Annotated in this window: 41 protein-coding genes and 1 tRNA gene (2 of these 42 cut by a window edge); 18 read left to right on the top strand and 24 right to left on the bottom strand. The window is 33.7% G+C overall.

The annotated features are described in order from the left end of the window. Positions 1-88: the end of a hypothetical protein gene (locus ACHZDT_RS01455; protein WP_394772887.1), read on the top strand. Its footprint begins 350 nt before the window's first position; 88 of the gene's 438 nt are visible here — the last part of the coding sequence; the start codon falls outside the window, past its left edge; it ends in the stop codon at positions 86-88. Positions 89-248: 160 nt separating this feature from the next. Here the strand turns inward: ACHZDT_RS01455 and ACHZDT_RS01450 are convergent, their stop codons facing one another. Both ACHZDT_RS01450 and ACHZDT_RS01445 read right to left on the bottom strand, forming a co-directional pair. Beyond that, positions 249-611, bottom strand: coding sequence for a hypothetical protein (locus ACHZDT_RS01450; RefSeq protein ID WP_394772886.1), 363 nt, complete (start codon positions 609-611; stop codon positions 249-251). Between the two features lie 259 nt (positions 612-870). Next, positions 871-1,728 carry a hypothetical protein gene (locus tag ACHZDT_RS01445; RefSeq protein WP_394772885.1) on the bottom strand — a complete coding sequence of 286 codons (858 nt, stop codon included), beginning with the start codon at positions 1,726-1,728 and terminating at the stop codon, positions 871-873. 275 nt (positions 1,729-2,003) lie between these two features. On the opposite strand from ACHZDT_RS01445, the gene ACHZDT_RS01440 reads away from it, so the two are divergent. Continuing rightward, positions 2,004-2,666 (top strand): GNAT family N-acetyltransferase, encoded by a 663-nt coding sequence (locus ACHZDT_RS01440; RefSeq protein WP_394772884.1) that lies wholly within the window; start codon positions 2,004-2,006, stop codon positions 2,664-2,666. A gap of 83 nt (positions 2,667-2,749) precedes the next feature. On the opposite strand, the gene ACHZDT_RS01435 is transcribed toward ACHZDT_RS01440, so the two are convergent. The 4 genes from ACHZDT_RS01435 to ACHZDT_RS01420 all read right to left on the bottom strand — a co-directional run bounded on the left by ACHZDT_RS01435 (position 2,750) and on the right by ACHZDT_RS01420 (position 6,578). After that, the gene (locus ACHZDT_RS01435) at positions 2,750-3,568 is read right to left on the bottom strand and encodes an alpha/beta fold hydrolase (RefSeq protein WP_394772883.1); all 819 of its coding nucleotides are present in this window, start codon (positions 3,566-3,568) and stop codon (positions 2,750-2,752) included. 288 nt (positions 3,569-3,856) lie between these two features. After that, positions 3,857-5,098 carry a DUF763 domain-containing protein gene (locus tag ACHZDT_RS01430; RefSeq protein ID WP_394772882.1) on the bottom strand — a complete coding sequence of 414 codons (1,242 nt, stop codon included), beginning with the start codon at positions 5,096-5,098 and terminating at the stop codon, positions 3,857-3,859. A 150-nt stretch (positions 5,099-5,248) separates the two neighbouring features. After that, positions 5,249-5,440: a hypothetical protein gene (locus ACHZDT_RS01425; RefSeq protein WP_394772881.1), complete on the bottom strand. Its 192-nt coding sequence runs from the start codon at positions 5,438-5,440 to the stop codon at positions 5,249-5,251. 91 nt (positions 5,441-5,531) lie between these two features. Beyond that, entirely contained in the window at positions 5,532-6,578 is a 1,047-nt protein-coding gene (locus ACHZDT_RS01420) for a serine hydrolase domain-containing protein (protein ID WP_394772880.1), read from the bottom strand. Positions 6,579-7,101: 523 nt separating this feature from the next. Here ACHZDT_RS01420 and ACHZDT_RS01415 point away from each other — a divergent pair. The 3 genes from ACHZDT_RS01415 (at position 7,102) to ACHZDT_RS01405 (ending at position 9,256) form a co-directional block, all read left to right on the top strand. Beyond that, entirely contained in the window at positions 7,102-7,833 is a 732-nt protein-coding gene (locus tag ACHZDT_RS01415; protein ID WP_394772879.1) for a hypothetical protein, read from the top strand. A 212-nt stretch (positions 7,834-8,045) separates the two neighbouring features. Continuing rightward, positions 8,046-8,498 (top strand): hypothetical protein, encoded by a 453-nt coding sequence (locus ACHZDT_RS01410; RefSeq protein ID WP_394772878.1) that lies wholly within the window; start codon positions 8,046-8,048, stop codon positions 8,496-8,498. Positions 8,499-8,860: 362 nt separating this feature from the next. Then, complete coding sequence (locus tag ACHZDT_RS01405; protein WP_394772877.1) at positions 8,861-9,256, top strand: hypothetical protein; 396 nt, start codon at positions 8,861-8,863, stop codon at positions 9,254-9,256. Positions 9,257-9,375: 119 nt separating this feature from the next. On the opposite strand, the gene ACHZDT_RS01400 is transcribed toward ACHZDT_RS01405, so the two are convergent. Beyond that, complete coding sequence (locus ACHZDT_RS01400) at positions 9,376-9,702, bottom strand: hypothetical protein (RefSeq protein WP_394772876.1); 327 nt, start codon at positions 9,700-9,702, stop codon at positions 9,376-9,378. A 343-nt stretch (positions 9,703-10,045) separates the two neighbouring features. Here ACHZDT_RS01400 and ACHZDT_RS01395 point away from each other — a divergent pair, with 343 nt between their 5' ends. The 3 genes from ACHZDT_RS01395 (at position 10,046) to ACHZDT_RS01385 (ending at position 16,441) form a co-directional block, all read left to right on the top strand. Then, on the top strand, positions 10,046-11,182 hold the full coding sequence (locus tag ACHZDT_RS01395) for a Gfo/Idh/MocA family protein (protein WP_394772875.1): 1,137 nt from the start codon (positions 10,046-10,048) through the stop codon (positions 11,180-11,182). A gap of 621 nt (positions 11,183-11,803) precedes the next feature. Beyond that, complete coding sequence (locus ACHZDT_RS01390) at positions 11,804-15,004, top strand: SusC/RagA family TonB-linked outer membrane protein (RefSeq protein WP_394772874.1); 3,201 nt, start codon at positions 11,804-11,806, stop codon at positions 15,002-15,004. A 12-nt stretch (positions 15,005-15,016) separates the two neighbouring features. Next, positions 15,017-16,441, top strand: coding sequence for a SusD/RagB family nutrient-binding outer membrane lipoprotein (locus tag ACHZDT_RS01385; protein ID WP_394772873.1), 1,425 nt, complete (start codon positions 15,017-15,019; stop codon positions 16,439-16,441). Between the two features lie 150 nt (positions 16,442-16,591). Here ACHZDT_RS01385 and ACHZDT_RS01380 read toward each other — a convergent pair whose 3' ends face one another. Further along, positions 16,592-17,104, bottom strand: coding sequence for an adenine phosphoribosyltransferase (locus ACHZDT_RS01380; protein ID WP_394772872.1), 513 nt, complete (start codon positions 17,102-17,104; stop codon positions 16,592-16,594). 114 nt (positions 17,105-17,218) lie between these two features. Between ACHZDT_RS01380 and ACHZDT_RS01375 the strand changes: the two genes are divergently transcribed. The 5 genes from ACHZDT_RS01375 to ACHZDT_RS01355 all read left to right on the top strand — a co-directional run bounded on the left by ACHZDT_RS01375 (position 17,219) and on the right by ACHZDT_RS01355 (position 23,372). Beyond that, positions 17,219-17,292 (top strand) — tRNA-Arg (locus tag ACHZDT_RS01375). A gap of 791 nt (positions 17,293-18,083) precedes the next feature. Next, positions 18,084-19,241 (top strand): peptidoglycan-binding protein LysM, encoded by a 1,158-nt coding sequence (locus ACHZDT_RS01370; protein WP_394772871.1) that lies wholly within the window; start codon positions 18,084-18,086, stop codon positions 19,239-19,241. A gap of 19 nt (positions 19,242-19,260) precedes the next feature. Further along, positions 19,261-19,755 (top strand): DUF4280 domain-containing protein, encoded by a 495-nt coding sequence (locus ACHZDT_RS01365; protein ID WP_394772870.1) that lies wholly within the window; start codon positions 19,261-19,263, stop codon positions 19,753-19,755. Between the two features lie 4 nt (positions 19,756-19,759). Continuing rightward, entirely contained in the window at positions 19,760-21,850 is a 2,091-nt protein-coding gene (locus ACHZDT_RS01360) for a phospholipase effector Tle1 domain-containing protein (RefSeq protein ID WP_394772869.1), read from the top strand. Positions 21,851-22,160: 310 nt separating this feature from the next. Then, positions 22,161-23,372 carry a DUF2931 family protein gene (locus ACHZDT_RS01355; protein ID WP_394772868.1) on the top strand — a complete coding sequence of 404 codons (1,212 nt, stop codon included), beginning with the start codon at positions 22,161-22,163 and terminating at the stop codon, positions 23,370-23,372. Positions 23,373-23,815: 443 nt separating this feature from the next. Here ACHZDT_RS01355 and ACHZDT_RS01350 read toward each other — a convergent pair whose 3' ends face one another. Together ACHZDT_RS01350 and ACHZDT_RS01345 are read right to left on the bottom strand one after the other, a co-directional pair. Beyond that, positions 23,816-24,391, bottom strand: a complete 576-nt coding sequence (locus ACHZDT_RS01350; RefSeq protein ID WP_394772867.1) for a DUF4833 domain-containing protein — start codon at positions 24,389-24,391, stop codon at positions 23,816-23,818. 326 nt (positions 24,392-24,717) lie between these two features. Continuing rightward, the gene (locus tag ACHZDT_RS01345) at positions 24,718-25,854 is read right to left on the bottom strand and encodes a cysteine desulfurase family protein (RefSeq protein WP_394772866.1); all 1,137 of its coding nucleotides are present in this window, start codon (positions 25,852-25,854) and stop codon (positions 24,718-24,720) included. 175 nt (positions 25,855-26,029) lie between these two features. Between ACHZDT_RS01345 and ACHZDT_RS01340 the strand changes: the two genes are divergently transcribed. The 3 genes from ACHZDT_RS01340 to ACHZDT_RS01330 are packed head-to-tail and all read left to right on the top strand — an operon-like array spanning position 26,030 to position 29,867. Further along, positions 26,030-26,671 (top strand): (2Fe-2S)-binding protein, encoded by a 642-nt coding sequence (locus ACHZDT_RS01340; protein ID WP_394772865.1) that lies wholly within the window; start codon positions 26,030-26,032, stop codon positions 26,669-26,671. Continuing rightward, positions 26,668-27,648, top strand: coding sequence for an FAD binding domain-containing protein (locus tag ACHZDT_RS01335; RefSeq protein ID WP_394772864.1), 981 nt, complete (start codon positions 26,668-26,670; stop codon positions 27,646-27,648). Before ACHZDT_RS01340 ends, ACHZDT_RS01335 begins: the two co-directional genes overlap by 4 nt. An 8-nt stretch (positions 27,649-27,656) precedes the next feature. After that, complete coding sequence (locus tag ACHZDT_RS01330; protein ID WP_394772863.1) at positions 27,657-29,867, top strand: xanthine dehydrogenase family protein molybdopterin-binding subunit; 2,211 nt, start codon at positions 27,657-27,659, stop codon at positions 29,865-29,867. A gap of 878 nt (positions 29,868-30,745) precedes the next feature. On the opposite strand, the gene ACHZDT_RS01325 is transcribed toward ACHZDT_RS01330, so the two are convergent. From ACHZDT_RS01325 to ACHZDT_RS01265, 13 genes are all read right to left on the bottom strand, one after another. Further along, positions 30,746-31,309 (bottom strand): DUF2911 domain-containing protein, encoded by a 564-nt coding sequence (locus ACHZDT_RS01325; protein ID WP_394772862.1) that lies wholly within the window; start codon positions 31,307-31,309, stop codon positions 30,746-30,748. Between the two features lie 168 nt (positions 31,310-31,477). Beyond that, positions 31,478-33,289 carry a glycoside hydrolase family 2 protein gene (locus tag ACHZDT_RS01320; protein WP_394772861.1) on the bottom strand — a complete coding sequence of 604 codons (1,812 nt, stop codon included), beginning with the start codon at positions 33,287-33,289 and terminating at the stop codon, positions 31,478-31,480. Positions 33,290-33,296: 7 nt separating this feature from the next. After that, a complete protein-coding gene (locus tag ACHZDT_RS01315) occupies positions 33,297-34,427 on the bottom strand; it encodes a T9SS type A sorting domain-containing protein (protein ID WP_394772860.1) in 1,131 nt (376 codons plus the stop codon). Between the two features lie 655 nt (positions 34,428-35,082). Then, the gene (locus ACHZDT_RS01310; RefSeq protein ID WP_394772859.1) at positions 35,083-37,500 is read right to left on the bottom strand and encodes a glycoside hydrolase family 2 TIM barrel-domain containing protein; all 2,418 of its coding nucleotides are present in this window, start codon (positions 37,498-37,500) and stop codon (positions 35,083-35,085) included. A gap of 99 nt (positions 37,501-37,599) precedes the next feature. Further along, entirely contained in the window at positions 37,600-38,778 is a 1,179-nt protein-coding gene (locus ACHZDT_RS01305) for a glycoside hydrolase family 88 protein (RefSeq protein WP_394772858.1), read from the bottom strand. Positions 38,779-39,409: 631 nt separating this feature from the next. Beyond that, a complete protein-coding gene (locus ACHZDT_RS01300; protein ID WP_394772857.1) occupies positions 39,410-40,921 on the bottom strand; it encodes a RagB/SusD family nutrient uptake outer membrane protein in 1,512 nt (503 codons plus the stop codon). A 16-nt stretch (positions 40,922-40,937) separates the two neighbouring features. Then, a complete protein-coding gene (locus tag ACHZDT_RS01295; protein ID WP_394772856.1) occupies positions 40,938-43,940 on the bottom strand; it encodes a SusC/RagA family TonB-linked outer membrane protein in 3,003 nt (1,000 codons plus the stop codon). Between the two features lie 213 nt (positions 43,941-44,153). Further along, positions 44,154-48,245, bottom strand: a complete 4,092-nt coding sequence (locus tag ACHZDT_RS01290; RefSeq protein ID WP_394772855.1) for a two-component regulator propeller domain-containing protein — start codon at positions 48,243-48,245, stop codon at positions 44,154-44,156. 297 nt (positions 48,246-48,542) lie between these two features. Further along, positions 48,543-50,180 (bottom strand): hypothetical protein, encoded by a 1,638-nt coding sequence (locus tag ACHZDT_RS01285; RefSeq protein WP_394772854.1) that lies wholly within the window; start codon positions 50,178-50,180, stop codon positions 48,543-48,545. Positions 50,181-50,456: 276 nt separating this feature from the next. Then, entirely contained in the window at positions 50,457-51,641 is a 1,185-nt protein-coding gene (uxuA, locus tag ACHZDT_RS01280) for a mannonate dehydratase (protein WP_394772853.1), read from the bottom strand. 389 nt (positions 51,642-52,030) lie between these two features. Beyond that, on the bottom strand, positions 52,031-52,843 hold the full coding sequence (locus ACHZDT_RS01275) for an SDR family oxidoreductase (protein ID WP_394772852.1): 813 nt from the start codon (positions 52,841-52,843) through the stop codon (positions 52,031-52,033). A gap of 188 nt (positions 52,844-53,031) precedes the next feature. Further along, positions 53,032-53,694, bottom strand: a complete 663-nt coding sequence (locus tag ACHZDT_RS01270) for a bifunctional 4-hydroxy-2-oxoglutarate aldolase/2-dehydro-3-deoxy-phosphogluconate aldolase (RefSeq protein ID WP_394772851.1) — start codon at positions 53,692-53,694, stop codon at positions 53,032-53,034. Positions 53,695-53,698: 4 nt separating this feature from the next. Then, on the bottom strand, positions 53,699-54,148 hold the full coding sequence (locus ACHZDT_RS01265; RefSeq protein ID WP_394772850.1) for a YhcH/YjgK/YiaL family protein: 450 nt from the start codon (positions 54,146-54,148) through the stop codon (positions 53,699-53,701). Between the two features lie 299 nt (positions 54,149-54,447). Here ACHZDT_RS01265 and ACHZDT_RS01260 point away from each other — a divergent pair, with 299 nt between their 5' ends. Beyond that, positions 54,448-55,545 (top strand): LacI family DNA-binding transcriptional regulator, encoded by a 1,098-nt coding sequence (locus ACHZDT_RS01260; protein WP_394772902.1) that lies wholly within the window; start codon positions 54,448-54,450, stop codon positions 55,543-55,545. Between the two features lie 400 nt (positions 55,546-55,945). On the opposite strand, the gene ACHZDT_RS01255 is transcribed toward ACHZDT_RS01260, so the two are convergent. Further along, on the bottom strand, positions 55,946-57,115 hold the full coding sequence (locus tag ACHZDT_RS01255; RefSeq protein WP_394772849.1) for a DUF4861 family protein: 1,170 nt from the start codon (positions 57,113-57,115) through the stop codon (positions 55,946-55,948). 182 nt (positions 57,116-57,297) lie between these two features. Between ACHZDT_RS01255 and ACHZDT_RS01250 the strand changes: the two genes are divergently transcribed. Beyond that, a protein-coding gene (locus ACHZDT_RS01250; protein WP_394772848.1) for an NUDIX domain-containing protein crosses the window boundary here: on the top strand, positions 57,298-57,671 show its 5' portion. 103 nt of this gene lie beyond the right edge of the window; only the first 374 of its 477 coding nucleotides appear in the window; its start codon is at positions 57,298-57,300; the stop codon falls past the right edge of the window.

The following is a 57,671-nucleotide window of genomic DNA, read 5'->3' as shown; positions in this document are numbered from 1 at the left end:
TTGTTTGTTTTTTGAAGGATCTGCGTCATGTATTATCGTTACTCTTTTATTGATGTTATATTGGAACAATAAATATATAGCCGATTAATTCATCATTTTAATCATAAAAAAACCTCTAAACTTGATTGTTTAGAGGTTTTTTATTTATCTGCTAAGCATAAAACTAAATCGTATTTGATGAAATTTAAAAGGACTTCGCAATGATAAATCCATTCATTGTTAATCATTTTCGACATTCTTAATAATGTCTATTCTTCTTCTTCTTCTTCTTCTTCTTCTCCTGGTTCAGAAGTAGTAGCATTGTATTCGTCTAAAGTTCTTCGGTCCGGATCATTTTTATCATTTTTTAAATCGTCGTCCAGATCTTGTGCAATGTCTGCATTTTTTTGAAAGTAAGGATCTTCGGTATCGTTTTCTTCGTTGTTTTGGTCAGAAGTATTTTTTCTTTCAAAATTATCTTCTCTTTCAGAATATCCTTCATCAGAACCAGTTGTTCGATGTTGATTGATTGCCGGATCTTTCGTTTCCATTGTTTCAGAATGGATACTTTCATCGTCTCTATTCGAGGTACGGCCAGCATGACCATATTTCTCGTTGCTTGCTTGTATCATAATATTGTTTTTTAAATTAATATAATACAAATCTAAAACCTGAAACATTTAAAAACTTATACTATTTTTTGTGTGTTTTACATTTTTATCATTTTGATGTACAGTTGGTTATATGGTTTTTGATATAGTGATAAAAATGGATATTGTTTTTTGTTTTAAATTCAATTTGGGTATATGATTAAACTTTGTACTTGTTTTCCAGCTACAATGAGACAGAAAAAATAAATTACGGGAAAGTAACTTTTGAATAATTGATAGTTTAATCGCAACGATAACCAAATAAATCCAATCCTTCAATCCATATTGTTTTAAATTTATTATTTTTTTGCTGAATAAGAATTCTTCTTTCAGGAAATTTCGACTTCGATTTTTTTATATTCTTACCCCATAAAAAATCATCATTATAAATAAATAAAGCAGAACCTATGTTAGCATAGACTTTTGTCTTGGTACTATCAACATCACTATACCTATAAACGATGCTATCATCCATTTTTTGAATTTTTGTTTGAATCTGATAATAGTTTTTGCCATAATTTAATTTTAATGGTTTTGTTGAACAAAAAAGGGGTTTTCCATTTTTTTGTTCGTCGAAATTTTTCAGAGTTAAAGCAATAAAATTTTCCTTGCAATCATCAATTCGGCAAAGTACTTCATCAACGCTCACTTCCGAAAACCCTTTTGTTCCGTAAACATAGTATTTAGGCTCAATAATTTTCTTAATTTCCTTTTCTAATTTTTCACTTTTAATAAGGTGAACTATCCCCAAAGTATCATAGTATTCAAATTTTCTAAACTTAGCAGTCAAAGGATGAAAGTAATCAGCCTCTAATGAATCTGTATCTCTTATGTTTACAAATATTTTTTCGAATTGAGATTCTTTGTCATTTTCAAACATGGTAATTACAATAGCAGTTGTATTTTGTGCAAGATTATATACAGGATAAATAGTGGCAGCACGTATTTCTGATTCTAGTTTTTTATTGTCTTCTACTGTTTTTATATTTTCTAAAGTATCAGTTATAATTGCAGTATCGTTATTTTTTTGCTTTTCAACCCGATTACAAGCATAAAATAATAGAATTGTGATACAACAAATTAGGGTATTTTTCAGCATGTTTGGTTCTTGTAGATGGTTATACTATTACGATCAAATATACATAAGTATTAATAATGTTTATGTAAAAAACGAAGAAGCATATATTAAATGTCTGATATCAAAATGATAAAATCATATCATTTTGATAAGAAATTAGCTGGGTAATAAATACTGTTTTATTTGTAAAGGGCTTATATTCAGCAAGGTAATTTTGTTGTTGGGATATATTAATGTACTGGTATATAATTTGGATATAAGATTTTGTATTTCTATCAAAAAATATTTATCACAAAATGAAAACCCAACAACATACCACAAATTTTTTACGCAAAGATTTTCTATTCTCTGTACCATTACCTAAAAAAACAACCTCAATACAGAACAACCAAATATTAGATGATTTGCCGGATTTTAAGGTTCAGGTCGCCAACTCAGATCATATCTTTTGGATAACAGAAATTTGTGACGTCACACTATCATCTGCTTTAGCTCGCGGAACAGGGATTTCCGGACGTTCGGCAGAATCGCTTGAAGAAAAAATGAAAAATGGTGAAGCAATTATTGCTTTTGCTTCAGATGGAAAATGGGCAGGTTTCTCTTTTATTTCTTCTTGGGCAAATGGTCGGTATGTTTCTAATTCCGGATTGATCGTTGCGCCAGAATTCAGACATACAGGTCTTGCAAAATTGATTAAGAGAAAAATTTTTGAATTGAGTCGACAAAAATATCCAGAAGCCAGCATTTTTAGTCTCACAACAGGACTTGCAGTAATGAAAATGAATCATGAACTTGGTTTTGAACCCGTAACATATTCAGAATTGACTAAAGACGATGTTTTTTGGGATAGTTGTAAATCGTGTGCCAATTGTCCCATATTAATAAATAAAGAAAGAAAAAACTGTTTGTGTACGGCGATGTTGTATAATCCAAAGCATAGTACATCTAAAATCCAGTAATAAGATTTATTCTAAAATTGAAAACCTCCAAAATCTTTAGACTTTGGAGGTTTTCTATTTTCCTGAATTTCAGGTTTGTCAAATTATTGTTTAATAAACTCTAAAATATCTTTATTAATAGTTTCCGCTTCTGTAGTTGGCATACCGTGAGGAAATCCCGGATATGAAATTAATTTTCCGTTTTTCAATAATTTTGCCGCTCTTGGGGCTTGATTATAAGGTACAATCTGATCATCTTCTCCGTGTAATACAAGAACCGGAATGTCTAAACTTTTAAGATCTTCGGTAAAATCAGATTCTGAGAAAGCCTTTATTCCTTCATAATGTGCTAAAACAGAACCCATCATTCCCTGACGCCACCAGTTATGTTTAATTCCTTCCTGAATTGTTTTTCCTTCGCGGTTCCAACCGTAAAAAGGTATTGGAAAATCATAAAAATATTGCGCTCTGTTAAATCCTGTACCTTCTCTGATTTCATCAAAAACAGATAATGGAACGCCTTCAGGATTTGATTCGGTTTTAATCATAATTGGCGTAACTGCACTAATTATAATGGCTTTCGCAACTCTGTCTTTTCCGTATTTTGCTGCATATCGTATTACTTCACCGCCACCGGTTGAGTGACCTACGTGAATAGCGTTTTTTAAATCAAGAGCTTCTGTCAATTCAGCAACATCTGCTGCGTAAGTTTCCATGTTGTTTCCTTCGGCACTTTGACCTGAACGCCCGTGTCCGCGTCTGTCATGTGCAATAACTCTGTATCCTTGTTTTAGAAAAAACATCATTTGTGCATCCCAATCATCGCTGGATAAAGGCCATCCGTGGTGAAAAACAATTGGTGTTCCTGTTCCCCAGTCTTTGTAATAAATTTCTGTTCCGTCTTTTACTGTAAATGTGCTCATCTTATTTTGGTTTTAGATTAATTATTTATATCAGAAATTTTCTAAACTTATCGGTTATTAAATATTAATTTTAATGTTCCTGATGTCTTTGAATTTCTTTTACAAATTTATAGAGGAAGGAAATGTCTGTCGATTAACCTAGATTAAGAAGTGAAAATTTAGATCAAATTTTTTATCTGACTACTATATTTTCTGAGCGTTTTATCTCAAATTAAATTATTAAAACAATTTATATCAATGATTTACGATTTTAATTAAGCATTTGACTTCAATTGAATATTTAAAGCATTAAAATAATTCAAGCTGATTATTTGGATTAATAGGTTTTATTTTTGGCATTGAAGATTTAGCTTTAGGTGGTTTTGCGTCTCCAAAAATGGTTCTTCCTCCATATTTGTATGATTCATCACGTTCTCTTTGAACCAATGCATCAAAGTTAGTATTGGGCGTAAAACTTTCTTCGGCTTTTCGTGAGATTTCAGATAATTTATGAATCGCATCTATTTTATCACTATTCCCAATTTTTGCCCGATTAATTGCTCTTTGCAAAGTATCAATTGTTTCATCGTAAATATTTACAGGAACCGGAAACGGATGTCCGTCTTTTCCGCCATGAGCAAATGAAAAACGTGCAGGATCTTCAAATCGGGTAGGAGTGCCGTAAATTATTTCGCTCACCAACGCTAATGATTGCAAAGCTCTGGGTCCCATTCCTTTTAAAAGCAATAATTCCTCAAAATCTTCCGGTTTATTTTCATGAGTTGCCCAGAGCATTGTGCCAAGCCTTTTCATATTCACATCTTCCATTCTCACATCATGATGCGCGGGCATTGAAAGATATTGCATTTCCTTCATGATTTTTGTTGGAGATTCTTTTGATAATTCTAAAATACCTTCTCTTGATTTTGTGGCTGCCTGAGCGGTAAGATTTAAAATAGTACCTTGATTTTCGCCATATATAAAGGTATGAGGTTCATTTATAAAAGATTTTAAATCCGGTGAATGCCAGTGATATCTTCGTGCGGTTTTAGAGTTGGGATTCATTCCTTGCTGAATAACAGCCCATTGTCCTTTATTATCAACAATAAAATTATGCTGGTACAACTGGAATCCGTCCTGAATTGCCGTGTTATCAACTTTAGCGGTAAGTCGGCTGCAATTTGCAAGATTATTGCCGTCAAGACCTGTTTTTTCGCCAACATATAAAAGTTCCTGCGGCGTTAAAAGTGAATTTTTGCCTTTTCCTCCGCAAATATATATTCCCAGTTCTTTTGAATGCGGGTTTACTGATTTTTTCAATGCTCCCAGAACCGAAGTTGTAATTCCTGATGAATGCCAGTCCATTCCCATTACAGCACCAAAACTTTGAAACCAAAAAGGATTGCTCAGTTTGCTGATTACTTCAGAAGTTGAAAATTCCATGGCAATGGTTTCTACAATGGCAAAGCCAAGTTTAGCCATGCGCTCAGAAAGCCATAACGGAACTTGTCCATAATGTAGTGGAAGATCTGCTGTACCGGAACGTTTCATGGGATAGATTTGGATTTGTACAAAATTAAATAAAAATACTTAATTCTATAATATATTGATTTTAAGAAACCTGATAAATACAAAAATGCGCGAAGTCAAAGGATTTCGCGCATTTTAGTCTCAAAATAAATTTGAGAAGTTGTAGAAATATTACTTTTCTTTTTCATTAGTCATTTTATCATCAAAATCAGGTTCTTCGCCTTTGAATTTTTGAGTATCGCCATCATAATTTTCATCGTTTGTTAAAACCTCATCATGATCTCTATATTGGTGTTTTCTTGTATCGCTTCGATCAGAACCAGTTTTTGAATTGTTGTTCGGAGTTGGATTATTTGTTTTCATAATACTAAGTTTTAATTTTTAATAAAGTTACCTAGAATACTGAAATCCATACTTATATAATAATTTTTAAAAGTTATAAAATACAACTGTATTATTTTATTTCCGGTAGTTTTAGTTCTTTGTTGTAAATATTGCTAATCAAATCTTCTACAAAAGTATTGGTAGGAATTCTTTCGCCATTAGTGCAATATGCAATAGATATATGATCTTTTGGGCTATACATAAGTACAGAATGTGAACCAAGTACATCGCCGCTGTGTCCAAAAAATATTTTTTCACCAAATGGAAATAAAGCCAGTCCGTGTCCCCATTCCTCTTTTCCGATAGGCGTCATTATTTCCAGACTTTCTTTATTTACAATATTACCCTGGAACAAATTATTGATTACAATATTCATATCATATGTAGTACTGGCAATATCTCCAACGCCTATTACATTTGTATATTCAATTTCTTTGATTTCATTCCAGGTTTCTGTGAATTTATAGGATTTAAATGTATTGACAGGATTTGATTTTATCGAAGCAAAATTCAGGAGATTAAGCGGTTTGATTATTTCCTGAATTACTATTTTATTATAATCTTTTTTATGTTTTTTTTCAAGAATCATTCTCAACAATATATAGGCTGAGTTTGAATATACTACCTTTTCATCTGGTTCAAAACTTACGCCTTGTTTTTTTATTTCGTCAAAAATTTCTTTTTCACTTACTTTTTCGGTGACCCAAATAGCGCCATCTCTAACGGCAAAATTTCCTAAACCGCTGGTATGTCCAAGTAAATTTTTGATTGTTATTTTTTTTGAATTCGGTATATCCGGAAAAAAATCAGATAATTTAGTATCTAATTTTAATTTTCCGGTTTCGATTAATTTAAAAGTTAAAATTGCTGTAATCATCTTTGTGACCGATGCAATCTGATATTTAGTGTCTTTATTATAATTTACATTTATCAATTTTCCCTGTCCAAAACTCCTGTTGTAAACTTCATGTCCATCTTTATAAATTGACAGACTTCCAATTCCGCCATTATTGTTTTCGATGTAAGTTATGTATTTGTCTATTTTTTCTTTGTCGATTTCCTGTGAAAACAAATTCCCTGACATAAGTAATAAAAAGGTTAGTAATTTTAATTTCATTTGTAATTGTACGTTTTCAATTGATTCAGTTTTTTAATGGATATTGCCATAAAAAAGGTAATATCTACTTAGCTAATATAGGAAAAAATTTACCATATCAATTTAAATATTCGGCATCGTAAAATAAAAAGTGAGTTGGAATAATCGAATTCAATTGAAAAATTGAGATATATAAAACCTCAGTTTGTATTTTTAGGGACAAATAAATAACTTGTTTTGATAGGAACTCAGGTTTCTTAAATTTATTTCCTGAAATGCGATTACTACCAAATCAGCAGATCGTTTTTCGTGTGCACGATTTATATGTTTTTATTTTTTCTAACAAGATATATCTGATGTAATCTAAAAAATAATCGTAGGTAATTAATCAATAACTCTTTTAAGTTGCTGATTTTTAGCAGTATTTGTAATTTTTTATAAAAGTTAAGAAGTAAAAAAAAAAGTATCAGTTGATTTTTATAGATTTGTAAATCTATAATATTCCCAAAAACAGTTGGGAAAGCAATTGTAAAATCTCTATACAATGAAATCTGTTACTTCAATATTTTTATTTTTAATGTTTTATTCTAATTCGTACTCACAATTGAGTTCTGATAAGATATTTGAAAGCTTTAAACAAGGAGAGCGTACTAATTGTTCATCAATCGCATTTATTAAAGCTGCATTAAATATTTATGGATTAGACAATCTTTTTGTAACTGAAACAGTAAATGACGGTTCACAAAAAATTACACTAAAAAATAATGCATCATTTAATTTAAAGGCAGATGAAATAAATAAAGCGAAAGAATCTGCCGGTTTTATATTTATCAAGGACAATCCTGAAAGTGAAGTAATTACTAATTATGCTGTATTGACATATGCAGTTATGGCAAAATATAAGCAAATTGTTGATAATGAGGCTACTTTTGAAAGAGCATTAGAGGATTTAGAAAGCGGGGAAGTTTATACGCCAACAATTTATAAATATTTAGGATTTAAAATAGGCAAACAAATACAAAAGCTAAAGCGACAATCCGGTAGTGAATTTTGTGGAGTTGTAGCCTGGTCTACAGCACATGCGGTTTTTGTTTGTGAAGATTTTATGGATTATTACGGCAATAAAAAAAGTATATGGATAAAATATCCGGGTCGGTTTAGAATCATAAAGTCAGATGATGATGTAAAAAGCAGTTATACAATTTCGCAGCCTGTCAAAAATACAGCATTTGTTACAGGTAATAATTTGCCGGAAAGCACAAAAACCGACTTGTAAGTTGCTTTTAAACAGCAAAATTTCATTAGTCTGGAATAAATTTCGACAAAATTTCTTATAAGTTGTCGTTATAAACAAGTTATAAATGCGCTGTGAGATTGATAAAATAAGAACTGTTAAAAAAAATAAAAAAAAAGAAATCAATAAACTTGCAATTTAAGTTAATTTATATATTTTTGTTTCAAATCCACAACCAATTACACATTAAAAAAATGAAGAGCAAAATTATCATATTAAGTATCCTTTTCTTCTTGACAACTGGTGCAATTTCAGCACAGGCAAAAAATGCTCCAAGAAGTATTATTAGTACAACAGCTCTAATCCGCAAATACCACGATCAAAAAGAATTGAGCGGTATGCAAAAAGGAGAATTATTAGAATTATACATTGAGCGTATTAAAGTTTTAGTGAAAACTTTACCGTACATCGCTTTGGTTACTAAACCAGGTGTTACTATGTCTGATTTAGGTATTCCGGACGATAGTGAGCACAAAAAAGTATTAGATGCTCAGGCATTAGGTACGACAACTTTCTTAGATACAACAGTAGAGTTTCAAAGAAAGATGATGCCATATTCTGATAAAGGAAACCTTATCGCAGCAATCTTATTTTACGAAAACACATTAAAATCTTTACACGAATTCAACGAATTGAACGAAATGTAATATTTAAAATAGTATAGGTTTTCACAAACTTATATAATATAGAACCTTCAAAGTCATTAGATTTTGAAGGTTTTTTTTTATCCAAAATTTTAACTGAATAAAATCCTAAGGTTGTTGATTTTATGAATTGTCTTAAATTAATTCAGAAAATTTCAGCGATAAGGGAGTTCGGTTTGCTAAATTAAATTGTACAGTTGTTATTTGATTCCTGTAAATAAGATATTAAATTATGTAAATAGTTTGTAAGTCAGTGGTTTATTTTTGAAATAATAAATATTTATAAAGTAAAGAGTTTCAATTATAAAACTGCTGTTAATTTTAAACAACGTTTAAGATTGGCTGAACAAACTAAATTTAATATTATGAAAACATTATTTAAAACAACAATTATCTCCGGTCTCTTTTTGTCAAGTCTTTTCTTTTCATGTAAAAAACAGGATGGATACAGCGACGAAGTAAATACGACTGAAAATCAGGTTGGCAGCAGCCAGAGTGCAACAGATTCTACGGCTACAGACAATGCAGGACCTGCGGCTAATAATGATGTTAGCGGTTCGGGAAACAAAAATACTGCAAATTCTGGTGCCCAAAGTATAAACGCAGGTACAAAAGAAGCTGAAAATGGAGAAGTAAAAGGAAGGGGAACCGGTACGGGACCTGGACCAAGTCCTAAAGATGGTGCTGCTTATTCTGGTCCGTCAGATCCGCAAAATTTAAAAGCAGATACTACAAAAACTAAAGCTAAAAAGAAAAAATAGGCAATAATCAAAATTGAATTTGATTTAGAACTCTAATAACTTTTAATCAAAAAAGCAGAACCTAATTAATCAGGTTCTGCTTTTTAGTTTTAATTTCAAAGTTTGCAAAAAAATTTCTGTTAATTAGAGCGGTTTTCTTCACCGTCTAATTCGTCGAGATCATCATCATCATCAAATTCTTCATCATCATCATCGGTATCAAATTCTTCGTCAAGTCCTTCGCTGTCAAGTTCATCACTATCATCATCGGTATCAAATTCGTCATTGTCAAGATCGTTGGTATTGATTTCGTCAGAGTTTAGATCATTTCCATAATCCGGTTCTGCATAATTTGTAAAGGAATGATCTACTGATGGTGATTGAATTTCATTTCCCTGATTGTCCTTGCTGTTATCTTGAAAACTTTGGTCTTCCTGACGGTAGTTTTCTAATTCATCTAAATTCATAATATAATTTTTTAAGTTTTAATAGCGGCTGCTTTTTTGAAGGTGCAGTATAAACCGTAAATCATTTTCTCAAATTTAAAAAGGCTAATCGAATTTTATTTATAGAATAATCACTTCTGTTTATACAATATCTATCTTGCATTAAATCAGATATTTACTAATAATGCTAATGTTGTAAAAAGTGGATAAAATACTGTAAAGAATTGTACTTCTCTTTTATTAATATTGTTATAATGTGGTTTATATTGAGAAAATTAAAATCTAATGGCAATTAAATCAGCATTTTAATCTTTCAAATAAATAAAAAACTCTGAATAATAATTTAATATAATGACATATAGAGATGAAGAAATATAAAGTAGGAATAATTGGTTATGGAGGATTTGGAAAGTTCCTTCATCATTGGTGGACAAAATTAGAAAATGTCGAAGTTGTAGCCGTAGCTGATTCCGGTGGTCATTCTAACCATGTTGAGAATGTCACCTTATATCACGATTGGAAACAGCTTATTGATAATCCTGAAATAGATATTGTAAGTATCGTTACGCCACCTGGTTTACATGTTGAAATGGCATGTGCTGCCATGAAAGCCGGCAAGCATGTATTACTTGAAAAACCAGTCGCAATTACGGATGAAGGCGCAAGGCAAATCCTGGAAACCCAAAAGGAAACCGGCAAGATTGTTACCGTAGATCATATGATTCGCTACAATCCTATAATTCAAAATTTCATGAAATTAGGACATGACGGCGTTTTGGGTAAGCTCAGACATGTGGTGGTAAACAACTATGCGCAGGATGAAACTTTGCCTGAAAATCACTGGTTTTGGGATGAAAAATTGTCCGGCGGAATTCTTGTCGAACATGGCGTTCACTTTTTTGATATTGTAAAAGCTTTAAGCGGTCAGCATTATAAAGAGGTGTACGGAACTTCGCAAAATCGAAATGCAGCACAACGAGATCAGGTTGCTGCTTTGGTTTTATACAATGATGGCCTTATTGCCAATTATTATCATGCTTTTTCCGGTCCGGGTGTCTTTGAGCAAACGACAATAAACCTCGTGTATGATTTGGCACGAATTGTAATTGAAGGCTGGATGCCTATGAAAGGAACCGTAAAAGCTTTGGTCAATGAAAAAAACAAAGAGCAATTTAATAATATTCCGGGATGGACAATGAACAAAAGTGAATCACTGGATAAATTAAACGATGTTTCAAGACCGGAAGGCTGGGGTGCATCTGATGAATCTACTTCTGAAGTAAAAAAGCAAACTCATTTTGGCGGAATTGCTTATGATGTTGATGAAATGGTATCTGGAACTTTTGAAATTCAAGAAACAAAAGGCGAAGTATATGGCAAATGTGTCCAATCGATTTTATCAGATTTGATTTTGAAGATAGAGAATCCTAACCACAAACTCACAATAACAGTCGAAGATGCTGTTGAAGCTTTGACTATTGCAATTCTTGCTTCGAAATAAAACTAAAATACGAGTAATTCATTACTAATTTTATAAATCAAATATCAAAACAACCCGTTTTATCACTGAATTTAGTGATAAAACGGGTTGTTTTTTTTTAGAAATATCTTTTAAAAAAGGTCCTTTTAAGCATTATTTGTGTTTTGTTTTAGAAAAATTCTTACACAATGAAAAAATGTGTATAATTATTAATGTTCTTGTTTTTAGGGAATTAAAATTTTACTAAAATTTTAATTAACATTTTTTTGTCAAAAAAAACACTTAAAATTTCGAGTTTTAATATTTTAATCTACTTTTCTTCTACCAAATTAGTAGAATTTAAAAAAGGTTGATGATTTATGCCTTGTGAGTTGGCGCTTTCAAAGGTTTTTAGTCTTTGATTTTATAAGTTTGATAAGATGAATCTTAAAATTTTTGGGTCGGAATCTTAAAAGAGCAATTCAAATAATAGTAATCCAAAATAAAATAAAAATGAAAAAGCGAATGTGTTGTAAATAAAAAAACCATTTCTGTTCGAGCAGAAATGGCGTAGCTTAAAGAAATTGTGCATCTCTGTAAGGAAAGCGAGAATGGAGTAAATCTGTTATCGGCTTGCCTTATTTATTAAACTAAAACAAAGTAATGAAAAAAAAATTAAATAGATATATAGGATTATGTATTTTGTTGATTTCCGTAGGGATTAAAGCTCAGGAAACCAAACCTTTAATACAATCAAAACTCGAAGGAACAGTGATAGATGCTGTTACAAAAGACCCTATAATTGGTGCTTCGGTAAATATAAAAGGTACTACACACGGCGTTGTAACAGATTTTGACGGAAAGTTTTTTTTCCAGACTGGACAAAAATTACCTTATACGCTTGTTGTAAGTTATCTTGGATATAAAAAAACAGAAATCGTAGCTACTGAAAATTCAGTTGTAGTAAGTCTTACCGAAGAACCGAACGCGTTGTCAGAAGTAGTGGTTACTGCGCTTGGTATTTCAAAAGAAAAAAAATCTTTAGGTTATACGACTCAATCCCTTAAAAACAAGGATATATCAGAAACTAAAGAAACGAACTTTTTAAATAGTCTTACCGGTAAACTGGCAGGAGTTCGTATTACGAATTCGCAGGGAGATATGGGATCTTCGCGTATTATTATTCGTGGAGAAACTTCGATTGCCGGAAATAACCAGCCATTATTTGTGGTAGATGGAGTTCCGGTTGATAACTCGCAGTTGAGTAGTGCCGGTGGAACTGTGGCTTCGCGTGATTTTAAAAATGCAATTGCCGATTTAAACCCGAATGATATTGAAACATTAACGGTATTAAAAGGTCCAAATGCTGCGGCTCTTTATGGATCGCGTGCGGCACATGGTGTTGTTTTGATTACTACAAAATCAGGAAAAAGTCAAAAAGGACTTGGAATAACGTTTAATTCGGGTATTACGATTTCTCAGGTTGCTACATTGCCAAGTTTTCAAAATTCATTTGGACAAGGATCCAACGGATTATTCAGTTATGTAGATGGTAAAGGAGGCGGAATTAATGATGGAGTTGATGAAAGCTGGGGACCTAAATTAGACGGTCGCCTTATTCCTCAATTCAGTTCAAATGGTGTTGCAGTTCCTTTTGTGGCGCATCCTGATAATGTAAGGGACTTTTTTAATACAGGTCTTACTTTTGATAATAGTATTTCTATCGCTAAATCAGATGATAAATCAGATTTCCGCCTTGGAATAAACAATCAAAAACAAACAGGAACTGTGCCTAACAGTGAAGTAAACAAAACAAACTTTACTATTAATACTAATTACCAAATCTCTAAAAATATAAAAGTAGGTGTAACGGGTAATTATATTGTTACAGATGCTCCGGCACTTCCGGGTGGTCCATCTGGAAACCGTGCTGCGGGCGTAATGCTTCAGTTTCTTTGGTTCGGGCGTCAGGTTGATGTTAATCAGCTTAGAAATAACAGAGACGTAAACTGGAACAACAGTTACTACAGCAATCCATACTGGAATGCATATTATAATACTACAAGTCAGCAGCGTAACCGATTTATGGGAGACGTTCATTTAGATGCAAAACTTGCCGAAGGACTTAATTTTAAATTCCGTACAGGAGTTGATTATTATAACGATCGTAGAAAATATGAGATTAAATATGGTACAAACGGAACTCCTTTTGGGTCATATGCTGAAGATGCTTATACAGTAAATGAACAAAACACAGAAGGTATTTTTACTTATACTAAAAAACTGAACGATGATTTTACTGTAGATGCTCTTGCGGGTTTCAATATTCGTAATCACAGCGATGCAAACAATTATCAAAAAGCACCACGTTTAGCTGTGCCTGATTTATATACATTAACAAATTCAAGAGATCCGTTAACGTCGTCAAATTATTTATCAAGACTGAGAGTTTACAGCGCTTATGCATCGGCACAATTTGGTTATAAAAACTATGCATATTTAAACGTAACTGCGCGTAATGACTGGTCATCGACATTACCAAGCAGTAACCGTTCTTATTTTTATCCATCTGTTAATGGTAGTTTAATCTTATCAGAAGCTTTGAATTTGAAAAGCAATACCCTTGATTTCTTAAAAGTACGTGGTGGCTGGTCTGAAGTTGGTAACGATGCAGATCCGTATCAATTGTCTACGGTTTATGATTTTAAAACTGCATTTGACGGAAATCCAATTCAAACTTCTTCACAAAAGAAACTTAACGAGAATTTGAAACCGGAAACAACGCGTTCAACCGAAGTTGGTTTAGAAGCTTCTTTCTGGAAAAACAGACTTCATTTTGATGTAGCGTATTATAACACCAATAGTTTTGACCAGATTTTAGAAATTAAAACTACAGCCGGAAGCGGTTATAATTCGCAATTAATCAATGCAGGTAAAGTAAACAATCACGGTATCGAAATTCAATTTGACGGAAGTCCTGTTCAAACTCAGGATTTCAAATGGAATATAGGCGTGAATTATTCAAAAAATACAAGCAAAGTTGAAGTTCTTGATTATGCAAAACAAATTCAGAACTATACAATTGGTACCTCTGGAGGTGTTGATGTATTAGCATCTGTAGGACAAGCTTACGGAGCACTTTACGGAACTGCTTATGAGCGTGACGCAAGCGGAAATATAGTTGTAGGCGCTAATGGATTACCAAAAGCTGATCCGGTAAAAAGAGTTTTAGGACATTATACTCCCGACTTTATAGGTGGTGTTACAAATACAGTAACGTATAAAAATCTTGAACTTTCATTTCTTGTTGATGCAAGTGTAGGAGGGGAGCTTTTTTCCGGAACTAACAGAACCGGTAATTATACAGGTGTATTAGCTCAAACCCTTCCGGGACGTGATGCGGCAAATGGCGGATTAAATTATTATACCACAACTACAACTACAGGAACTACAAAAACATTGCTTCCTGCTGGAGCTGCTGCGCCTGGCGGAGCACCGGTGTTTGATGACGGAATGATTTTTAATGGTGTATATGCTGACGGAACTCCAAACAATCAGGTAATTAGTGCACAGGAATATTATAAAGCATCATACAATATTAGTGAGGCTTATATTTACAAATCGACTTTTGTAAAACTAAGAGAAATAAAACTAGCGTATAATTTCAATAAATCATTTGCTAAAAAGCTTGGATTAGAAGGAGCGAGTATTACTGCCGTAGGTCGTAACTTATTATTTATCTATAAAGATGCACCAAATATTGATCCTGAAACAGCTTTCAATACCGGAAATGCACAAGGATTGGAAAGTTTGGCTTTGCCAACTACAAGAAATTTCAGCCTTAATGTCAATTTAAGATTTTAAAAACACAAAATCATGCTAAAAAAACTTTTATATACAACTCTATTTGCATTGGCACTGACTTCATGCAATGATACATTGGATGATATTAATGCAAATCCAAATGCAACCGAAACACCACTAGCTTCGTACCTTTTAACAGGAACTTTAAAGCAAGGTGCTGACTTATATTGGGGTGCCGATAATAATTTTAACTCGTCTTTGCTGTTTGTTCAGCATTGGGCTAAAATTCAATATACAGAACCGGATAGATACGATGTATCAAACGCTTCTTTCACGACGCTGTGGGATAAGGGTTACGCAACTTTGATTACAGATTTGAATACGATTATAAATTTCCCTGCTGAACAGGCAAATTCAAATTATAAAGGGATTGCACTAACATTGCGTTCATGGACCTTTTTATTATTGACAGATGCTTACGGAAGCATTCCTTATAAAGAAGCAGGTCTAAAAGTAACACCGGCATATAATACTCAAAAGGAAGTTTATACGGGATTACTGGAAGATTTAAAACAGGCTCAGTCTTTGTTAAGTCCCACAAACGGAACTGTAACTGGTGATTTAGCTTATAAAGGCGATATTGCAAAATGGAAAAAACTGGTAAATTCACTTCGTTTGCGTATTGCTTTAAGAATTTCCGACAAAGAACCTGCACTAGCAAAACAAACCGCAATTGACGCAACAACAGATGCTGCGGGACTAATTAGCAGTAATAGCGAAACATTTCAGTTTGTTTACACCAGTTCGCCTCAGCAAAATCCGGCTTCGGCATGGTTTGAAACCCGTGATGATTTTCGTATTTCGAAAACATTGGTTGACAAGTTAAATGAATTATCAGATCCGCGTTTACCGGTTTATGCTCAATTACCATCTGATGCTACGGTGGGTAAATATGTAGGTGGTGCAAATGGATTATCAAATAGTGATGCAAATAGTCAGGGTTTTGCTAAAACATCAAAACCGGGAACTTACTTTTTAACTTCGGCATCACCGGCTGTAATTGCGTCTTATTCTGAAACGCTTTTTAACCTTTCGGAAGCTGTAGCACGTGGTTATATTGCAGGAGATGCAGAACAGCTTTATAAAAGTGCCATTACGGCATCATTTAATCAATTCGGGATCACGAATACAACAACAATTGCGACGTATCTCAATCAGGCGACTGTAAAATACGATGCAACAAATTATGCAAAATCAATTGGTACTCAAAAATGGATTGCATTCTATGGACAAGGTCTTGACGCTTTTACAGAGTGGAGAAGACTTGATTATCCTGTCTTGAAAGCTGGTCCTGCAACGGTTTTAGACGGACAAATTCCTTCACGTTTCTTTTATCCTGGTACAGAGCAATCGTTAAACGGAACTAGTTATCAGGCTGCAATAGCTACTCAGGGAAAAGATGTGCTGACTACAAAACTATGGTTTGATGCAAAATAATTTATTCTGAAAAAGAAACTTTAGCTCAATATAAGTAAAAACTTATTAGAGATGTTTCTAAAAAAAATGATCCGCAAATGTCTCAGACTTTGCGGATTTTTTATATTGTATTGATTTACAATTTTTGAATTTCTAAATAATCAAATAGTATTAATACGTTATTGCAGCAAATAGGGGATACTCTTTAATTTTTTCTCTTCCGTTCAGGAAAGACAATTCCATTAAAAAGTTGCATTGTACAATTTCGCCGCCTAATTTTTCTACTAATTCACAAACTGCTTTAGCGGTTCCGCCTGTTGCTAAAACATCGTCGTGAATCAAAATCCTGTCGCCTTTTTTTATTGCGTCTGTGTGCATCTCTAAACTATCTGTGCCATATTCTAATTCATAAGAAGCCGAAATAATTTCATAAGGAAGCTTTTTAGGTTTTCTTACCGGAACAAATCCCGCATTTAATTCCTGTGCCAATAATATCCCGAAGAAAAACCCACGACTTTCTGCTCCAACTACCTTGTCAATTTTTTGTCCTTTTAAGGATTCAACTAAAATTGAAAGACATTCCTGCCTTGCAATTGGGTCATTTAATAGCGGAGTAATATCTTTAAACAAAATTCCTTCTTTAGGAAAACCCTGAATATCACGTATATAATTTTCGATCTTCATTTTTTTTTTAATTTTATGTTATTTTATGCTTGTATATCTCACATTTCTTTCTATCTTTGCACCCGCAATAAGCGCTCAACAAAGCTACGAAAAATTAGCTTATTGAGAACAAAAGGCCTCGTGGCGCAACTGAATAGCGCACTTGATTACGGCTCAAGAGGTTACTGGTTTGAATCCAGTCGAGGTCACGAAACTAAAATCCCATTTCTTACGAAATGGGATTTTTTTATGGCTTTTTTGGCTCTTTAATATCGCTATTAAACAGATTAAGGATCAACACGAAAACCTGCTGAGTTTTAAAATTGTAATTTTTACTGTAACGATTTTACCACAGAGCACAAAGAAGTTTTTATGTAGAAACCCGCAAAGTTCACAAAGCTTCGGGTTTAATTATAAGGATTACAATGACTTTGGATATTGACCAAGTTTTAAATTAAGCTAGGTGAACTTATATTTATCAGCAAATAGAAAACATACAGCTTTGTGAACTTTGCGAAAAATCTCTACGCGCTCTGTGGTAAAATAATTTCTGACTAGAATCAAAAGAAAATTTCTATGCTAGAGCAAAAAGATTTTATGATTGAATTTAGAACTTTTAAAATCTAATGATGAACAAATTAAGGTTTTGGAGAAATCACTAAAAGAAAAATAAACTTTTATAGAAGATATATTAATTGCACAAAGAGACTTTCGAGTCTCTTTTTTGTTTTCAAACATTATTTACTGTTGCGAAGTCAGGAAAAATTCGCCTTTCCGTAAGAATTCTCAAAAGAGTGGGAATATAAATGTGATCTGCACATTAAAAAATAAATTTTAACAAACATATTAAAAAATCTAATAACCTAAAAACAAGGAGGTTGAAAATTAACAGGAAAATAATTAAGTTATTTCTATATTATATCCTTAATTATTAACGTTTAATTTTTATAATGTAAGAAAAATATGTATCTTTAAAATCAAAATAAATGTCACATATTTCATGAGTAAAGGTAAAATTTTAGATAATTGGGGAGTAGTTAAGCACTTTACTTACAAAATACAAAAAGGAGATACTCCTAGTTCAGTAGCTGATAAACTTGAAATAACATTGTATGAACTTAGACATTATCATAATTTTAATTGTATCAAAGATGCTGATGTGATAAATGCTTATTTTCCAAGTCATTTACAATTTCTTCTTTTAAAACCAACAAAACAGGAATCGGATGGCGAGCAAGAAAATTCAAAGCCAATAAAAGTGATTTTCGATAATGAATTCAAGATACCTTTTGATAACGTAAGAGGCAAAAATACCTACATGGTACTTCAGACTATTGAAAATGATAAGCATTTACAAACTATAAAATACAAAGCAAGTGTAGAATGTATTACAAAAGATAAAAATGGATACTCTTTATTTGAAATTGATAGATTATCTAAAGTATATTTAAATAATGCTCAGACTGACACCATAACGGATACTCTAGCAGAGGAAGTATCAAGTGTTTTATATCCATTACGAATCGTTATTAATCAGGAAGGAAAATGGATCGATATTTATAATTTTGATGATATAGGCGAAAGATGGATTGTAAAGAGAAAAAAAATCTTAAAAAAAAATGAAGGCGAAACTATAAATAAATATTTAAATGCTGTCGATTCTATATTAAATGATGTAGAAAACTTACATCAAAATCTATCCGATGATTGGTTTTTAAAAGTCTTCTTTAATGGAATCCATACTGCTTATACTTCAGAGTTATCTTTCATCGCAGAGACAGATTTTGCTATTACACCTAAAGATGACGCTCTAATATTCAAAGTAACTCAAAAAATTGATGAGTATCTAAATGATATAAATATGGTAGTAATTGAAAAAAAAGGCACGTTAGCAAATACATCAAAAGAAACTACGCTTGAAAAAAATAATTTTTCTGGCAACTATCATTCCGTTTACCATTTGAATCCACATACTTATAAGATCGAAAGTGCGAGTTTAGAATGCGATATCATTGGTAATCTTACTAAAAAAGCGACTGTTAAAATCTATAATCTCAATGACAAAAAAGTTATAGCTTCTGAGCAAAATCATGATTTTTTTGTAGGTGAAACTATAAAAAAAGAAAGTTTTTTCAAGGATCTTTTTAAACTTCATTAATTAGGAATAAGAGAAAATTATGAGTGAAAAACATATTGTTGTGGACGGTGCAACTCTGAAATGTAAATTTAGTGTAGAGCCAAAACTTGATAAATTAAAAGTAAAAACGCAAAATAAACATTATGGAAATGATAAAGATGGTAGTAAAAAACTTATAGCCACAAACAAGGAGATTGGTCAGGCATTAAAAAAAAATACTTTTGGGAAATGCAAAATGCAACCTAATGGAAGCGGTGATTATTTACCATGCCAAGTAACAATTACAGAATGGAGTAGTTTTTATAAAAAAATAACTTTGTCTAATAAAGGTCAAGCATTACTAGAAGATAGTAAAGGGACTTGTCCTATTGGTGGACCTGATTGCATTGAGATTAAAAATCACGGTCAAATAGCTGAACCTAGTGAACAAAATTTCATCAATGCAAATCCTGATGTTCATAATCTAATAAATCCGATGTTTAACATGGGAGAATTTCAAAATGAACTAAACGGAATATCTGAAGCTGAAAAATAATATTATGAAATTTTATATCAAAGGAGATTCAAGACCTATAATTGGCAAAAATGTTTACTCGTTAATGTATACAAAGACGACTAAAGATCAAGAAAAAAAAGGAGTACAATTATATGTAAATGAAAAAGACAACCATAAGGAAGTAGATGGGGCTAAAATTGTAAAACAGCAGTGGACACTTTTAAAAAACGGAAAACTCTTTTTAGATTTAGGTAACGATGGTGGAGTTACTTTTAGTCAGGCAAGTTTGGGGATCAATTATACAATTGTTGTTACTTTTACTGATATTCATGGCACAAAAGATACTGCAAAACTTAATATTACTCCAGTTGCAGGAACACCAAGCATAGAAAATCTTAAATGGCAAGATCAATATTATCGAGATTTAGACAGTAAAGCAATTGCCTACTCTGACAATGTTCACTTATTTATTCATACTCTAAATATTCCGGCCGGAGACAGGCTTCAAGTAACTATTTGGGAAGACGAAGGTACAGACGGACATGCTAATAGTTCTCGAAACATGGGAACCTATACTACATCTCCTGTTGATAAGTATGGAAAAGCAGAATTGTATTTTAATAACATAAAAGCATATCAAAAAATACTAAACGATAAAGATTTTAAAGACGAAAGTGAACATGAATTTTACGCGCAGGTTAAATATATAGGAAAAATTGACACGATACAGGATACGATACAGCTTAAGATTATAAATGATCTAAAGAAAACGGTTGAACCTCCTAAAAATAATAGCCTTGCAAAAGTTGCTGCTCCTGATAAACAAAAAAAACCGGATGATAAAACAGGTGTGAAAGTAACAGTTAATGTGTTTTTTGATGGTACTTTGAATAATATGAAAAATACAGAAGCGAGATTAGCTTTTGAAAAAAAGAAAAAAGGATTTGGGCTAAGTCCAGATGAAACTTTAGCAGCTAAAGTTTTTGAGGATAATGATGCAGATGAAAGCAGTTATGATAACTATTTTTCTAATATTGCTATTATGCACAACATAAACACTGCAAAAAACAGTGAAAATAAAGTAAAAATTTACATCGAAGGAGAAGGTACTAGGGATAATGACAAAGATGACGTAATGGGATTTGCTTTTGGAAGCGGTGATAAATCAGGAATTCCGGTTAAAGTAAATAAAGCTTTTATCGAAATAAAGAAAAAAATTGACAAACTCAAAGCAGATAAATTTATAAAAGAAAATCAATTTGTAAATGAAATAGATTTAACTGTTTTTGGTTTTAGCCGTGGTGCAGCGGCCGCAAGAAATTTTATATCTCAAAGACGAAAATTGCAAGATATATATAATTTAGAATCCAACAAATTTACAATACAGTTTGTTGGGCTATTTGATACTGTTTCCTCATATGAAGTAGAAGGCAACTACGGAAGATATGGTTCTGCTGCTTCACATGATTTTGATGATGTAGAAGAACTAAAATTAAAACTAGAAGGAAATATAAAAAAAGTAATACATTTAACCGCGGCTGATGAATATCGTGAAAATTTTTCTCTTACAAATATTAAAAGTTCTATTAATGCCGGAATTGGCTACGAACTCTCTTTACCTGGCGTTCATAGTGACATTGGAGGCGGCTATGCCGAAATTGAAAATGAAAAAAGAAAACTACATCTAGAAAATGGTTATCCAAACATAAAAGAAACTTTAATAAAAGAAGGTTGGTACCAAAGAGAACAAATTGTAACTACAACAACAAAACAAGACGAGTACTCTTATACAAAACATATTGGCACTCGAAAAATATCTTTATCTTATCAATTTATCCCGCTCGCTATCATGGTAAAACTTGCAGAAAATTATAAAATGATATTTGATAACTCGCTAATGCAAAAAGGTAAAAAGGAGACTTACAAAGTCCCAGATGATCTCGAAGAAGCAAAGAATTCGTTATTAGATTATGCAATTACAAATGACGGAGCACATAGTAAAGCGGTAACTCTTGAAAATGAAAAATTACATTCTATACGTAATAAATACCTACATAGATCAACTTGTGACAGTATGGGAAAAGAAGGCAGATATAAAGACGGAAAACCCTATAGAAAAATTATTAATGGATAAATATATACAAGCTTTAAATAAAATGTCAGATCAAAATAAAAATAAAATATTATCCATATTCTTAATTATATTAATTTCATTTTTATCCTGCTTCTTTTATTCGGATGATTTTGGTTATTCTGAAAGATTAATATTAATGATTCCTGTTCTAACTATTTTACTTGCAATCTATGCATACATTTATGGATTTAAACGATTAATAACAAGAATTATATTCATACTTCTTATAATCGCAAGTATTATAGTACTATCATTAACCTGGTATATATATGAATTTGCCAAAGGCATGAAGCCAAATTAAATTAAAATTATGAAGATAAATTTTTTAAACAAAATTTACATATTAATAGCGGTTACATTATTCGTATTGATGTTATTTAAAATGGGGTATAATGCATGGGAGGAAAAAGAAAAACCATTACTATACTATTTCTCAAATAAAGAAAAACAAAAAGAAATGCTTATAAAAATAGAAAAATTTGAATGGTTCGCAGAAACCAGTGGAGATGAGAGCTGCCCTGTAGAGGTTATTAGTGGAAGTTTCATTTTATCTGATAAAACTGAGGGATGGATACCAAGCGGACAATATCTAAATGATAGTTGGGGATCTAGTAGCAGTGGGACTATGGTAGTTGGTGATGATAAAAAGAAAGTTCCAGAACGTATGAAAATAACTTGGTTTTCGTATGCAGAAAATAAGTTTTTCTCAGGTGATTTTGAGTTGCCTCAAAAAGAAATATATGATATTTTTAAAAAAGATTATGGAAATAGTATAGGTATGGATGGTGTAGAATATAAAAATGAATATAATACGCTAACCATTGCCTTTGCTCCGCAAGGTATCGTAACTTTATGGATTGGAGGATTTGGTAATAAAGAAATTGGCACTTATCAAGCTAATGAAATTTTCGATATTGAATGGTCTAGTTTTAGTAAAAATTTAGACAGAAATGAAGTTGTAAAAAATTATCAAAAAGATATGCTCCCATTTGTTCAGGAAGAAATAGCAACTAATAAAATAAGTAATACATATTTCAAGAATCGTCTTAAACGATACAATTATAAAATTGGTACCAATAGATCAGACTTTAAAATTTACAATTACGATATCTTTTTTATGAATAACGAAGTTATCAGTAACGCCAATACAGGTATTGAATTCCTTAACGATACCGTTGTTGGAAAAGCTGTACCTATAAGTATGGTAATATTTATAGAAGATCAATTTTCAAGACAATTAGAAGTTCGTATTTGGGTAGATTTACTTAATGGAAAAACAACAAATGAGAATGACGCCATAAAAGATCCACTTGAAAAACGTAATTTTAATAATCAATTAATGGAGCGTTTTAAAGCATTTTTTGACAAAAACGAAAATGTCGAATTATACATTAAATTCAATAAAGAAATTACAAAAAGCAACATCAATAAACCTATTTTTTCTGGTAAAGTGTATTTAAAATCTCCAACTTCTGAAATTGAAATACCAAACTCAAAAGTAGAGGTTTATGACGCTGAATAAATTAAGCTGTAATTCTTTATTAAATTAAAAAATGTATAATATAATGTAAGACAAGTGATCTTTGAAGCTTAACTTAACCGCTTCAACATCTATGGTAAAAAACCATATAGAAAAAATATCGAAGGAAATTCTTCTATAAATGATTTATAATCTTGCTACAAAACAACCAGTTTATGGCAATTCTAAACGTTGCTATCGTGAATTTTAAATATACAAAAAATGAAAAAAATACTTATCTATACAGTTATACTTATAATTCAATTTTAACCACGATAGCGCTGATTTGCAATCCGTGCCCGCAAAGTATCTTAACGGATTTAAAAAAAGAAAATCCAGTTTTTATTAATATTAGGAACGGGCACGGAAAGAATTTCCGCGCTATCGTTGTGCATATCAGAGCGATTGAGCAACTTTTGATTTATAGAAGCATAAGTTCTATCTTATTATAACAACATTCTTTCAGTAATTGTTTTATTTGACGAAGCATCAATTCCGGTAACTTCGGCATACTTTACATTTGGTAACCAAAAAGAACCTCCCTCAATGCGAACAAATATTTTTTCTACCTGTATTTTTTTCTGATTTACATTTACAAAAACATGATATTTTTGATCTGAATCTATCTTTTTCAAGGTCAGGGGTAACTTTTTATACGATACAAATTGAAGCTCAAACTCCTCATTATTTACGGTTTTACTTTCTATTCCGTAGGCATATTTTCGTTGTAGATAATTAAAATCTTTTTTTTCTCCTTTCTCAGCATATCGAATCCAATAGGCTTTTATAGGATTGCTTTTGTTTATTTTTCCACTTTCCTGATAGTTTATGGCATAAATAGCAGTGTTTATATTGGGGTCTCGCTGAATGTAAAACAGCATATTATCAATATTTTTAGGCGTCGGAAAATTTAATGGCGATGGATTTTTGGATTGTGCCAATAGATTTCCGGAAATTATATTTACTAAGATCATTATAACGATTAGTGATCTTGTAAAATTTTTAAATGATAATTTATTCATAAACGAAATTTTTATATAACCAGGGGCAAATCAAATCCGTTTTTATCCGCGTTTTTACGAAGTAAATCTGTTTTATCCGCGTCAAAATTAGACGCTGATTTTTCTGATTCGCTAAAGCGAAAACGCTGATAAAAACGGATTTTTCTAATTACTTTCTCGCTAAATCTTTAATTTTTCCATAAATATATCATCCCGCTGGGACTATAAATATTGCGGTCTTCTGAAACTTCCTTAAAATAAAACTTTGCGACTCTGCGACTTTGCGCGATTATTTTTTCATAATAAACTTAAATAAAAAAACTCTGCGACTTTGCGCGATTATCTCTTTATAAACTCATTTGTCTCACCAAACTCAAAACGTTCTCAAGAACCTCTAAAATATCCTCTTCAGTAGTAAATTTTCCTAAACTAAAACGTATCGAACTCAAAGCATTTTCATCAGACAAACCCAAAGCTTTTAATACATGCGAAGGTTCAGAAGTAACCGAAGAACACGACGCGCCATTCGAAACCGAAATATGCTGCAAAGCAAGAATCAGCGTTTCAGAGTTAACTCCCGGAAAGCAAATGTTTGTAGTATTATAAACTCGGTTTAAAGGATTGCCATTTACAAAAGATCCTTCAATTTGCAATAAACCTTCTTCAAGATTATCTCTCAGTTTTGTGATTCTGTTTTGACCCGATTCCATTTCCGCCTGAGCAATTTCACAAGCTTTTCCAAGTCCGATAATTCCCGGAACATTGAGAGTTCCGCTGCGTAATTTGCGTTGCTGACCGCCGCCATGTATTTGTGGAATCAGTTTTACTTTCGCTTTAGCGGAAACATACAAAGCACCAATTCCCTTTGGACCATAATACTTATGAGCCGAAAGTGCTAAAATATCAATTCCAAGTTTTTCTACATCCACAGGAATTCTTCCCACAGCCTGAGTCGCATCACACATAAAAAAAGCATTTTTAGCATGAACGATTTCTGATATTTTACTAATATCTTGAATAACGCCAATTTCATTATTCACCATCATGACAATCACCATCAAAGTTTTATCAATAATAGATTCATCTAATAGATTTAAATCTAAAATTCCGTCAGAACCAACTGGCAAATACGTAATCTCAAAACCCAGAGTTTCCATAAATTGGCAAGTATCAAGAACCGCTTTATGTTCTGTAGCAACCGTAATAATATGTTTCTTGTTTTGATTTGCTAATCCTTTGATCGCTAAATTTATAGATTCTGTAGCGCCAGAGGTAAAGATGATTTCTTCTGCTTTTGCACCAATTAGGTTTGCAGTTTGCCACGCTGCATTTTCAACCGCTTCATGAATCGTTAATCCCGCCAAATGATTACTGCTTGCATTGGCATAAAAGTTAGTAAAATAAGGCAGCATAACGTCAAGCACCCGTTTATCAAGTTGGGTAGTAGCATTATTATCGAGATAAATGATTGGTTTTTGTGACATGTTTTAATTCTTAATAAAGTAAAAATACAATTTAGGAATTTAATTTTCGATTATTTAATCATTCTAAATATGCATTTTAAATAGAGTTTATGTGAATTTTATAATTTTTTGTCACACAGTATTCTTAAATTTGTTAGAGTAACATTTAGACTTTTAGTAATTTAAAACAGTATTCATGGCTGCCAAAAGAACAATTAGAAATAAAGCGATCGAGGAAGAATCCGGTTCTTCACGTCGCGATTTTATAAAAAAGTCAGGTTTATTGACTGCACTAGCTTTGGCTCCGCCTACATTAGTCATGGCTTCTGAAAATAAATGGGATGAAAAAATTGCCGAATATTTAGAAACAGTTCCGCTTTCACTTGAAGTAAACGGCGTAAAACACACTCTAAATGTAGAACCCAGAACCACGCTTTTAGATTTATTAAGAGAACAATTATTACTTACCGGAACAAAAAAAGGCTGTGATCACGGGCAGTGTGGCGCTTGCACCGTTCATGTAAATGGCACCAGAATATTATCGTGTTTATCATTAGCATCGATGCAGCAAAATGCAAAAGTGACGACAATCGAAGGACTTTCTCAAGGAAAAAAACTCCACCCTATGCAGGAAGCTTTCATTAAAAATGACGGTTTTCAATGCGGATATTGCACGCCCGGACAAATCATGTCAGGGATTGCCTGTATTAAGGAAGGTCACGCTAACAGCAGAGAAGAAATCAGGGAATATATGAGCGGAAATATCTGTAGATGTGGTGCTTATCATAATATAGTTGATGCAATTACAGAAGTTAAGGAAGGAGGAAAGGCATTATGAAAAACTTTCAAATAATAAGAGCATTATCATCTAAATCTGCCGTATCAAATATTGCCAAAGAAAACTCAGCCATGTTTATTGCCGGCGGAACAAATCTTGTCGATTTGATGAAGAAAAACGTTGTCGCGCCGGATAAACTGATAGACATTAATGGAGTAGATTTAAAACAAATAGAATTCCTGACAGGAAAAGTTTCCATAGGCGCATTGGCAAAAAATAGTCAGGTTGCCGAAGATAAGTTAATCAAAGAAAAATATCCTTTACTGGCATTGGCATTAGCCGCCGGAGCATCGCAGCAAATCAGGCATATAGCGAGCGTGGGAGGAAATATGTTACAGCGCACGCGTTGTTCCTACTTTTATAATACTGATATGCCGTGCAACAAACGAGTTCCTAAAAGTGGTTGCGGAGCGATTGGCGGATCTAATAGAATGCACGCTATTTTTGGTGCTTCGGAGAGTTGTATCGCCGTTCATCCAAGTGATATGTGCATTGCGCTTTCCGCTTTAAACGCTAACGTTTTTGTTGAAGGTCCGAAAGGAAAAAGAGAAATTAAATTCACGGATTTTCATCGTCTTCCGGGAAATACGCCTGAAAAAGACAATACACTTTTAGAGAAAGAGATCATTACTTCAATCGAAATTCCAACTAATAATTTTACCAAAAATATTCATTATCTAAAAGTTCGTGACCGAAGCAGTTATGCTTTTGCATTAATATCTGTCGCAGTTGGTTTAGACATTCAGAATAATACAATTCAGGATGCGAGACTTGCAATGGGCGGAGTTGCGCACAAACCGTGGCGACTTACCGAAGCAGAGGAATTTTTGAAAGGAAAAACAGTTTCTGAAGCTACATTCAAAAAGGCAGCAGATTTAGCCATGAAAGGTGCCAGAAGTTATGGAGATAATGATTTTAAACTCACGCTTGGACCAAATGCAATCACAGAAGCATTGACAATAGCAGCATCTAAATAATTCGAATTATGAGCAAGACAAGTAATATAAACAGAGTTGACGGATTTGCTAAAGTAACAGGTTCAGCGACTTATTCAGCCGAATATAAAACGCCCGGAATTACCTATGCGTGTTTAGTGGGAAGCACGATTGCCAAAGGAACGATTAAATCAATCGATACTAAAAAAGCCGAATGGGCGCCCGGAGTTTTGGCGGTAATTACGCATTTAAATGTAGATAAACCCTCAGGATATGAGCAACCTAAAAAGCGTGATAATTTAGGTCAGCCTTTACAGATTTTCAAAGATAATTCTGTTCGATATTATGATCAGCCAATTGCACTTGTAATTGCTGATACATTTGAGCGTATGCAATATGCGGCAAGTCTCATTAAAGCCGAATATTTGAAAGAAGAGCATTCAACCGAACTTGAAAAAGTAAAAGATAAAGGAAAATTACCCGGAGGAGAACGCGCAAAAGATTATAATCGCGGTATTCAGGACGGTTATAAAAATGCAGAAGTTGTTCTGGAAGAAGAATATACGATTCCTACCGAAGTTCATAATCCGATGGAATTAGCGAACATTATTGCCAAATGGAACGGAAACAAACCCATTTTATATACAAAAAGCCAAGGTGTTGAAGGAACCAGAAAAAGTGTTGGAAATGTATTTGGAATTCCTCCCGAAGATGTTGAGGTTCATTCTGAGTATTTAGGCGGTGCTTTTGGAATGGGATTGCATACCTGGCCTTATGAAATCGCAGCTTTAATAGGTTCAAAGAAAATAGGAAAACCGGTGAAATTGGTTTTGCATCGCGAACAAATGTTTACCAATGTTGGTTTTCGCCCTTATACGATCCAGAAAATGGGATTGGGCGCAACAAAAGACGGTAAACTTACCGGATTAACGCATGAAGCTGTGGCAATGACATCTAATTATGAAGATTTTACCGAAGCAACCGTAAACATGTCGCGTTTTATGTACGATTGTGCCAATGTTTCAACCAAATATCGCATTGCTGAACTTGACACTTGTACGCCAATCTGGATGCGTGGACCGGGAGAAGCAACAGGTTCATTTGCATTAGAAAGTGCCATTGACGAATTAGCGCATAAACTGGATTTGGATCCAATTGAGTTTAGAAAACGAAATCATGCCGAAAAAGATCAGGAACAAAATAAACCGTGGAGCAGTAAATATCTTTTAGAATGTTACGAAGGCGGAATGGAACGCATTGGCTGGAAAAACCGAAAAAATAAACCTGGATCTGTTCGTGAAGGCGAATGGCTTGTTGGTTACGGAATGGGAACAGGAACTTTTGGGTCATACCGAAATCCAACGACCGTAAAAGCAAAATTTCTGGCAAATGGTTCTTTGGTTTTGCAATGCAGCGTAAACGATATGGGTCCGGGAACCGCAACAATGATGACGGCAATTGGTGCAGAAATTACCGGAATCCCAACAGAAAATGTAATAATTGAAATGGGACGAAGCGGTTTGCCAAAAGGACCAACTCAGGGAGGATCTGCAACAACATCATCCGTAGGTTCTGCGGTTCATGATGCATGTAATTTATTGGTAAGCAAAACATTGGGATTGGCAACTGAAAATGAAACGTTCAAAAATATCCCAATAACGGATTTAAGTTTTGAAAATGGTCAGATATCTTCTAAAAAAGATCCTAAAAAATCTCTTAGTTTCGTTTCGTTACTGAACAATAATAAGCTTGAAGAATTATCAGTAGAAAATGAATCTAAAGGTTCTGAAGAAGCTAAGAAATATTCTATTTATTCATTTTCTGTACATTTTGTAAAAGTATTGGTGAACCCGAATTTAGGAAAAATCAGAATTGCTCATGTCGTTTCCTGTGCCGATATTGGAACGGTAATCAACCAGAAAACTTCGGCAGGACAAATGTATGGCGGAGCAGTAGGAGGAATCGGAATGGGATTAATGGAATCTCTTGAAATCGATCACAGATTTGGTCGTGCAATCAATAATAATTTTGCCGATTATCATGTTCCGGTAAATGCCGATATTGAAAAACAAGAAGTGTTTTTTGTCAATAAAAAAGATCCAATAAGCAACCCAATGGGAACAAAAGGACTTGGAGAAACCGCTTTGGTTGGAATGGCGCCCGCAATTGCAAACGCCGTTTTTAATGCAACCGGAAAACGCGTGAGAAATTTACCAATAACACTCGATAAAATATTAGAACCTTCTGTAGCTACAGGCTGATAATTTGAATTTGAAAAAAATAAAATCCCTTTAGAAATTGATTTCTAAAGGGATTTTTAAATTAAATAAAATGAGCCGTATTTCAAATTAGTTAATAAACACTCAATAAAAAATGATGCAAAATATCACAAATTAAAACGTCATGATTTAACAAAAATTAAAAAAATAGCTATTCTGTTATTGGTTGAAATCAGAAATAGCAGCTTTTTAATTGCTTTCTTTAGGTTAATATTCGTTTATGACAAATGCACCATTTTTTTCTTAAAATTGGATTTGGCTGTATAGATTATATGATTGAATAATAATTAAGTTTTTTAAAAGTTGTGGAACATTTCTTAATAATTATTTGTCTATACTTTCCAAATGTATACCTGTAATAAATATCCTTTTTATATAATTTCATTTAAATGTTATATAATTCCCATGTTTTAAAAAGTTTTTCCAAGATTGTGCTATTTATTATCACAAAAAAAGCTGTCAGATTTGACAGCCTTAAATTTCGAAATTCATTCAGCTTATTCTTTTAATTCATGTTTTTAACCAATATGTATTACCTAAAAACACATTTTCTCTTAAAGACATTCTTCAGAATTTTATTTTATAAATCAATTTTCAATCTAACACCATGCATCTAACATCGAAAAATTGCATCTAAAATCTTGCTTCTGATATCTTGCCTCTAACATATAACATCTAAAAATCTAACCATCTAAAAAACTTACTTCTTATTAAAAGCCGGTAAAATATATTTCTGAATCTATATGTTTAATTAAATTCAACGGGTTAGTTAGTTACAGTAAAATTGACCATCATTATTAAACAAAAAAAGAGACACTATTTTTACGTAGCATCTCTTAATATTTTGTTTCAATGATAAATTATTTGATTGTAATAGGAACTTCAACCGTTGTTTTATCCCATCCAATTACCAGGTTTGCAACAGATCCCTGAGATGTAAAAGCAATTGATAAAGCTTCGATTGGAGTTGAAACCGGTTTTACAGGAACAGAAACTCTTGCAATATCTTTGCTTTCATCGTAGGCATAATTTCCCCACATATCAAGCTCTTTATTGATAATAATTGTCCATTTATCTTTTTCAGGAATAGCAAATAAACTGTACGTTCCAGCCGGAATATTTTTTCCGTCAATTGTAACCGCTTTGTAGAATTTGATCTCCGTGTTTTCGTTAGCACCAACTCTCCACATTTCACCAAACTTAAGTACTTCACCAAAAACAACACGTCCTTTAGCAGAAGGTCTTGCATACGTAACTTTAATTACCGGTGAAGGAGTATCAGTTTTTTTGAATTTAACCGATTTATTTGGGAAATAAGAAATATCAACCGGACTTGCGTCCAGCGGAGCAAATTTTACTACATCCTGAGCTTTTACTGAAATTGCAACTAACAAAATAATTGCCAGTAAACTAAATTTTTTCATAGAATAATATTTTATAAGGGTTCATACAAAGTAAGAGAATCCTAAAGAGAAATCATACAATTACAGTTTCTTTTTTGTTAATGAATTGATAACAGTTTTTATGTTTAATTTATAATGACATATAAAGGTTTCCTGTTTTTTTATCTGTCATTTTATAAAAGAAAAATTCTAGTACTCTTTTTTCTTTTTAGCATACCAATCCTGCATGATATAAAAAGCTTTCTTTTTATTGCCATCGTTTGAAATTAATCCCTTACGATTATAACCATCCTGAATTCCCGGAAGTAACCTTTTTGGCGATCTGAAATCAACTAATATCCACGGACTTAATCCACTTAGATGAGGTATTTTTTCGATCATTTTCAAATTCTGAATGTATAAATATTCCTGATATTCCTCAGTCCAGCGCTCATTTTTTTCTCCGTGTAAACCTTGTTTTGCATCTCCGCCAAATTCAGAAACAATTACAGGTTTGTTGTATTTTGTTTTCCAAAGAATTTTTTCAGCATCTTCAAGATTTCCGCCATACCATCCTAAATATTGATTGAACGAAATAATATCCAGATATTGACCAATTTCGTCATTTATAGTCCCAAAACCGTTGCCGCTTTGCGTTAATAAAGCCGCGCTGATTAATCTTGTATTGTCCAGTGATTTTGTGTGATCTACTAAATTTTTGATAAAAGTATTTCTCGCATCAGAAATTGGAGTTTCATTTGCCATTGACCAGATAATAATACAAGCTCGGTTTTTATCTCTCGTGATGGTTGTTGTCAATTGATCTTCGGCATTTTTATAAGTATTTTGATTAGTGAATTCCACCGTCCAATACACCGGAATTTCCTCCCAAACCATTAAACCTAATTTATCCGCTTGTCTGATAATGTTTTCGTTATGAGGATAATGCGCCAGTCGAACATAATTACAACCCAATTCCTTAGCCCAGTTTAACAATCGCAAAGCATCTTCTTCAGAATTTGCTCTTCCGCCTTTTGCATTTTCTTCATGAATAGAAATTCCGCGTAAAAAGATTTGTTTTCCGTTCAGTAAAATTTTGTCTTCCTGAGTTTCAATAGTTCTAAAACCAATATTATCCTTTAGTTTTTGTCCGTTAAAATCAATCGTAACCTCATATAATTTAGGATTTTCAGGCGACCAAAATGAGATTTTCTTCGCAGGAATTTCAAAGTTTACAATTCCGTCAGTTCCAATTTTTCCTTTATAATTGATTTTTAATTCCGGAATTGAAATCGAAATATTATTTTGTTCCGAAGTAAAATTATTCACTTTAATAAAACCGGAAATCAAAGCCGAATTTCCTTTTTTAAGCTGAATATTATAATCTTCAATAAAAGCTTCATTTTCTTCAATTAAAGTAACATCACGCGTGATTCCGCCATAATTCCACCAATCTGTATTCGTTGTTGGCACATCTTCTTTATGACGTGTATTATCCACTTTAACAACTAAGTAATTGTCTTTTGGCTTAACAATTGATGTAATTTCGAAATTAAAAGGCGTAAATCCACCTTCATGTGTTCCCAGTTTTTTACCGTTTAAATAAATATCCGACTTATAATTAATCGCTCCGAAATAAACAAAAAGACGTTTTTTATCCTTCAAATCATAATCGAAAGATTTTTTGAACCAAATATTTCCTTCGTAATATTTAAGTTCCGGAATTTGCGAATTCCAATCACTCGGAATTGTTATTTTTTCTGATTTATCAAAATCATATTCTACCAATTCCTGCTTGTTTACTGCATGATAATTATTAAAAAATGCCGCATTTGATGGTTTGGTTTGTTTGTCGTATTGATCGTGATGAAAACTGTAAAACCCAGTTTCATAAGGATCAACAATATAATTCCAAACGCCGTTTAATGAAGTTACAGCTCGATTAGGAACGTTCGAAATCAGATTTTGTGCCTGCCCGATAAAGACAGTGGTCAGTAATAATAAAGTGATTAGTTTTTTCATGGATAATTTATTTTTTGATCATTTTAATGCCTTTTGATAACGTATTTCCTTTTTTGAACTTAACAATATAAAGTCCCGATTTTAAAGCAGAAACATTCACATTCTCAGAAATAGTATCGTTAATAAGAACTTGTTTTCCTGAACTATCATAGATTTTGATTTCGTTGTATTGATTCAGAATAGCCTCAGAAAGTTGAAGTTTATCTGCAACAGGATTTGGAAATTGTATCTCAGTTTTTTCAATTGAATTTTCTTTGGCAGATAAAGTAGTCGTTAATTCCTCAATACTAAAATCCGAAAAACGAATTGCTTCATCTCTCATATTTGCAATATCGGTCAAACTGCGATAAATTCCCCATTTAGGTCTTATAAAAGAATTTGCTGCATAAACAACCCCGGTTCCCGAAGTATACGCCGGACGAATCGTTTGAATATCAGGATTATTGTAATTCATTAAAACAGTTTCGTCACTTACTTTTTTGATAATAATGGCATAAGTTCCCTGCAAACCGACTTTTATAGTTTCCGTTGCTTCAACCCAAACACCTTCAAACAAAGACATATTTGGCGTTTGATATTTTACGGTTGCCGCCGCTGCATCTTTGTCATAAATTAATTCCAGTCGGGTTCCGCCGTTCGATAATTTCCTCAAGGTCAAAGTAAAAAGCGGATCATCATCATCGCCATCCACCGCTTTTACCTGATGAATGTGCGTAAAACTTGTAGTTGGTTTAAAATCAACAGGCACTTTAAAACGCCATTTGTATTGCACCGTTTCGCCAATGATTCCCTTTAAATTATCCGGTGACGGAGCATAGGATTTTATCTCAACACGTTGCCTGTCCGTTTTTCCGGCAACAGGCTCATTATCCGGCGGTGTATTACTCACATGAGAATAAAACTCGAAAACATTTTTATTCAGCTCCGTATCAAAAACTTCAGCAATATGCCGCCCAAAACCGGGATGAATCGCATCAGGAGCTTCAATAGCGCCATTTGCCGTTCCGGGTGCCAGAGCATTTGTAATTAATTCATAAGTTCCAACTCCGCCCGGACCATCAGCATTTAATATGACTTGAGCGTTGGTTGTAAAACTTGTTAATATTAGAGCAATTCCGTAATAGGTTATATTTTTCATAGTTTGCTGTTTTTTATATTTCGAACAAAGATTACACACAATCTTGTCATCCTGAGGAATGAAGGATCTCCGTAAGTAACTCTACAAAGATTGATTATACCCAATGTTGTCATCCTGAAGAATGAAGGATCTCCGTAAGTAACTCTACAAAGATTATTATACCAATCTTGTCATCCTGAGGAACGAAGGATCATACATGCAAATCGACAAAGATGATGACTTACTGTACGGAGTTTCGAGTGTGATTCTTCCTCCGTGAGGATGACAAAACAACCGGAAAATTCTTTGTCGAGCTTCTCGTGAAGATTTCTCCTGCGTCGAAATGACAAACTAGACAGTAAAGATTGATTATACCCAATCTTGTCATCCTGAGGAACGAAGGATCTCCGTAAGTAACTCGCCAAAGATTATGACTTTCTGTACGGAGTTTCTAGTGTGATCCTTTCTCTGTCAGGATGACAAAACAACCGGAAAATTCTTTGTCGAGCTTCTCGTGAAGATTTCTCCTGCGTCGAAATGACAAACTAGGCCGTAAGTATGATGATAAAAAATCTGTTTGTATCTGCTCAAATCTTTTTAAAATCTGCGTGAAACAAAATTATTTTATCCCGATAGCTATCGGGAGTGGTAAAAAACTTTGCGACTTTGCGCACGATTAATTCGTCTCAATCTTCAAATATTCCCCTTTAAAACTCTGATTCAAAGCCGTCATTTCAATCGGAATTCCGTTTCCATCAGGTACAACTTCGATAGAAGCCTTTCCGTTTGCCATTTTTATAGATTCACTTCCCGTTGGCGTTCCTTGACTTTTCATGGTTTTTCCACCTTTTATACATTGAAAATAAACACTTTCCTCATAATCTAAACAACGCAAATTGTTGTTGTCAATTGCAATTGCCGTAATGAGATAATTGCCATTTTTTAATTTTTCAGATAACAATTGTAAAGAAGTTGCCGTATCATTTTTATTAAAACGATAATTTACCTTAATAGTATCCGAAACCTTTTTTCCGTCTTTTGTTTCACCAATCGCGATCAGGATATTTTCACCTTTATTAAAATTGACATCCCAAGTTAAGCCATTTGCGGGATAAAGCGAAAGATTTCGTTGTTTTTCTCCAAGCGATTTCCCCTGATGGAATAAAGTTACTTTAGGGCAATTACTAAAAACACTCAAAGTTCTTGGCGTATTTTCAGGGCCTTGTCTTTCCGTCCAGGTATGTGATTCTATGTAGGTGAACGGCTCATCGCTCCAATAACTTTTAAAAACATAATAGGCATCTTTAGGATTTCCGTTTCTGTCCACAAGCCCTTTTTGGTTCATGTACGGAATATCATCCTCGGGACGTAACGGCGTTGCAAAATCCTTAAACGCCCACTGAATATTTCCCACAAACATTGGATCATTCTCGGATATATGCAAATGCCAGTCAAATAAATCCACAATATAATTCTCGCTCCAATCGCCAATTTGCGCAATATTGGCCACTTTGGTTTGTACAATTGCTTCTTCCCAACCTTCGGCTTTTATAATGTTTTCACCCGTTATAGGATTTTCGCTGTGACGGCCTACGTGGCTATCACCGCCATATTCGGCGTGAATAAAATGTTTGTATTCTTTTTTATAAACGTCAATCGCTTTTTGGTAGTTTTTATAACTTCCTGAATACCAACCAGACCAAATAGAAGGCGAGAAGACATCGACAATTTGCGAACCTTCATAGTACTTTCTAATCGCTGTTTTTCGCGTTGGGTCCATTTTATGGGCGATGTCGTTTAATTCGGTTAAAAAAACATTTGTTTTTTCCGTATTATCTCCATCAGGAAAATCAGGTAACCAATTCATTTCATTGCCAAGCGACCAGATTATAATACTTGGATGATTGTAATTTTGGTTGATGATTTCCCCCAACATATTTTTAGTATTCGTTTGCCAAAGTTCATCACCAATTCCGCCACGACACCACGGCAATTCATCCCAAACCAATAAACCCAGTTCATCACAGGCTTTATAAATTTCAGGATCTTGCGGATAATGTGCCAGACGAACAAAATTTGCGCCCATTTTTTTAATCGATTCCATATCAGCGCGATGTTGTGCGTTCGACATCGCAGCACCAACTCCCGCTTGTTCTTCATGACGATGTGTACCACGAATCAATAATCGTTTTCCGTTTAAATAAAACGGACCGTGATCTTTAAACTCAAACCATCTAAAACCGACTTTTTCGTTTAAGCTGTCTCTGATTTGTTTTTTCTCCGATAAAAAAGCAATTACTTTATATAAATTTGGTTTTTGAGTATCCCATAATTCAGGATTTTTTAAATTCTCAAATTTGATTGTTGTTGTTTTATCCAAAACCGGAATCGTTTTACTCGCAATCTTTTTCCCTTTAGGATTTTTAAGAATCACGGTTAACGATAGATCTTTTGTATTATCAGAATTGATAGTTGAAGCAATAATATTCAAAGAAGCTTTTTTAGCCGAAACTTCAGGAGTTGTAATTTTTAAATTCTCAATATGATTTTTGTATTTAGACAATAACCAGACATCGCGGGTTATTCCGCCATAAATAAAGAAATCGCTTTTTTGAGACGGAATGATTTCAATATCATAACTATTATCAACCCGTACAAAAATTTCGTTGTTTCCTTCCTTAATAAAATTGGTAATATCAATTGTAAACCCAATATAACCGCCAATATGTCCGCCGGCTTCTTTACCGTTTACGTACACTTTTGTCGTTACATTTGATCCTTCAAAATAGATATAATAACGCTGGTTTTTATCTATCGAAGCAATGTTCAACTTTTTTTGATACCAGCTTGCATCACGTCTGTAACCCGGATTTAAATCCGTTGCATCTTCGGCATTCCAGGTATGCGGTAAATTAATTTCGCTCCAATTAATTGCTTTTTGTGCATCGCTAAGATTTGGCGTATGATTTTCTAAATACAGCCAATTTTCATTAATATTAGTTTTCGTCTGACCAAATGAATTACTTAGAAAAGTAAAAAAAACAAGGAAAGCAAAAATCGAAAACGGTTTATAATGGTACGGTAGTTTTTTCATAAAATATAAAGGTTTTTTTTAGGTTCAAAGAGGCAAAGGCCCAAAGGTTCAAAGCTGAAACCTTTGTCACTTTGCACCTCTGTACCTTTGCACCTCATTTTACTTTCTTCTCAACAATGCTTCCAGAAAATAATAGTCGGCATAGATAATAGGTTCGTCGATTTCGTCGTGTTTTGGCCAGTTTCCCGTGCTGTGATCCAATATAAAAGGTGCGTTTATCTTTGGATCTAAAATGTATTTATCAGAAGATAAAGTCGCCATTATTTTATCGGCGAAAGCCAAATAAGTTTTGTTTTTAGTATAACCGAATAATTCATACAAAGCAGAAGCCATAACGGTTGCAGCAGAAACATCGCGCGGTGAATTTGGAATACCAGGATCTTTAAAATCCCAATACGGAATCCCATCTTCGGGTAAATTTTTATTATTTATGAAAAATTTTGCGGTTGCTTCGGCTTGTTTTAAATACGCAGGATCTTTTGTATATCGATACGACATTGTAAATCCATAAACCGCCCAACCTTGTCCGCGCGCCCAAACCGAATCATCATTATATCCCTGAAGCGTCGTTTTTTTTCTGACAGCTCCTGTAGTTGGATTGTAATCAATCACATGATAACAACTATTGTCGTCTCTAAACTGATTTTTTAAAGTGGTGTTCGCATGTTGAATCGCAATATCCTGATACTTTTTATTACCGGATAGTTTTGTGGCTTCAAAAAGCAATTCAAGATTCATCATATTATCGATAATTACAGGATAATCCCAAATTTCCTTGTTGAAATCCCAAGAACGAATTGCGCCAACTTTTGGATCAAAACGCGAGCATAAAGTTTCAGCACCTTTGATGATGACGTCTTTGTATTCTTGTTTGTTTTCGACTTTTAAAGCTTCGCCATAACTGCAATAAACTTTGAAACCTACGTCATGAGAATTTCTGTTTACGCTTTCTTTTTTGCTGAAAAGCGTCCATTTTTCAGCTTGTTTTTTATAATCCTCATTTCCTGTTAATCGGTACAATTGCCAAAGATTTCCGGCAAAAAATCCGCTTGTCCAGTCTCTTGAAGGAACTTTTTTGATTTCATTTGTTTTGATCGTCATACTTCGTGGCATCGACATAGAATCAACCGGATAATCAAGTAACATTTTGTATCTCGTATCCAGAAGATGTTCTGCTGTTGCAGCTGTATTTTTTGTTGTAGAATTAATCCCGGATTTGCACGCTGTTACCAGCAATGCAAACCCAAGAATTAAAGCAAAAAAACTAACTCTGTTCATTTATATTTTATTTTAATGTGTAATCTATAGAAACATGTTTTGGAATAAAATTATTTTACCACAGATTAAAAGGATTAAAAAGATTAAAAAAATAAATCTGCTCAATCTGCAAAATCTGCGAGAGAAAATTAAACACATAGAAACATAGTATTTCATAGCTTAAAAAAGGCGTTTCACTTACATCAAAACACATAGCTATGTGTAATGATTTGTCATTTATTTTAATTTTTATTTTAGAAAAAAACCTATGTCCCTATGTGTTAAAATAAAAATCTGTGATAGTTTTTGTCATTCCGAAGAATGAGAAATCTTCACTAGAAACTCTGCATGCTAAATCGCCAATCTTTGTCGAGCTACTTGTTTTCCAGGGATTAAAATCCCTGGCTATAATATAGATTGTTCCTACGGAACTTTTAAAAAAGAGCCTTAGGCTCGATCTATTTTGTAGGGATGGATTTTAATCCATTCATCGCATGCAAAATCGCCAATCTTGTCGAGCTACTTGCGGAGATTTCTCCTCTGTCGAAATGACAAAAATGTGAATAAAATTTGCATGAAAACAAAACATAGCTATTAACGTAATTGCGATTTCAAAGATTTTTAATTTTTAATTCTAAATTTTTAATTTATTTTAATACCCGGGATTATTCGGTTTCAAATTAGGATTAATTGCTAACTCAGTTCCCGGTAATGGAAACAAATAATCCTTGTTTGGATCAAAAGTATGTGGCTCAAAACCATTTGGACCAAAAACTTCAGGACCGTTTTTCAATCTTTTGATATCGTACCATCTGATATATTCAAAAGCCAGTTCTAACCTTCTTTCATTAATAACCATTTTTCTAAAATCAGACTGAGAGGAACCCGGCGTAACATTTGCAGGAAACGAAACCAGTTTTCCGGCTTTATTTCTCGCTCTTGCGCGCACTCGGTTTACATAACCATCAGCTTCTGTAGTTCCCGGCGTAATTTCGTTTAAGGCTTCGGCGGCAGTTAACAACACTTCGGCGTAACGCATTGTGATATAATTGTGCTGAGAAGTTCGACCGTTTGCTCCGGCTTTTCCCGGAAAACGGTAATATTTTGCAATATGCGGACGTGGCGCTTTCTCATTATCACTTGAAGGGAAAATTTGCAAAGCTCCCGGACCCGTTTTTTTTCTGATAATAGTATCAAAACTAACCGCTCTTCTATAATCTCTTTTGTCCCAATCGTTAAACACTTTTAAAGAAGGAACCGCAACCGAAAATCCTTGTCCGTAACTGTAACTGTCATCTTTTAATGATCCCGTAAAAAATGCCGTATAATCCTGACCGTAATTTCCTGAAACCAGATTGTTAAAGTCAATAGTAAATAAAGGTTCTTTTAACGCTGCGGTTTTTGTAGCATTAAACAAATCCTGAAAATCAGCATCTAAACCTAAACCAAATTTAGCTTCGTTTGTAATCACATATTTCGATTCATCATAGGCTTTTTGGTAATTTCCTAAAGTCAGATAAACCGAAGCCAAATAACCCGCCGCAGTACCTTTTCCGGGAACCGCTTTTACTTTTGGTTTGTCTTCCAGCCATTGTTTTGCAAATTCCAGATCGGCAATAATTTTTGGGTAAACATCAGCTTCCTTCATTCTGCTTAAAGAATTTACCTGCGAAACATCGCTTACAACAAAATCAACATACGGAATATCTCCAAAAATTCGAACCAAATGATAGTACGTAAAGGCTCTTGCAAAATAAGCCTGAGCCACAATTGCATTTACTTTTGCAGGATCTCCGGGCGTTTTTTTAGCGCCTTCAATTGCCTGATTTGCCGCTGTAATTATGATATACGATTGTGGCCAAAAGTTAGCAACAAGCGCATTTGTATCATTCATACTCATATCATTAACATCAATACGCGCAGCCTGAGTCGTTCTGTCGCCAATATCAGCCATATCATCGCGCAACATTAGGGCGATTGTAAATTCACGACCCCAATAATTATTGTGCGCAATGTTAGCAAAAGCCCCGTTTACAGCGGCTTGCAAATCATCTGTATTATTAAAGAAGTTATCAGGACGAATAATTCCCACCGGATGTTCTTCTAAATCTGAACATCCAAAAGCGAATATTCCCAAGAAAAGAAAAGCTATATATTTTTTCATAATATTATTTTTTAAACTAAAATTTTAAAGTAAAACCAAAAGTGAAAGTTCTTACATTCGGGTAACTTCCATAATCCAAACCTAAATTTGTATTACTTCTGGCATTCGTATCATTCAGATAATTTACCTCAGGATCAGAACCCGGATAATTGGTAATTGTCCATAAATTTTGTGCACTGATGTAGAAACGAACTTTATTCAAACCAATTTTCGAAACCACTTTTTCATCTAAACTATATCCTATCGAAATGTTTTTTAGACGAATATAACTTGCATCATAAACAAACCTTGAAGTAACTCTTTTAGTTCTTGCAGCATTTATTGGCACATTTGTATCCGTGTGCGTTGGTGTCCAGGCATCCAGAACTTCAGTAGTTGCATTGTTGTTTCCTGACGCTAATTCCATTAAAGTATAATTCAGGATTTCATTTCCTTCAGAACCCTGAAAGAAGATATTCAGGTCAAGATTTTTATACGTGAAATCATTATTCAAACCAAAAATAAAGTTAGGATTTGGATTCCCGATAATCGTTTTATCATTAGAATCCAGTTTTCCGTCGCCATTAACATCTTTGAATTTTTCTCCACCCGCAATAGTTTCAAAATTCCCCGGAAGAACTGCTTCTCCCTGCTGAATTACACCATCATAAACAAACCCGAAGAACGAACCAACCGGCTGCCCAATTCTCAAAATTTGAGAATCTGTGGCAAGGAAATGTCCTGGCGTAGAGTTGATTAAAAGATCTTTATTATCGGCTAATTTTAATACTTTGTTTTTATTCGAAGAAATATTAAAACTCGTTGACCACGTAAAATCTGCCCCAATAAAGTTTTTAGTATTCAAGCCTAATTCCCAACCTTTATTTTCTAATTCCCCAACATTTTGAAGCTGAGAAGCAATTCCTGAAACCCCCGGTAAAGGTCTGTTGAACAATAAATCCTTCGTAATTGTTTTGTAATAATCGGCAGTAATACTAATTCTGTTATCAAATAAACCCAGATCAATTCCGTAATCCTGTTGGTAGGATGTTTCCCATTTTAAATTCGGGTTATCCAATGAAGTCAACTGAACCGCATTTACGATAATATCGCCGCTTACATCATAAATTTCAGAAAATCTGGATAAAGTAGAGTAGGCGCCAATCGATGGATTTCCTGTTGCTCCGTAACTCGCTCTTAATTTAAGATTAGAAACCGTTTTATTATCTTTCAAAAAGTTTTCCTTGCTGATATTCCATCCCACAGCTCCGGAAGGGAAAGTTCCGTATTTATAGTTTTTACTAAAGCTTGAAGAACCATCACGACGCGCCGTAAACGTAAACAAATATTTATCATCATAATCAAAATTCAATCTCCCAAAAGCCGAAATCAATTCAGTTTCAGATAAATTAGAATCCGGTTTTAAGAAAACAGTTCCCGCGCCTAAATTGCGATAGGAATTCGTGTTTGTTAAAAATCCTCTTGAAGCGGCAAATGAACTTTCGTTTTTATTTTTTTGATACGAATAACCACCAAGAACCGTCAGGATTCCTTTGTCGATAATTTCTTTTTTATACGTAAGATAATTTTCAGTCAAAAAAGAAGAAAATCTTGTGTTGTTTACAGAAGCTTCACCTTTAATATTTTTTCCTGCAATTAAAGTTGACGGAATAAACCTTCCGCTTTGCGAGTTATTATCTGTTAATCCTAAAGTAGTTTTAAAGTCAAGATCTTTTGTGATTTTATATTGTGCAAAAAAGTTACTTCTGTTTACAATTGAAACCGTTTCCAATACATTGTCCATCGCGGTTGCATACGGATTATCTATATCGTCCCCAATTGGAGCCGTTGTAGTATAAGATCCGTCAGCATTATAAATTCCTTTATCCGGCATAAATCTGTACGCCGCAGCAATTACACCCGCAGCACCAGTTCCTCCCGCGCCAGTCTGGCTAATGATTCCTTCCTTATTTTGCTTGCTTTGAAATAAATTCAAGCCCACTTTAAAATTATCAGATAAATCAGCTTCAAGATTACTTACAATCGTGTATTTGTCTATTCCTGAATTGATTACAACCCCGTTTTGATTGTAGTAATTTCCGGAAACATAATATCTCACTTTATCAGAACCTCCTGAAAATGACAATTGTGTATTCGAAATCATTCCTTCGCGATAAATCACATCCTGCCAGTCTGTATTTGCACCGCCATCAGTATGCGTTGTAAAACTTTTTCTATAGGCTACAAATTGTTCTCCGTTTAATAAATCCAGTTTATTGTTTACGGTTTGCACCGAAGTTGAATTACTGAATTCGATCACTGGTTTTCCCGGTTTACCTTTTTTAGTCGTCACCATAATAACCCCGTTTGAACCTCTGGAACCGTAAATTGCCGTTGCCGATGCATCTTTAAGAACCTCAATAGAAGCAATATCACTTGGCGACGGCATTGCAACTCCCGCAAAACCATCAACCACAATAAGCGCATCACCGCTAGCATTGATCGAAGTTCCTCCACGAACCCTGATTTTTACAGGCGCTCCCGGTTCACCACCATTATTTGATTGTACCGAAACCCCCGCTGCACGACCTTGTAAAGCCTGTTCAGCATTTAATGTTGGGTAAGCGTTCAGCTCTTTTGCCGTTACAGATGATACAGAACCTGTAATGTCGCTCTTTTTACGAGTTCCGTAACCTACAACAATTACTTCGTCAAGATTTTTAGTATCTGGTTTTAAGCTCACATTCACTACAGTTTTATTCCCTAACGGAATTTCCACCGTTTGATATCCGACATAATTGAAAACTAAGACAGCGTTTTTTTCAGAAACAAAAACACTGTAATTTCCATCCATATCTGTAGATCCGCCAACAGACGATCCTTTAATATAAACATTCGCACCAGGAAGTCCGAGTAAATCTTCGCTGGAAGTGACCTTTCCGGTGACTTTTTTTTCCTGTGCATTCATAACAATATTCGCCAGTAAAAAAGTTACCAGCAAACACCATTTAAGCGATTTTAAATTTTGGATTGTAAACATTCATTTTGGTTTTAGGTTAATGTTAGATAAAATAAAAAATCAATAAACTCATTCCTATTATGATAATTACAAATAGAATTTGCAGCAATATGAATTTCGTTTTCCTGGTTTTCATAATGGCAAATGTAGCAGGCGCAAACGATATAGAAATACAAAAAAGGGTATCTAAAAATACAGATACCCTTTTTTAATCCCTTTAAAATAACGAATTCCCTAAAAAACCTGCGAAGATTTAAAAAACTTGTCAGCGAACTGAGTGGGTGTTTCGCCGTACTTTTTCTGGAAGCATTTACTAAAGTATTTCGGATTATTAAAACCAACTTTATAACTTACTTCCGAGACATTTAATTTGTTTTGTTCTAATAATTGAGCCGCGCGTTTTAAACGTATTTCATGAATAAATTCATTAGGCGTAAAATTTGTCCACGCTTTCACTTTCAAAAATAACATCGTGCGGCTAACACCTAATTCCGTACAAAAAAACGGAATATCAAATTGCTCGTTCGAAATATTTTCCTCGACAATTTTGAATGCTTTCTTCAATAATTCTTCGTCTAATGATGAAACCGTAATTTCCGACGGTATAAAATTATCCTCGCTTGAAAACTTGTTTTTCAAACGTTCTGTAGAATTTAAAAGGTTTTTTACCCGAAGTTTAAATTCAATTAAATTAAAAGGTTTACTAATATAATCATCAGCGCCACTTTCAAGTCCTTCAAATTTATAAACTAATGAAGTTCTCGAAGTCAGTAAAATAACCGGAATATGACTGGTTTTTAAATTCTCCTTAATCTTTGAGCAAAGTTCAGTTCCTACCATTTCAGGCATAATAACATCGCTTATAATAAGATTCGGGATATGGTGCAATGCTTTTTCAAAAGCTACTCTTCCGTTTTCGGCTTCAATAATATTGTAATCTTCTTTTAGTAAATTTTTCATGAACGATCGTAAAACCTTATGGTCTTCAACAATCAAAATTGTTTGTTTTTCGTCATTTACCACAAAATCGTCAATATCGTCCGGTTCTGTTATTGCCGATTTTTCTAATTGAATATTATACTGCGAAATATCATCACTAATTTTAAAATCGGTAATAATTTCATTGTCCAGAAGATGTTCGCGACCAAGCGGAAGCGTTACTTTAAAAACAACGCCTTCAGTTTCTTTATTTGTAACTTCAATATTTCCTTTATGGAGTTTTACAATATTTTTCACGATCGAAAGTCCAATTCCGGTTCCTTTATTGTAATTTTTCTTGACATTATTGTGCATAGGAACTTCAAAAAATAAATCAAAAATTTTGTCTTTATGTTCTTCCGCAATTCCGGCTCCTGAATCTTCTACGGCTATAAAAAGATTTTCGTTATCATGAGATATTTTCAAGTGAATATTTCCGCCTTTCGGAGTATATCTAAAAGCATTCGAAATCAAATTATAAAAAACACGTTCCAGTTTATAACGATCAAAATAAACCGGAATTTCTTCTTCAGATGATTCAAAAGTATACGTATAACCGCCATCTTTTGCATATTCGATAAATGATAAAAAGATTTCCTTAGTGAATTTGACGATATTTCCCTCAGCCGATTCCAGCATAACCTGATGATTTTCAAGTTTCCTGAAATCCATTAAACGGTTAATCAGACTTAAAAGATGATTCGCGCTTCCTTCAATAACCAGCAACTTTTTATACATTTCATTCGTTCCGTTATAATTGGCAAGAATTTGTTGCAAAGGTCCCAAAATCAAGGTCAAAGGCGTTCTGAATTCGTGCGAAATATTAGTGAAAAAATCCAGTTTTGCACGGTTATTTTCTTCAATTCGTTTGGTTTCCAGATATTCCAGTTCCAGTTTTTGTTTCAGTCTGGCTTTTGATTTCATAATCCAGATTAAACCGTATAATCCTAAACCAATGATTATTGCGTACAATAAAAACGCCCAGATACTGCGCCACGGCGCAGGATTTACGATAACGGTTAATGTGGTTGGAACTTTATTCCAGACGCCGTCATTGTTTGAACCGCGAACTTCAAAAGTATACGTTCCGGGATTCTGGATTGCAAAAATAGCCTCGGTATTTTTAGTCGTTGTCCAGTTGTTTTCAAGTCCAACCAAACGATAACTATATTCATTGTTTTTTGATCGAATGTAATTTGGAATTGAAAAATCAATCGAGAAATTTGCTTTGTCATAATCCAGCGTAATAGATTTGGTATAACCAATACTTTTTTCTAAAACTCCAACCGAATCATTGGGATGAATCGTTTCATTTTTGATTTTTAAATTGGTAATTAAAACCTGAGGAGCATATCGATTCAAAGAGATTTTTTTGGCATCAAAATAAGTCGCACCAGACGGACTTCCGAAATAAAACTGATTCGAATCTAATTTTAAAGCCGAATTATCATTAAATTCATTACTCGCCAATCCATCTTTCTGGTCATAAATTACAACTGTTTTTTGTGTTGTACTGTATTTTATAATTCCCTGATTCGTACTAATCCATAAGTTTTTATCATCATCTTCTAAAATAGAATGTATCGATGTTATGACCGTATTTCCAACTCTTAAATTGATTTTGTTGAATTTTTTTCCGTCAAAATAATGCAGGCCTTTAGCTTTTGTTCCCACCCAAATTTTCTTTTGACTGTCCTGAAACAAAGTCAGAATATCATCGCCGGATAAAGACGATGAATCGAAAAAGAAATGTTTTATCGAATATTTATCAGAAGAAAAATCCTTAAACGGAATAAAATTCAGTCCGTTTTGAGTTCCTGCCCAAACGCCATTTTTTTGATCAACTAAAATCGTGCGAACAATATTATTGGTCAGATAATTGGTTTTTGCAGTATCATTTTCGATAGTTTCAAACGTTTTAAAAACTGTATTGTACCGAATCAATCCTTTGCCAAAAGTACCAATCCAGAGAATCTCATTTCCTTCTGATTTAATCGAATAAACGCCGGATTCTTTTAATAATGCATTCAAATCAGCGGCAATTCTATTGTCTTCAATTCTTTTTGAAATCGTATTATAAGCCGATAAACCTTTTGAGAAAGTTCCAATCCATAAAATATCTCCGGAAAGACACATCGATTTTATATCATTTTTAATCGTTTGACCACTTTTACTATTAATGTAACTCGTAGCTTCGGTATTTTTGTTATAAATGGTAATTCCGCCGCCTTCAGTTCCAAAATAAATGTTGTGATTTTTATCAGCAATAATCGAACTTACGACATCAAAACTCATCGGAATCTTTTTAGAATTCTGATTGTAATTGGAGAAATTCACATTTGAAATATCCCAAATATTCACGCCTTTGTAATAACAACCAATCCAAACCGAACCTTTTCGATCCATAAAAATCGATTTTACCTTGTCGATTCCGTTGCTGTTATTGCTATTATTTATTTTTTGAATGCTCTTGTCTTTTCCTAAAATGTAGATTCCGTCATACGCGCCAATCCACAAAGAACCTTGTTTGTCAATTGCCAGAGAACGAATATCCGTATTGATTTCGCGGTATTTATCATCAGATAAAAAAGAAACAAATGCATTAGAAGTTTTGTCGAATTTCAAAAGCCCTTTGTTTTTTGTTCCAACCCATAAATCACCCGAAACATCTTCGGTAATTGCCTGAACATTTAAAAGATCAACCGCATTTAACGGATAATTTTTGAACGCTAATTTGCCGTTTTTCCGACTAATAAGCTGACACAAACCTTTAGTAGTTCCTATCCAGATTTCGCCTTTTTTAGATTTTAAAATCGTAATAATATTATTACTCGGAACCGTAGAATTATCAGTATCTGAATGAAATACCGAACTGAATTTATTGGTTTTCTTATTATAAATCGTCAATCCCTGCGAAGTTCCAAACCACATTTCGTCGCCAATTTCCCTAATCGACCAAATGGCGTTACTGCTTATTGTATGATTTGTTTTCGTATGTAAATATCGTATAAAAGTATTGCTTACAGGATCATAACAATTCAAACCATTATAAGTTCCAACCCAGATTTTGCCCGTATTATCTTCTTCAATAGATAAAATATCATTGTTGCTAATCGAATGTTTGTTGGTAACATCATTCCTGAAAATCGTGAATTTACTTCCGTCGTATTTATTCAGACCATCGCGCGTACCAAACCACATTTGCCCAAATTTATCCTGATGAATAGCAATAACAGAACTCTGCGAAAGTCCGTCTGTAGTCGAGATATTTTTAAGGCGATATTTATTTTGGGAGAATATATTCCCTGAAATAAATACGATTACTAGAAAGGCTATTTTGTATTTCATAGCGGTTTTTTTAAGGTGCAAAGAGGCAAAGGTGCAAAGGTTCAAAGGTGCAAAGTGGCAAAGGTTTTCCTCATTTTATGTCATTTCGACCGAAGGGAGAAATCACACACGAAACTCCGCATAGAAAATCGCCAATCTTTGTCGAATTACTACTGTGATTTCTTCCTTCTTAAACTTAGTGCAATTAATGTCGAAATGAACAAACCGTGCGTTTAATAGTTACTTAAAAAACTTTGCGACTTCGCGAGATTAATTTATTAAAAAAAACTTTGTGCCTTCGAGCCTTCGTGGCATAAATCACTTCAGGCGTCTTTGCAATTGATAATCATACAACGAAGGAATTTTATCCATAGGCGTATTCAAAAACTCAATATAAGCGTCAGGATCATATTTTACTTCGAATTTAGCATTTCCATTCACACCAATAATTCTTGCAAAAGGACCATCTTTCATACCGTAAAGTAAAACTGGTTTCGTGATTTCAGAAACATTTTCAACCTGAACATTTAAGTTCCAAAACGTGCTGAAAGGTCCGTGCGAAGGTTTCCAATACTCAGCACCGCCGCCTCCAAATAAATAGTAACTATTGTTTTTATCCGGCGTAATATGAACTGTAATATGATCAAATAAGTTTTGATGATTTGCCCCCGAATGTTGATCTAAAAGCGCATCGGTAAAAATCTCACAATTCTGATACACGTTTTTAGTTGCAAAAGTGTTGAAACTTAAAGGATGAACCGCTTTATTGTAGATTTTTAAGTTCTTGACCAAAACATTATGAACGCCGCCTAAAGTCACCGTATAATGTGACATATGCGGACCATCAGTAACAATATCCTGAATGGTAACATTTGAAATTTCTTCGCCCAGAATTCCGCTATCAGCATTAGTAATGGTAACATCTTTCACCCAACTATTAAAAACACGCGTTAAAAATATCGCATTATTTCCCGGTTCTACGTGATGCGCAACTCTTGGAATATCAGGAAAAGCAAAACGAATATGTTCGATTCCTACTTCGTTCAAATGTTTCCATTCCACCAATTGCGCCTGATAACTGAGTTTTATAGCAATCGTCAAAGGAGTTTTAATTGTAATTTTTGAGTTCGAAATTTTAGTAATTTCAACTTGTTGTCTTACAATAGGAAGTTTTGGAAATTTCCAATGATGAGAACCTGGTTTTACATTCGCGCCTTTGTACAAATCCTTGATAATTTCGCCGTTTTCGCCGTCTTTATTAAACAATTGAAGTTCTACAATATCACCAACTTTCAAACCTTTTACATCAGAAACATTAATAACATGTTCTCCCATATTTCCGGAACTCACCTTAGCAAGCGGATTTGGCGTAGGCTCGTATTTATCCAAATAAGATTTTACACGTTCACCCGGAATTTGCGTCCAGATAAATCCACCTGACCACGCATATTGTGAGAAAGGCAAATCGACATTATTTTCAGGTTCGCGTTGTCTTTTATCAAGAGTTGTAAGATATTCTCTAAGTTCTGCTAAAGATTCAGGATCTTTAAGATACATCATTGGTCGCGGGCAATAAATTTCTGTTCCGTTTTCGCCAGAACCAGCGCCACGAAAAACGAAATTACTTCTTTCGATATATACAATTTCGCTTAAAATAATTCTTCCTGCCGGTAATTGCAAAATCACATTTCCGTCAACGGCATTTGCGGCTTTTACAGCTTTCAATATAGCCTTAGAATCATCTAAACCGTCATTTGCTTTTACGCCAAAATCAGTCGCATTAATGATTTTTCCCTGAACTTCAGGAATTTGGCTTTCGCCGAAATGATAACCGACATAACTAAAATCAGGTAAAAAATTGGTTTTAGAATCCGTGAGTATTTTAGGAGTTTGTTGCCCGATTATAATACTATTTACAAAAAGGCAGCAACAGATAATGATGGTTTGGCGGGTCATGTTTTGTGGTTATTTTGTGGTTAGTTAGTGTTTTGCTGCTAATGCTATTTTCTTGCCACTAAGGCGCAAAGGCACAAAAGGATTTTAAGTTAAAGTTTAAAAGAATTAAAATGATTTTTTCACGCAGATTTCACAGATTTGAGCAGATTTAATTTGAACAAAAAAGTTAAAAATAATTATCTGCGTATATCTGCTTAAATCATTTTAAAATCTGCGTGAAACAAAACGCAGTATTATTAAAAAACTTCGCGCCCTAGTGCCTTCGTAGTAAAAAAATTAAAGCGACTTCTTAATCCCCATTTCAAGGCCTCTCAATTCAGCCAAACCTCGTAAACGCCCAATAGCCGAATATCCCGGATTCGTCTTTTTATTCAAATCATCCAGCATTTGGTGACCATGATCCGGACGCATTGGCAATTGGCTGTTATTTCTGTTTTCGACCTCAATAATTGCCTTTACAACTTCATACATATCAACATCGCCTTCAAGATGATTCGCTTCATAGAAACTTCCTTCGGCATCTCTTTCAGTACTTCTTAAGTGAATAAAGTTCATTTTATCGCCGTGACGCCTTACAATTCCCGGTAAATCATTATCAGCACGAACGCCGTACGAACCCGTGCACATCGTGAATCCGTTTGATTTTGATTCGGCAGCAGCCATTAATTCGATCAAATCTTCCTCCGTACTTACAACTCTCGGCAAACCAAGAATCGGGTAGGGAGGATCGTCAGGATGAATCGCCATCAAAACCCCTTTACTTTCGGCAACCGGAATAATTTCTTTCAAAAAAAAGAACAAATTTTTCTTCAAAGCCGTTCTGTCAATATGATTGTAACCGTTTAAAGTAATTAGAAAATCTTCTACAGAATAAGCTTCTTCGGCACCAGGAAGTCCAGCCAGAATGTTTTGCTGAAGCTTTACTTTATCAGCAGCTGTCATGGCTTCAAAGTATTTTGTCGCTTTTTCTATTTGTGCTGTAGAATATTCATTTTCTGTTCCCGGTCTTTTCAAAATAAACAATTCAAAAGCCGCAAAAGCATTAATATCAAAACGTAAAGCTTTAGATCCGTCGGCAGTTTCATAAGCTAAATCAGTTCTGGACCAGTCTAAAACCGGCATAAAATTGTAGCAAATACAGTTTATCCCGCACAAAGCCAGATTCCTGATACTTTCCTTATAATTTTCAATATATTGAAGATAATTTCCTGTTTGTTTTTTAATATCTTCATGAACCGGAATACTTTCTACAACCGACCATATTAAACCTGATGCGCCTTTTTTAGGATCACCATTTTCATGTTCAATTTCAACTTTTCTTTTTATAATTTCCTCGATATCCCAAACTTGTCCATTCGGAATATGATGTAATGCAGTCACAATTCCGGTAGCTCCGGTTTGCTTAATATCTTGTAAAGAAACTGGGTCGTTTGGCCCGAACCATCTTAACGTTTGTTCCATTTTTGATTTGTTTTGTTTAATGTTTAGGAGCTATTTCCCGCTATCCGTTCCAATCTTTTTTGGCGAACCCCGCCAAAAAAGGATTTCCACTTCTATCGGGGCTAGGGCACTCGTTTTCATAAGAATTATTTTCTCTTACATGTTCTCATTCCCATCAATAACGTTTTTAATTTTTCACCATCCCTTAGCGATCTTAAAGCAAAGCGATCTCAAAAAAAAAACCTTGCGAACTTTGCGTAAACCCTTTGCGAACTTTGCGGTAAAACTCATTTATATTGATACCAATAACGTTTTTAATTTTTCACCATCCCTTAGCGATCTCAAAAAAATCTTGCGAACTTTGCGTAATCCCTTTTGCGAACTTTGCGGTAAAACTCATTTTTTTTATTTTAAATACTCGTAGCCGCAAATCCTCCGTCAACTTTTAAGATCGTTCCCGTGACAAATTTTGACATATCGCTGCATAAATATAAAAGCGCACCATCAATATCTTCCGGTTTTCCAAATCTTCCCATTGGTGTATGTTCGATGATTTTTTGACCTCTTGGCGTCAGTTCTCCTTCCGGAGTCAGCAATAAAGCACGGTTTTGTTCTCCGATAAAAAATCCTGGAGAAATCGCATTTACACGAATTCCTTCACCATATTTTGAAGCCAGTTCAACCGACATCCATTGTGTAAAATTATCAATTGCCGCTTTTGAAGCCGAATATCCAACAACTCTTGTCAAAGGCCTTTGTGCAGATGCCGAAGAAATATTGATGATATTTCCTGTTTTTTGTTTGGCAAAAAGTTCCGCAAATACCTGAGTTGGCAACATTGTACCAATAATATTAAGGTCAACTACTTTTTGTAAATCTTCGACTTTTAAATCATAAATCGCCTGATCCGGACTAATTGTTGCGCCCGGCATATTTCCGCCGGCAGCATTAATTAAAATATCAAGTTTCCCGTATTTTTCAACGATAAAATCTCTTGCTTTTTCTAACTCTTCCTTGTTTAGAACATTCGCCTGAATCGCAAAAGCTTTTCCACCATTGTTTTCTATTGTTTCAACTATTTTATTGGCTTTTTCAATCGATTGAGAAACAATCCCAACGATAGCGCCTTGTTTTGCCAAAACGTTTGCAAAGTTGCTTCCTAAAACTCCGGCACCACCAGTAATAAGTGTTATTTTTCCTTTTAGATTAAATACTGAATCCATATTATGTTTTAAATTTTATATGTAATGTTTTTTTTTAACACATCGATTATAGTCATACGCCTATTATTTGGTTTATATTTTTTTTGCCACAGATTTCACAGATTAACACAGATTATTTATTAAAGAAATCTTTTCTAATCTTTTAATCTGTGGCAAAAATTATCTATGTGCTAAATTGTAGGTAATAGTTATCTTCTTATTGTCTGGATTATTTCCAGCATTTTTTTAGTTTCATTTTCAATTACATCATAATCCTGTTCTTCCATACGTTTTTTGCTGATAAGTTTGCTTCCTAAACCTACAGCAGATGCTCCGGCAATAAACCAACTTTCAATACTTGCGTGAGTAGGTTCTACGCCGCCTGTTGTCATGAAAATAAGTGATGGAAAAATGTCTTTTATACTACTCAAAAATTCAGTTCCTAAAATATTTCCCGGGAATAGTTTAACAAATTTGATTCCTGCATTTTCGGCAGCGATAATTTCTGTTGGCGTCATACAACCCGGAGTATATAAGCGTTCATTATTAATTAAGTAACTCGCAACTTCAGGAACAAAACCCGGACTAATAAAAAAGTCGGCTCCGGTATTGTGAAAATCTTTAGCCTGTTCTAAATTTTTAATAGTTCCAATACCTAATAACATTTCAGGCAATTCGGTATTTCGAACCGACACCATTTTTGTAAAGTTTGACAGCGCTTCAGGACCTCTGTTCGTATATTCTACAGCTCTGATTCCTGCTTTGTAAAGCGTTCGCAGGACTTCAACACTAATAGTTTCGCTGGTTGTAAAATAGAGTGGGAGAATTCCCTGGTTCACAATAACCTCTATTGTGTTTTGAATGGTGCTCATAACTTTAGATTTTGACTTTAATAACTATTTTTTTAAGTGTTCCTTCGCCAATCATTGCTGCATGAACATCATCGGGAAACAAAATAGCAAACTGTTTTTCCTGCAATTCAAAAAACATATCCGGTTTATCGTGAAAAAAACGAACATCTCTTTCGTCGCTGTAATCCCCATTTGGACTGATGCATTTTTCTCTTGGTTTCCATGCAAAAGTTTCCGGTCCTTTTATCGAAATTTGTATGTCAATATTTTTATCGTGACATTCAAAACCCTTAATACTTTCTTCTTTCGTTGCACCTTCGCCCACAATTACAATTACTTTTAGTCCTTCGGAAATTTCAAAAGCTCCTTCTTCAAGAATACTGATATCGGTTTGATTTACATAATCAAAAGCTTTTTTGAAATTAGGGTGATGGCTGAAATATTTTGCAGCGTTTTGTAATGAATCTACAATCATTTTATTTGGTTTTATGTTTTATAATTTGATTTTAAAAAGTACTCTCAATGTTTATTATAATTAAAGTAAAGCTTTATATGATTAATTATAATTTATTGGTTTACAATAATTATTATATATGATGTCAGTAAGTGATTTTATACCAAAATTTTTATATTTAAAGCTTCAAAATCTTTTAGGAGCAAAAATCTTAATAATATTTTTTAAAGATTATCGTGATTCTTTCTAACACATGTGTATATTTGCGTGTACGCACACGGGTTTTACAAATGTATATAAAAAGTTAAGTAAAACAACTTATATTTAATAAAAAAAATAATAATTTAAAGTATTTTAGAGAATCATTTAACTTAAAAATAATCAATATCATAACAATAAAAAAAATTGCCGAACTAGCCAACGTTTCACCCGGAACTGTTGACAGAATTATCCATAATCGTGGGCAGGTTGCTCAGGAAAATGTCGATAAAGTAAATGCTATTATTGAAGAATATGGTTATAAACGAAATATCCTGGCGAGTAATCTTGCCTTGAATAAAAAGTTTCATTTTGCAGTATTTTTACCTCAATATGAAAATTTAGAATATTGGAAAAGCCAAATTTCCGGAATAGAAAGGGCAGCTATTGAATTTCATAAATTCGGAATTGTGCTGGATTATTTTTTCTATGATTTTAATGAAGTTTCGTTTAAGGAATCTGTCAAAAAAGTTTTGGAATTTGATTGTGATGGATTGTTATTCGCGCCTATTTTTTATGAAGAATCCGTTCGTTTTTTAAAAGAATACGAAAAGAGAAATATTCCGATTGTCATGATCGATTCTAATATTGACAGCAATAATAAACATGCTTATGTTGGTCAGGATGCTTTTCAAAGCGGATATCTCGCCGGAAGACTAAGTAGTTTTGCAGTAAAAAACGAAAGACAAATCCTGATTTTTAAAATCACAAGAGAAATAGAAAGTACCTCAGTTTATTTACAACGTATAGATGGTTTTTATTCCTTTTTTAAAGATCATGACGAACTTACGAACTTCAAATTTTCAGAAATTACCATTAAAGATTCCGGAATCGACCAATTGAATCTGGAAATGTTCTCCGGAATAAACAGTGTTTTCGTCCCGAATTCAAGAGCTTATATTGTAGCCAGATTTTTAGAACAAAACAATATAAAAGGCGTCCGCATTATTGGTTATGATTTATTAAATGAGAATATCGAATACTTAAATAAAGGAGTAATTGATTTTTTAATCAATCAAAGACCAGAAGAACAAGGTTATATGGGAATTGATCATTTGTATAAAAAGCTTGTTTTACAGGAAGTGGTGGAAAACACCCATTATATTCCGTTAGAAATTATTCTAAAAGAGAATTATTTCCCTGCTAAGAAAACGGTTTAGTTTTTTGCCCACGGGTTTTACGGGTTTGAACTGGTTTTCGCTGGTTTATTTTTTAATGGTTTAATCTTCGTTTCAACAAACCCGACAGGTTTTAAAAACCTGTCGGGTTTACTTTGCGGGTAAAAATCATGAGCATATAATTTACCTACAATCTTGTCATCCTGACACAGGAAGGATCACACACGAAACTCTGCACAGTAATTACCAATCTTTGTCGAATTACTAGTGTGATCCTTCGTTCCTCAGGATGACAAGTTCTGTATATAAATTATAAATAACAAATCCGACAGGTTTTTAAAACCTGTCGGATTTACTTTGTGTCGATCAAAACAAAAATAAAAATCCGTGAAAACCAGTTTAAACCCGTAAAATCCGTTGGCAAACCATCAAACAATAAAATTTACTTCTTAACCTTAACAACAAGCGGATTATTCACCTTCTCAGCAAATGAACTCAAATACGTTTCCCAATTTTTTTGAGTTTGAAACGGACTTCCTTTTTTCCATCCAAAACCAACATAATAAATTGCTTTATGGTTTTTAACAGCAATATTTCCGTAAAGATTACTTAGATCTTTTTCGTTTGTAATATGGTTATCAAAACTTTTTAAAGTGCTTTTTGGTGCCACAATTCCCGTTCCAATTTCCGAATCATCGATTGGTTCCCAATGACTTAACCAACCTTCTTTTATATTAGTTCCAATAGTTCCTTTTTTATCATGAAGCGTTAATCCTGCCGCAATAGATTTTGTTCCTGTAATATTGATTTCAAAACGCGAAAGATAACTTCCGTAATCCAGACTGATAAGTTTCGATTCGGTTATTTTTTTTCCTTTAGCGTCCCAATTAGCATAAGTAAGGATAAAACTCGTTCTTATCGGTCCTGTTGTAATGGTTTTCCAAGTGGTGAAATTCTTAGAAAAATAGTATTTATCATCGACATTAACGGCAATCCCGCCAACGCCACGACTATCGCCAACATGAAAATTATCTAAACCTTCACCGGTATCTTTGTGATAAGTTCCTGTTCCGTTAGTTGCTTTTTCGTACCATTTATTGATAATTGGATAATCGACTCTTTTTAACCACGCATCGATTCCGCTTGTCAAAGTTCCACCCGCAACTTTATCTTCAACCATTTTTTGAGCAACCGGACCATAAGTTCTAAACGCCACTTTATTGTTTTCCCACGCATAATCGTCTGTTCTTTCCGGAACAAAACGCGAATAACAATTGATGTTTTTAGTTGCTGAAGAATTATCAGATACTTTAATTTCAAATTCTTTAGATGATGAAGCACTTATTTTTGGCTGAAATAACAAAACGTCCATGATACCATCGCCATCATTATCTACCGTTTGTGTTTCTAAAACCAAATTAGAACTTATTTCTTTTACCGTATAATCTTCCAATTTTGAAGAAGAAGGTAATTTGAGCGATTTTTTAGTCAATTCAACTGTTTCAAATTCACGATCTACAGAAAGAGAATTAGTTACCGTAATGATTTTATTTTGAGAATGAACGGCAAAACTACTTGCCAGAATCGCGCTGAATAAGAGATATTTTTTCAAAGCTGTATTGTTTTTAATTACGAATTATAAATTTACGAATCAATTATTAGACAGAAATACAGAATTGGGGTAAAAATGTACATAAATCTTAAAATGAGATAATTATAGAGCAAATCTTTGTAATTGTATAAATCAATTTCGGCAAAGAATTTTATCTTTATCAGGTAAAAAAATAAAACTCCATGAAACAAAGTGCCGGCATATTACTCTACAAATTCATAGATAAAACAATTTATTTTTTATTGGTGCATCCTGGTGGTCCATTTTGGAAAAATAAAGATTTAGAAAGCTGGTCAATCCCTAAAGGAGAATTTATTGATGGCGAAGACGCTTTGCTTGCTGCCCAACGTGAATTTCAGGAAGAAACCGGTTTTGCATTAGAAGTTGAATCCGAAGATGATTTTATTGCGCTTCAATCTGTTAAGCTTAAATCAGGTAAAACAGTTCTTGCATGGGCGTTGGAATTTGATATTGATGTGACTTTGGTCAAAAGCAATGAATTTGAAATGGAATGGCCACCGAAATCAGGAACTATGAAAAGTTTTCCTGAAATTGA

The sequence above is a fragment of the Flavobacterium sp. genome, from assembly GCF_043722275.1.
In the GTDB taxonomy this organism is placed as follows: Bacteria; Bacteroidota; Bacteroidia; order Flavobacteriales; family Flavobacteriaceae; genus Flavobacterium.
The sequence above is the reverse complement of the archived record's forward strand: the minus strand, read 5'-3'. Positions and strand labels throughout refer to the sequence as shown.

Bases quoted from the DNA above. Each gene is read 5' to 3' on its own strand.
- ACHZDT_RS01450 (WP_394772886.1), bottom strand. From the start codon at position 611: ATGATACAAGCAAGCAACGAGAAATATGGTCATGCTGGCCGTACCTCG.
- ACHZDT_RS01445 (WP_394772885.1), bottom strand. From the start codon at position 1,728: ATGCTGAAAAATACCCTAATTTGTTGTATCACAATTCTATTATTTTAT.
- ACHZDT_RS01440 (WP_394772884.1), top strand. From the start codon at position 2,004: ATGAAAACCCAACAACATACCACAAATTTTTTACGCAAAGATTTTCTA.
- ACHZDT_RS01435 (WP_394772883.1), bottom strand. From the start codon at position 3,568: ATGAGCACATTTACAGTAAAAGACGGAACAGAAATTTATTACAAAGAC.
- ACHZDT_RS01430 (WP_394772882.1), bottom strand. From the start codon at position 5,098: ATGAAACGTTCCGGTACAGCAGATCTTCCACTACATTATGGACAAGTT.
- ACHZDT_RS01425 (WP_394772881.1), bottom strand. From the start codon at position 5,440: ATGAAAACAAATAATCCAACTCCGAACAACAATTCAAAAACTGGTTCT.
- ACHZDT_RS01420 (WP_394772880.1), bottom strand. From the start codon at position 6,578: ATGAAATTAAAATTACTAACCTTTTTATTACTTATGTCAGGGAATTTG.
- ACHZDT_RS01415 (WP_394772879.1), top strand. From the start codon at position 7,102: ATGAAATCTGTTACTTCAATATTTTTATTTTTAATGTTTTATTCTAAT.
- ACHZDT_RS01410 (WP_394772878.1), top strand. From the start codon at position 8,046: ATGAAGAGCAAAATTATCATATTAAGTATCCTTTTCTTCTTGACAACT.
- ACHZDT_RS01405 (WP_394772877.1), top strand. From the start codon at position 8,861: ATGAAAACATTATTTAAAACAACAATTATCTCCGGTCTCTTTTTGTCA.
- ACHZDT_RS01400 (WP_394772876.1), bottom strand. From the start codon at position 9,702: ATGAATTTAGATGAATTAGAAAACTACCGTCAGGAAGACCAAAGTTTT.
- ACHZDT_RS01395 (WP_394772875.1), top strand. From the start codon at position 10,046: ATGAAGAAATATAAAGTAGGAATAATTGGTTATGGAGGATTTGGAAAG.
- ACHZDT_RS01390 (WP_394772874.1), top strand. From the start codon at position 11,804: ATGAAAAAAAAATTAAATAGATATATAGGATTATGTATTTTGTTGATT.
- ACHZDT_RS01385 (WP_394772873.1), top strand. From the start codon at position 15,017: ATGCTAAAAAAACTTTTATATACAACTCTATTTGCATTGGCACTGACT.
- ACHZDT_RS01380 (WP_394772872.1), bottom strand. From the start codon at position 17,104: ATGAAGATCGAAAATTATATACGTGATATTCAGGGTTTTCCTAAAGAA.
- ACHZDT_RS01370 (WP_394772871.1), top strand. From the start codon at position 18,084: ATGAGTAAAGGTAAAATTTTAGATAATTGGGGAGTAGTTAAGCACTTT.
- ACHZDT_RS01365 (WP_394772870.1), top strand. From the start codon at position 19,261: ATGAGTGAAAAACATATTGTTGTGGACGGTGCAACTCTGAAATGTAAA.
- ACHZDT_RS01360 (WP_394772869.1), top strand. From the start codon at position 19,760: ATGAAATTTTATATCAAAGGAGATTCAAGACCTATAATTGGCAAAAAT.
- ACHZDT_RS01355 (WP_394772868.1), top strand. From the start codon at position 22,161: ATGAAGATAAATTTTTTAAACAAAATTTACATATTAATAGCGGTTACA.
- ACHZDT_RS01350 (WP_394772867.1), bottom strand. From the start codon at position 24,391: ATGAATAAATTATCATTTAAAAATTTTACAAGATCACTAATCGTTATA.
- ACHZDT_RS01345 (WP_394772866.1), bottom strand. From the start codon at position 25,854: ATGTCACAAAAACCAATCATTTATCTCGATAATAATGCTACTACCCAA.
- ACHZDT_RS01340 (WP_394772865.1), top strand. From the start codon at position 26,030: ATGGCTGCCAAAAGAACAATTAGAAATAAAGCGATCGAGGAAGAATCC.
- ACHZDT_RS01335 (WP_394772864.1), top strand. From the start codon at position 26,668: ATGAAAAACTTTCAAATAATAAGAGCATTATCATCTAAATCTGCCGTA.
- ACHZDT_RS01330 (WP_394772863.1), top strand. From the start codon at position 27,657: ATGAGCAAGACAAGTAATATAAACAGAGTTGACGGATTTGCTAAAGTA.
- ACHZDT_RS01325 (WP_394772862.1), bottom strand. From the start codon at position 31,309: ATGAAAAAATTTAGTTTACTGGCAATTATTTTGTTAGTTGCAATTTCA.
- ACHZDT_RS01320 (WP_394772861.1), bottom strand. From the start codon at position 33,289: ATGAAAAAACTAATCACTTTATTATTACTGACCACTGTCTTTATCGGG.
- ACHZDT_RS01315 (WP_394772860.1), bottom strand. From the start codon at position 34,427: ATGAAAAATATAACCTATTACGGAATTGCTCTAATATTAACAAGTTTT.
- ACHZDT_RS01310 (WP_394772859.1), bottom strand. From the start codon at position 37,500: ATGAAAAAACTACCGTACCATTATAAACCGTTTTCGATTTTTGCTTTC.
- ACHZDT_RS01305 (WP_394772858.1), bottom strand. From the start codon at position 38,778: ATGAACAGAGTTAGTTTTTTTGCTTTAATTCTTGGGTTTGCATTGCTG.
- ACHZDT_RS01300 (WP_394772857.1), bottom strand. From the start codon at position 40,921: ATGAAAAAATATATAGCTTTTCTTTTCTTGGGAATATTCGCTTTTGGA.
- ACHZDT_RS01295 (WP_394772856.1), bottom strand. From the start codon at position 43,940: ATGTTTACAATCCAAAATTTAAAATCGCTTAAATGGTGTTTGCTGGTA.
- ACHZDT_RS01290 (WP_394772855.1), bottom strand. From the start codon at position 48,245: ATGAAATACAAAATAGCCTTTCTAGTAATCGTATTTATTTCAGGGAAT.
- ACHZDT_RS01285 (WP_394772854.1), bottom strand. From the start codon at position 50,180: ATGACCCGCCAAACCATCATTATCTGTTGCTGCCTTTTTGTAAATAGT.
- uxuA (WP_394772853.1), bottom strand. From the start codon at position 51,641: ATGGAACAAACGTTAAGATGGTTCGGGCCAAACGACCCAGTTTCTTTA.
- ACHZDT_RS01275 (WP_394772852.1), bottom strand. From the start codon at position 52,843: ATGGATTCAGTATTTAATCTAAAAGGAAAAATAACACTTATTACTGGT.
- ACHZDT_RS01270 (WP_394772851.1), bottom strand. From the start codon at position 53,694: ATGAGCACCATTCAAAACACAATAGAGGTTATTGTGAACCAGGGAATT.
- ACHZDT_RS01265 (WP_394772850.1), bottom strand. From the start codon at position 54,148: ATGATTGTAGATTCATTACAAAACGCTGCAAAATATTTCAGCCATCAC.